The organism is Rhodococcus sp. T2V, assembly GCF_029269925.1.
Classification (GTDB): Bacteria; Actinomycetota; Actinomycetes; order Mycobacteriales; family Mycobacteriaceae; genus Rhodococcus_F; species Rhodococcus_F koreensis.
The window spans coordinates 1-57,671 of the sequence record NZ_JARJBD010000064.1; the positions used below are offsets into that span (position 1 = coordinate 1).

Sequence of the window (57,671 nt, forward strand, 5' to 3'; positions counted from 1 at the left end):
GCCAGGTCCAGTGGCACTTCACCACCGACGACGCCCGCATCAAACTCCGCCACCTGTATCCCAAAACTTAGCTGCGACGGTCTACTAGTTCGAAGAGGCCCGCAGAAGCCTGTGAGTGGTCTCTTGCATCGCCGCTGTTGCTATAGCAATATGTGAGCTACGTTATTTATTGCTATAGCAACTTAACTGTCTGAGTTGGCGAGTCCGGTGGTCTCACGTGCGAAGGAATCGTGCCCGCCCTCGCACAGCAATCGATGAAATATCAACCACCACAGCGGAGAAGAGAGAATGTCACGACTTGACGGAAGGGTGGCTCTGGTTACCGGAGCCGCGCGTGGTCTCGGCCGCAGTATCGCCGTGCGCCTTGCGCATGGGGGCGCGGACATCATCATGGTGGATGCCTGTCGGGACATGTCCACCACGTCTTACCCGGGCGCCACGACGGGAGAGTTGGAGGAAACCGCGAAGCTGGTCCGAGACGCTGGACGTCATGTTGTCGCGGCGGAAGTCGACGTGCGCGATTTGGAGGAACTGACGCGAATTGTCCATGACGCGGTTACCGACCTAGGCCGCCTGGACATCGTCGCAGCCAACGCCGGTATCTCCACACACGCGCCGGCCCTTACGATGTCGGACGATGAGTGGACCGAAACAATCGACGTCAATTTGAGCGGCACATGGCATACCTGCCGCGCTGCGATTCCGCATCTCATCGAAGGTGGTCGTGGCGGTTCCATCGTCATCACCTCGGCGGTAGCTGGCATGAAAGCGGCTGCCAACTCGGCAGCGTATATAGCGGCCAACCACGGACTGGTCGGCCTGATGCGCTGCCTTGCACTCGAACTGGCACCCCACCGAGTGCGCGCCAACACACTGCATCCGACCATCGTCGACACACCGATGGCGCAGAACGAAGCGTGCTATCAGATGTGGCGCCCGGACCTCATTGCTCCGAGCTCCGAGGAGTTCGCTGAGGCTACGCGCCAGATCCATCCGACGGGCATCCCGTGGGTAGACCCAACCGAGGTGGCGGATGCGTTGGCGTTCCTGGTATCCGCCGAGGCCGAGCACATTACTGGGGCTCAGGTTCCCGTAGACGGGGGAGTGATCGTTCGATGACCCAGAAAACAACCGACGACAAGGCACTTGGCCGCTTGACCGGGCAGGTCGCATTCGTGACCGGCGCGGCCCGCGGGCAAGGCCGTAGCCACGCCCTCCGGATGGCGCAGGAAGGCGCCGACATCATCGCAGTGGATGTGTGCGCCCCGGTCCGAGGCTTGAAGTATTCGATCTCGGATCGAGATGATCTCGATGAGACGGTTAGGTTGGTCCGGGAGACGGGAAGACGAATCATTACCGCGGTGATCGATGTGAGAGACGCGGCGGCTCTCCGTGCTTTTGTCAGCGAGTCGGTCGCCGAGCTGGGCAGGCTCGACGTGGTTGCTGCGAACGCAGGCATCTCGTGCGGAGGACTCGCCCACGAGCTCCCGGCCGAGGACTGGCGAACCGTGATCGACGTCAACCTAACGGGAGTTTGGAATACGTGCAGCGCGGCGATACCTCATCTGATCCAAGGGGGAAGGGGTGGGTCTATCGTGATCACCAGCTCGGCACTCGGTTTGAGGGGAATGCAGAAGTGTTCCGCCTACGCCGCATCGAAGCACGGCGTCGTGGGACTCATGCGTGCCTTGGCCATTGAACTGGGGCCTCACTCCATTCGCGTGAACAGCATCCATCCGTCGCAAGTCAACACCCCAATGATCATGAACGACGAAGTCTATCGACTATTCGCGCCAGATCTAGCGGCACCGACCCAAGAGGACTTCGCCGTGCGGTCAAGTACCATGCATACGTTGCCCGCACCGTGGGTTGAGCCCAACGACATCAGCGAGGCAGTGTTGTATTTATCCTCGGCGGCCGGGCGATTCGTCACGGGAATCGCTTTGCCAGTCGACGCCGGCAATGTGATGAGATGACGGACTGTGGGTGATAGCCCTCCAACACCAGGCGTAGGCGCGCAGACAGCTCCGCCAGATGGCGTATGTGGCGCCTGATGGCGACGATTCCCGACAGTCGAATTGAGGTGTGGTTGGGTAAGCTTCCCGAAGTCGGGGTGGCCTTTGGTGATGGATGAGACTGCTTCGCTGAACGCACCACAAGCTCTCCCGCGGATGCGGTGGCGTTAAATTAGTAGTCATTGCAGAGGGGTTTGATCCTGCACGAATCAACCCCGCTGTAGTCGCATCTGTGATTGCCGCAAACGAGATGCCCAAGTGTCAGCCGTGAGAACGGACAACGGGGCGTGGCGTGTTCTATAAGGTTGGCGGATACCGTCTCCTCAGTGGCGAGTTCGACTACTGCACGGAGCGCAGCGTGCTCCGCGGTGGACCGCGCGCCAGTCCCGCGACGGACTATCGGTGCCCGGAAGCCCCTGAACTGTACCTTTCGTCGAATTGAACTTCTCAGTGTGGGGCACAGAATAGAGCAGCGCCCGGCGCGCCGCTGACAGTGATTGTCGTACGGAATCTCGCCTTGTCGGCCCGCCGATCGCGGCGAACGCGATCGGCGGGGGATTCTGTAGTAACTGCCGGCCTCCCTTAGTGAACCGCCGTTCGTGAGCGAAGTCCGGAGGGGCGGTGTATCGAAACACTGGGTCCGTACCGGGCCAGATCGATTCATACGCCCCGAGCCGAATTCCGGCCCGGGGCCTGTAAACCCGAAGTGCTGTGTCGGTGGTGCCGCGCGACAATTCTTGTGGTGCACTGAGACTCGCTATCGATTCTTGGTTGAGTGGGACTCGATTCGCCCCGCACCACTAGTACCACCGGTGCGGGGCGAATCGACGGACCTCGCTTCCTGCCTTCTCGCGAGTGTTTACGAAGCCGCCCAAAGCGACTTCAAGCCGACTTCCATGGGAGGATGTGCCCACGTCCTACCATCGCGCCCGCATCCGAACCAGAGTTCACATCGACAAACAGCGGCCCGGGTGCGCCGCACGGTGCGGCCGCTTCCAAGCGACCGCACCGTCCTGGCGCAGCCCACTCGGATTCCGAGTGCCGGGCCCCGATGAGGTTGGCGGAACCCGCACCACACGGACAGGCACTAACGCGACGGTCCATAGGAAATCTCTGCGAGAAACTCGTTGATCAACCGGTTTGACGCGATCGGCGCCTCATGCTGCACCCAGTGGCCGACGCCCTCTAGGACATTGCGCCCTCGAACGTCGGTGCATCGAGGTACTGGGTCGAAGGTGGCATCGTCGCCAGTTGAAGCGGAGAGGGACGCGCGAACCATGGCGAGGGAGGGGTCAAGCGCTCCACCAATCCACAGCACGGGCTGATCAATCGTGCAGTCCGCCCACGGACGCATCTGTACGACATCGAGGTCGGCCGCTCGGTAGCGATTGACAGCCCCCCTGAATCCGCTCTGGACAAAAGACATTCGGTAGTACTCGAGCTCGTCCTCAGCGAGCCAGTTCGGAAAGTGCTCGGGGTCGGGAAGTCCGGGAAGCAGCTGTGTGGTGCCGGGCGGCTGTACAAGGCTGTTGACGCCTTCACCCCGTTCGCCGCACATGCCATACAGAAACTTCCTGATCGACTGCGCAGGATCGACGTCGAGTGCATTCTCCGCCGCATCCTCCTCCAAGAAGTAGTTCCAGTAGAAGAAGTTGTCGCCGAACGCAGTCTTGAAAATCTGGGAGGGGGGGACGTCGCTGTACTCGAGAGCGGGCATAGTGAAGGTGATCAATCCCTCTACCCGATCCGGGTGCACCAGCGCGGTCGCGTGTGTCTGGTCGGCACCCCAGTCGTGGCCTACGAGCACGGCGCGGTCCTCACCGAGCGCATCCATCACCGCGATGATGTCCGCAGACATCTCAAGCACGGTGTAAGCCTCGATCGGATGTGGGCATGAGGAAGCGCCGTAACCCCGGGTTTCGAGTGCGGCGACGCGGTACCCCGAGGTCGCAAGCTCTTCTATCTGGTGACGCCATGAAATCCAGGTGTCAGGAAATCCGTGGACCAGGACCACCAGCGGCCCTGAACCTGCTATGTGGGTCACAATCTCGACATCGTCCCCACTCTTTACCCGCACATCCCGGGTGGTGGTGAGGAGTCGATCGAGGAGCGTTACTGTAGGTGCCGGATTCATGAGATACCTCGGTTGTCTCTGAGTGTGGGACGGGCAGTGCTCGAGGTCCGTCCGGCGCAATGACCCGGTCGGCAAACTCTTCCGCCACCGGGTGCGAGCCGGTGCGGGCCATGGACCGGTGTCGGTCGCGACGACGTCAAAATATAGAAGTCGTTCACCCCATCGTCGTGTACGTTCATCAGCCCTACACGATCTCGGACATCCCGCCAGGCGCGGTGAATTTCGTGTCCCTGCTCGCGTGCAAGCGCCGCAGTTTCCGGCAGGTCGTCCGGTGGCGTCACCTCGGTACGCACGGGTTGACCTGGCTGCGCATGCACCGACCGCAATGACGTTGGCCCTTCTTCTGGGAGCCTCTCGGCGAGGATCCGTCGTACGCTGCAGTTGGCGCCCTCGACTCGGGCAATCATGCTCTCCATTGGAGACAAACTCCTCCTCCTTCGCACTGTCGAATTAGCTGGCTCTCGTGGAGGCGCGGGTGTGGTCGGCCTCGCGGCCATCTATGGGCTCACCAGCATTCTCAGCAGTCGTGGATCGAGTTTTCGGGATGCCGAGTCGTCGTCCGTGCGGGATCGCAAGGGAACCAACCAGTCCGATCGCCCCAATGACACCAGCAACGAGGTAGGCGTTACGGAAGCCGGATTCACCGTAGACGGGAACCCCCGATACGGTTCCGACGACGCTCGCGGAAAGCATCGTGAAGGTGATCTGCTGGACGATCGCCGCGCCGATTCCGTGCAGTGCGTAGTTCATTCCTTGAGCGACACCCCGCTGGTCGGCCGGCGTGGCGAGCAAGATCAGACCGGCGGCGGCGGCCTGGGAAGCGTTGGCCAGGCCGAAGAGGCCGTATATGACAATTAGCGCAAAAGGCGGTGCGGAAAGAAACAATGCTAGGAGCACGGCGGGTACGGTCCAGAACACCATCGCCACGATCATATGCGTGCGATAGCCAATCGAGCGCACAGTCAAACCAACGGCAATTCCGGCGATCACAGTCAGAACCCCCGCAGGGACCGACCAGAGTCCGATCTCAAAGGCCGACAGGCCATGACCGTACGTGGTGGTCGTAGGATCAGCCGACCAGGCGAGAGACACCAGATAGTTCACCGCTGCTGCGACTCCGCTGGTGGAGAGAACCGCGAAGAGCGTCGTCCATATCGGTCTGTACCGCAGAAGTTTCACGCTGATCACCGGTGCCGCGACGCGCTGCTGCTGATACCACCAAACAATGCTGGCGACCGTCCCGCCGATCACCCCGATCAGCACGAGCGGATCTGCGAAACCGCGGGTCGGGATCTCACTGAACCCCACGAGTAGGCCGAACAACGCAGCCCCGAGCAAAGCGGAACCCAGATAATCAACACGCATCAGCGCCCTCGCCGGCGACTCCGGAACAAGGCCCCATACAAGCAGGGCGGACACCGCACAGATGACGAGATTCAGCAGAAAGATCGAGCGAACACCGAACGCGGTTCCCATATAGCCCGCCAGCAACGGTCCTCCAATGACCACCACACCAAAACCATTCGTGGCCATCGCGATCGCGACCGCGCGCATCCGTTCGGGAATCACCTCTCGCATCAGCGCCACCGACAGGGGTGCGCAGGCGAACGAAGCTGCCATCAGCACGCGACCTATCAAGATCACCGTGAAGTTCGGTGCAACAAGGCAGATGAAGCATCCGAGGGCGGACACCGCCGAACCTGCGATAAGGACGCGCGCCTTGCCGTAGACGTCGGCAAGCTTGCACATGAGCGGCAGGAACACCGCAGAGGCAAGCGTGAAGGCGGTCAGCATCCAGACGACGTTCGAGGTTTGGAACTCAAGTGCGACATCGGACAATACCGGTGTGTACATCAGGATCGACAGGATCGTCTGCTCCCCGACCAACACCAGAACGGCTGTCGCAAGAACCCAGTACAGAAGGCTTCCGCGATCTTCTTTCTCGCGAAGCCGACGGGCGGCCTTCTCATCGATGCGGATCGCGGTGATGGCTGTGGCGGGGTCGACGACCTCCTCTCCAAGACTTCGGTTGTTTGATTCGGTAGGACCAACTTCTGGTGGTGCAGCCGCCATGGGATGCCTTCTTTCGGGTAGGTCATTGAGTGGATAGGGGAGGGGAGAGCGCCCTCAGCAGAACGTGCCTCGCGAATGGCCGCGGGAGCGCTCCCTCTTTGGCCTGTTGGTGGTCGGCAAAGGTGCGTGGCTTGGATTTGATGCGTCGTGTTGAATTCGGAGCATGCTCGAACGACTGGGGGCCTTGGTCAATCTCAGCCAGAACTGGGCGCCTTTCCTTCCACACCGCGACGGTGTTCACGGCTCAGCGCGGTCATGTATTGCGGGGTGTGTCACCAGGTCGAGTGGGGGAGAGCCCAACGCTCGTCCCTCTGCGGCAAACGGTTCCTGGTTTCAGCTGAGTGTGCAGTCGTCTCACGTGGAGGCAAGTTGGTATAGCAACATATGCCGTAGGTCACATGTTGCTATACCAACTCGACTGGCGCAAGATGTTGTATGCGGATACGAGGAGGAGAAGCCGATTACTGAGCAGACCGTTGGAGAGGGAGTCGCCCGCCGGCCTACCCGCGATAGCCCGGAGGTGCAGCGGGGCCCCGTCGAGGAGGTTGTGTCCCACACCACCATCCCCTCCTTGATCGTTTCGATCGCCAATAGCTTCATGTACGGCGGCAGCAGGGTATACGCCAGCAAGACCGGCGTGCGTGTCAATGAGTGGCGAGTAATGAACTCGATCGCGACCAAGCCTGGCGCGGTGGCCGCCGATATCGCGGCTCTTCTGAAGTTGAACAAGGCCGTGGTCTCCCGCACCATCAGCACTCTGAAAGAGCTGGGCCTCATTGTCGTTGAACGGGAAGTGGGGGCAAAGCGCATTTACCTGACAAGCGCGGGTCTGGAGGTTCACCAGAGGATAGTTCCGTTGGCCCGGCTCCGAATGAAGGAACTCACCAGAGGGTTCACTGCGGCCGACACCGAGCAATTTCTGGGATACCTCTCCCGCGCCAATGCCAATCTAGAAGGCCTACGAGCGTATGATCAGATGCTCATCGATACGGTCAACGACTAGCTAGGCTTGCGAAAGCAGTCCAAGAACCGCTGATCGACCCGTGGCTCGGCTCATCAAGAGGGGGAAATTCGGCGACACGTCCGACGTGCCGGCCCGAGCTAGCCGTCGCTGGGCGACTCGTCCGCGACTTCTCCGAGTGCATGGTTGACAGGCATGGCAACGACCTGAACGCCTGGATCGGCCGCCGCCAGGCAGGAAGGATCACCGGCGCGCTGCGGGCAGTCGCTGTGAGCGTGGACTGTGGTCCGACGCCGTCAGCGGGGTTGACGCTGCCGCGCAGGTCTCTCGTCGTCGAGAGATGTGAGTACTGTCGAGCTGCTCAAGCGGTAGATGGCGAGTCGGCTTCGACTTGCGACGCCAGTACTCGCATCGAATGACACAGCGCCGCATCGAATGGCGTCTGTCGTATCCGTTGCACTTCAGCGTGGCCGTTGGCAGTGCATCCGGCCGAATGAGTTAAGTGAACTGCGCGCGAGTCTGGGTGGCCGGGGCTGCAGGCTCTCCAGCTTTCGCATTCCCCGCCTATTAGCCGGATTCTGCGATGCTCGGGAGGCCTTCAGTGGGAACCGCATCAATCACGCGCCAGGGTTGGAAGCGCTCGATGCTTCTGGACGTCCGGGCCGACGGACAGGGAAGCTGCAACGGGATGTAGCCGAGGCGGGCCTGGCCCTGCGGCAGGCCCGCCTCGGCAGCTTGATTTTCGTCAATTGCTCTCTGGTACAACGACGAAATTGCTGAACCCTCCGTTGCGAACCGAGATTCCGGAGATCGCATCATTGACTTTTTCCAGTGGCGAAACGACATTCTCGAAAATGGACAGGTCCACGAGCCCGCTGTCGATGATGGAAATCATCTCCTGCCCCTCAGCGGCGGTGAACCACAGTGACCCCTCCAGCTTCAACTGGTTGTCCATCATGTGGTGCACATCGAGGGGGACCATGCCGGCGGTGGCGCCGACATTGACCGCAATGCCCCCGCGGCGGAGTGCCTTGATGGCCTGCTGCATGCTTTCCGGTGGAGCTCCCGGCCCTAGCGCGTCGACGTAGGCGTCGACGCCCCGCTCGGTTATCGTGTGGACCCATTCGTCCACAGGTCCGTCGAGCATTGAGTGGACTTCAATGCGGCCGGGTGCTAGCGCGCGAACGCGGTCGAGAAGTTCGCGGTTCCGGCCCGTGCCAAGGATGCGGGTTGCTCCCATGGCGAGGGCGAAGAGGGCGACACCGAGGCCGAGGGTTCCGGAGATACCATTGATCAGTACGGTTTGGTTCGAGCCAACGTTGGCCTTGCGGAGGGCGGAATAGCCCGTGCCGAGGTAGCCCAATCGGGCGGCGTGCTCGAAGCTTATGCTGTCGGGCAACTTCACCAGGGAATATTGCGGTGCCAACATGTATTCCGCGAGGCCACCGTAGGGGTACCTGTCGAGCATCCTTCGCGACGTCGCTGTGAAGCCGAAATACCCTGTGAACGCGAAGCTGTCACAGTTGATGTGGTCGCCCCGTCGACAAGCCAGGCACTCGTTGCAGTAGCGGCCGGGGTTGACGTACACCCGGTCGCCCGGTTTGAACGCAGTCACGTCGCTGCCAACCTCTTCGATGACGCCTGCAGGGTCGAGCCCAAAGATGCTTGGCAGGGTCGGGAGCGGGTTCTGTGGAAACCAGACGCCCCAGTTGGCCAATACGTTCGCGAGATTCGGCACGATACCGCAGGCGCGGACACGTACTACAACCTCGCCGACGCTCGGTGTGGGGAGGAGCACGTCCTCGAGCACCATGGGTTCGCCAACCTCATGCAGTCTCGCGGCTCGCATTGTTCTTCCGGTCATTGTCGCTCCTTCGGGTTCGGCCGTCGGCGGCCGTGCTGTGTTGGCCCAGCTGCTTGGGGCGGATGCTGGGGCACTTCGGTCCTCCGCCCATCGGGCGGGCCTGCCACCGCATGGCACCGGACATGTGCCGTCAATGATGTCAGGGAGTCTGATATACGATTGGATACGAGATCTGATTGCGGGAGTCTTCGTACCCACGATGATGGGGGCAAGCGGTGACCCAGCCCGTCCGTGTCGTTCTCGTCTTGGCACGTTCAACGGGTGATCGCAGATTGAACTGTTACGGCATACGCAATACCGCCTTGATTACGCCGCCAGAAGCCACTTCAGTCGCCGCCTGATTGATGTCTTCAAAGGGGTACACCTGCAGCAGCTGGTCGAAAGGGAACCGACCTCGTCGGTGAAGCTCAATGAGCATGGGAATGGACTCGCGCGGGAGCGCATCGCCCTGATTGACTCCGATTATCTGAATGCCCCTCACAATTGCTTGAAGAGTATTGAACGAGGCTTCGCCGTCGCGTCCTCCTCCACCGACTGCCGCGCAGCGACCCATCGGCGCCAGAGTCTTGATTGCTTGGGTCAAGACACCGGCCGCTCCGCTTGCCTCGAGCGCCACGTCGACACCGCGGCCCCCGGTCAGATCACGTAGCGATTCGACGACGTCATCGCGTGCGTTGACGACGTGGCTTGCTCCCAGTCTCGTCGCCAACTCCAATCGCGCGGGATGGATGTCGACGACGCACGTGGTCGCGCCGGTCAGGTTGGCGGCCGCAATGAGCGCGCTGAGGCCTACGCCGCCGGCTCCGAAGATAGCTAGGGTTTCCTCGGGGCCGGGGCGGAGGACCTTGAGCACCGACTGGGCGCCCGTCTGGATCCCACAGGCGAGAGGCCCCAGCAGTTCCAGTGGTGCATCGGGTGGAACCTTGATCACGCAGTGGGCTGGGACGAGCGCAAGCGTGGCGAATGAAGACTGCCCGAAGAAGTGCCCGTGGAGCGCTTCGCCGTGCCGGCGTAGTGCCGTTGAGCCGTCCGGCCGCTTCCCGCCCGAGAGGTTCAGGGCTGTCCAAGAGTCGCAGTAGGCGGGATGCCCTGTTCGGCATGGGCGGCAGTGTCCGCAAAAAGCGAACGACAGCACGACGTGGTCTCCCACGGAGAAGTCGGATACACCTGTTCCGACTGCCTCGACCACGCCGGATCCCTCGTGGCCCAGCACGCCTGGTAGCGGGAAGGGGATCCCTCCCGATCGTGCAGTCAGATCCGCCTGGCACATTCCACTGGCTACCACACGGACCAGGACCTCACTTGGTCGAGGGCTATCGATCTCAACCTCTTCGAGGAGGAACGGTGCGTTCTCGGCTGGTACGACCGCCGCTGTCGTCCGGTAGGGGCTCATCTAGTGAGGGTCCTTCCAGGTAGTGGGGTCTAGCCCCGTCGAGGGTTGTCAGGGAAGATGCATCGTTCACCCTGATCAGCCTGATCTGGCGAAAGGCTCTGACCATGCCGGGTGCCAGTCTTGGCCCACTCACACCCCGGCCGCTGCTGCCTGAGCTTCATCTCAGGCGGATGCTCATGACGTGGGGTAAGTCCGGCGTCCGTTCTGAACACTCACCCACTGCCACTCGGTGAAGTCTTCGATCGAGTGCGGCCCACTGCGACCCCACCCGCTGTCCTTGGTGCCTCCGAGGGGCATCTGGTTCTCATCCATCACGGTCTGGTCGTTGACGCGTACGGCGCCGGCTTCGATTTGCGCCGCGATTTCCAGAGCCACGTCAGGGTCACCTGTAAAGACGCTGGCGGTCAGGCCATAGCGATGATCATTGGCGACGCGGATGCCTTCAAACTTGTCCCTCACCGACTGAACCACCACTACCGGTCCGAATGCCTCTTCCCGATACAGGCTCGCGTCCTCAGGTACATCCGCAAGCACCGTCGGTCGGTAGCAGGAGCCGTCCGCCCCACCGCCGACAAGCACCCGCGCGCCTCGCTCAACCGCGTCGTTCACGCGGTGTTGGACGCTGGCAACGGCTTCGGAGGTGATCAACGGTCCGATAAGGGTCTTCTCATCGAGCGGGTTCCCAAGGGGGAGGTTCTTGGCCTTGTCGACCAAACGTGAAACGAAGTCCTCGTAGAGCGGCTCCTCGATGATCACCTTCCGGGTGCTCATGCAAATCTGGCCTTGATGGAAGAAGGCGCCGAAAGTTGCTGCATCGACTGCGTATTCGATGTCTGCGTCCGCAAGAACCAGCATCGGGTTGTAGCCCCCGAGCTCGACAACGATGCGCTTCAGGTGGCGGGCCGCCCGCTCGGCGAGCATTCGACCGACACGGGAGGAGCCGGTGAAGTTGATGCAACGAACCGCATCATTTTCGAAGAATTCATCGGCGATCTCCTGCGCCTGCCCCTTGGCATGCGAAACCACGTTCAGCACGCCCGGCGGAAGTCCGACCTCCTCTGCGACTTCGGCGAGGATCATGCCGGCGCAGATGGGGGACTCCTCCGACGGCTTCAGTACGACGGTGTTCCCGAATGCCAGTGGTGCAATGACCGTGCGCCATGCCAAGGCCTGAGCGCTGTTCCAGGGACTGATACCTGCGACAACCCCGAGGGGTCGCCTGACCGCCATGTTGAACCGGCCAGGAAAGTTGGAGGGAATGATTTCGCCCTGAGGCATATAGACCCAACCGGCGGCTTGGCGGAGTTCAGCCACGCCACGGTGGAAACCGCTCACCGCGTTGCGGACGGCCATTCCGGTTTCCTGTGCGAGGAGCTCGAAAATCTCGGCGCGGCGACGCTCGAGCACTGTTGCCATCTCGAGGAAGTAGCGTTGCTTTTCCTCTGGGGTGACTCCGATCCATACCGGTAGGGCGCGTCGTGCGGAAGCTACGGCGGCAGCGGCGTCCGCGCGCGATCCAGCTGCGATTTCCGCGATTACTGAGCCGTCAAAGGGGCTCCTGTCCTCGAAATATTGTCCGCTTGCCGGTCTTACCCAGGCTCCGTCGATGAACTGCTCGTAGTGCCTCATGGTGTCCCTTTCATTAGGCCGTGCGGCTGGCGATGTCGAATGAGTGGCCGGTGAAGGTCCCTGTGAGTTCGGCGGTGTCGAGGGTCTCCCCCAAGATTTGAAAGGTGTCGAGAACTGCCGCATGGGCGGCGTCGGTAGCAGCCGCGCAGGCATCTGCCAGGAGAATTGTGCGATAGCCGAGCCCGACAGCGTCTTTCGCAGTCCCGCTGACAGTCACATCGGTGGCGACGCCCGTCAGCAGGACGGTGTCCACACCGCGGTTACGAAGCATCAGGTCTAGCTCGGTCCCCTGGAAGGCCGAAAGTCGCGTGTGCGTGACAATCGGGTCGGCGGGATCGGGTGATAGCTCTGGAATAATCTGGGCGCCTTCCGATCCCTCGAGCAGTGCTTCGGCCGCTGCGACCTGCCGGTAGAGGGCATTGTTCTGCACTAACTCCGGATACCCGGTTCGAAACGCGACCCGCGCGTACACCACCATGCCCCCGGCCGCACGGACTGCATCGATGGCACGGCGGGCATTGCTGACACAACCGCCGCGTTTCACGGACTCCGCGAAGAAGGGGCCGAACGCACCCTTAGAAGTCGCAATGTCTCGCTGCCAGTGAACATTGATGATGGCGACGCGCATGGGATTCATCGGCGCCGTCTCGCTGATCTGCTCCGTCATGAAAAACTCCCGTTCTTTGTTAGGTGGGTGCCGCACACGGCGCGGGTGGTCTGCATGCCCCACACTGGAACCGATGTATCGACGCCTGAGGCTCCGTGGCAAGTGAGTCCTGTTGGTGGACTTGCTGTGTTGTGCTGCATAGCGTCATTGTCAGTCCGCGGGTCTCACGTCACGAAGGCAAGCCTGCCGAGCGGCTAACCCATCGGCCGAGACTAATTCTTGCGTGTCGGGGTCAGAGGTGGAAGACCCGTTCTGCTGTTCCCTCGAAGAACGCTTTCTTTTCCTCGGGACTCCACGCGATGGCGTCGGTATCGGCAACTTCTTGCGCGTCGTACTGGTAGGGATAGTCCCAAGCGAACATGACCCTGTCCTTCCCCACGACATCGCGAACAAAGTTCAACGCCGGCGCCCACGGCATGCCGCTGGAGGTGTACCAGATGTTGCGCTTGAGGTAGTCGCTCGGGCGCAGCTCGAGGGGTTTGATTGCGCTGTAACGCTGGGTCCTCACGGCTATTGCATGCATGAAATCGATGCGCCAAAGCCAGTAGGGCAGCGCCTCGCCGAGGTGCCCGACGACGATTTTCAGATTGGGGAACCGGTCAAAGACTCCGGAAGTGATGATCCTCAACAGGTGCAGTCCAGTATCGGCGGCGAATCCGAAAATGGCGCCGTCCAGACCCGCTTCGACGTAGGGCTGAATCATCTGGGCCGAAGGCGTAGTCGGGTGCAGGTAGATCGGAGTGTCCAGGCTTTCGGCGGCCTCAAAGATCGGCCAGAACTTCTTGTCGTCCAAGTACTCGCCGTGTGTGTGGGAGTTGATGATGACTCCCTTGAAACCGAGTTTGTCGTGACCGCGCCGAATTTCCTGTGCTGCATGCTCGGGATCCTGCGGTGCAACAGCGGTGAGCCCGGAGAAGCGATCCGGATAAGCATCCACAGACTGCTTGAGAAGGTCGTTGGCATCCTCGGCCATCGGTTTGGCGATGTCCTTCGCCAGAACTTGGACCCCCGGAGCAGTCAGAGACAAGATCTGGACATCGATACCCGCCGCGTCCATGGCGGCAATGCGGCTGGGTCCCGCCTCGACGATGCGCTCGGTCAACGAGGACGCCCGCTCCGTGTCACCCAAGTAGTAACCCCAGAGGCTCCGGAACCCCGGGTCCGTGATGTTTCCTGCTGCCAGCTCACTTCGATACAGATCGAGCAGCTGTTTGGGAGCCCAGGCTTCCTCAACAGCGATACGCCGATAATCTGTACTGAAACTCAGCGTCACGGGTGTCACGCTGGTGGTCTGTCCATCGGTCATACTGCTTCTCCATCTCTGATTCTGTCTCCGGTTCGACACATGGTCGATCTCCTCTACCCGTGGACGAGCTGATCGGTACAGCCATCCCCGCGCGACACTCAGCCGTCCCCGAGCTACGGAGCATCCGCCGGATGGGGGCCCGGACCGGAGCTGGTTGTGGCGGCGTCTAATCCAGTGCTTCACCTCGGAGCCTGGATGGACGCTCATACTCACCTCGCTTCATCCCGGCGGTAAGTTGCTATAGCAACATATGCTCCACGCCACATGTTGCTATATCAACTGTCGGGATGCAAGGCGTGTCGGACGGCGGGTGTGGTGATCGGCCCTTCATGGATGCTCTTCGCGGCCAGGTAGTTCGCAGGCAGAACGGTCCCCTCCTCTAGTTCAGAGGCACACCCGCGAATCGACTCGCCTCGAGGGGAACGTCACCGACATCTCAATCGCATCAGATGTTCCGAACAGATCGCTGTGCTGGCCGCGATGTCACGGCGCAGTCGTAAGCCCTTAGCTTTGCCGCGCAGAACGTGCGAATCGCCTGGCACTCGGCGATTCCGAGGCCGTGGGTCAGGGGACGATTCAGAAGTGCCAGCACCCGGTGATAGAACGTGGTTGCGGTAAGGCCAAATTCAGGCAGGATCTCGTCGTCGTTGCCACCATAGGGCTTCCAGGTCCGTGCGAAGGCGAGCATGTCTTTCTCGTGATCGTTCATCTTCTCTCGATTTGTCGGTTGCGGAGACGGTTATCGGGGTCCGCGGATGGCGTCGAAGACCTTGGGGTCGACGAGGGTGGAGGTGTCGCCGAGGTCGCGGCCCTCGGCGATGTCCTTGAGCAGGCGCCGCATGATCTTGCCCGACCTCGTCTTGGGGAGTTCGGGGACGATCGTGATCTGGCGGGGCTTGGCGATCGGGCTGATCTCCCGGGACACCTCGGCCTTGAGTTCGGCGATGAGGGTGTCGCCGGTGTTCTCCACACCTTCGCGGAGGATGACGAACGCGACGATGCCCTGGCCGGTGGTCTCGTCGGCGGCGCCGACGACGGCGGCCTCGGCGACCCCGTGGTGTCCGACGAGGGCGGATTCGACCTCGGAGGTGGAGATGCGGTGTCCGGAGACGTTCATGACGTCGTCGACGCGGCCGAGCACCCACAGGGCGCCGTCCTCGTCGTACTTGGCACCGTCACCGGCGAAGTACCAGCCCTGCTCGGGGTAGCGGGACCAGTAGGTGTCGCGGTAGCGGTCCATGTCGCCCCAGATGCCGCGGAGCATCGCCGGCCACGGCTTGTCGAGGACGAGGTAGCCGGAGCCGCCGGCGCCGAGTTCGTTCGCGTCGTCGTCGACGATCTTCGCGGAGATGCCGGGCAGCGGTGCCATCGCGGAGCCGGGTTTGGTGGCGGTGATCCCGGGCAGCGGGGAGATCATGATGGCGCCGGTCTCGGTCTGCCACCAGGTGTCGACGATCGGGGCCTGGTTGCCGCCGATGACCTCGCGGAACCATTTCCAGGCCTCGGGGTTGATGGGTTCGCCCACCGAGCCGAGGAGCCGGATGCTGGACAGGTCGTGGGCGTCGGGGATGTCGCGGCCCCACTTCATGAACGTGCGCACCAGGGTGGGTGCGGTGTAGTAGATGCTGACACCGTACTTCTCGATGATCTGGAAGTGGCGGTGCTCGTCGGGGGAGTTCGGGGTGCCCTCGTAGACCACCTGGGTGACACCGTTGGACAGCGGTCCGTAGACGATGTAGCTGTGGCCGGTGACCCAGCCGATGTCGGCGGTGCACCAGTACACGTCGCGCCCGGCCTTGTGGTCGAACACGTTGTGGTGGGTGTAGGAGGCCTGGGTGAGGTAGCCGCCGGAGGTGTGGATGATGCCCTTGGGGTTTCCGGTGGTGCCGGAGGTGTAGAGGATGAACAGCGGGTGCTCGGAGTCGAACGGGGTCGCCTGATGGGTGCCGGACGCCTTGTCGACGGTCTCGTGCCACCACAGGTCCCGGCCCTCGGTGACCGCGACGTCGATGCCGGTGCGCTTGACGACCAGGACGTGCTCGACCGATTCGGCGCCGTCGACGGCCTCGTCGACGGCGGGCTTGAGGGGTGCGGCCTGGCCGCGGCGCCACTGTCCGTCGACGGTGACGACGAGTTTGGCTTCGGCGTCGTCGATGCGTGAGCGCAGGGCGCTGGCGGAGAAGCCGGCGAAGACCACGGAGTGGGTCAGACCGAGGCGGGCGCAGGCGAGCATGGTGACGATGGCCTCGGGGATCATCGGCATGTAGATCGCGACACGGTCGCCGGCGACGAGTCCGAGGTCGGTGAAGGTGTTGGCGGCCTTGGACACTTCGGTGAGCAGGTCGTTGTAGGTCAGGTCGCGGGTATCGCCCGGTTCGCCCTCGAAGTGGATGGCGACGCGGTCGCCGTTGCCTGCCAGGACGTGGCGGTCGACGCAGTTGTAGGCGACATTCAACTCGCCGCCGACGAACCATTTCGCGACGGGGGCGTCGGACCAGTCGAGCACCTCGGAGAAGGGTGTGTGCCAGTGCAGGCGCTCGGCCTGGGTGGCCCAGAATGCGAGTCGGTCCTCGTCCGCGGCAGCCTGGAGTTCGGGTCCGGCGTTCGCAGTGGCGGTGAACTCGGGGCCAGGCGGATACACGTCATCTACTACAAATTCGTATTGCACGTCATCTCATTCGATGTGGGGGAGCGGATAGAAAGGGCGATGGCGCTGCTCGCAAGGACAGGACCCTGATTGGTTGGCGGTCAAGCCCTTGAGATGGGGCGCATTGCGTGGCTTTTCGCAGCCACCAGAGCGGGGTGAGAACTCGCGAACTATAATCAGTTCCATCATGGACTCTCTACCGTCCTCGTTGAGCGAGGAAAAGCGACAAGTCACTAAAACGCGCCTGGCCAACGCGGCCGAGCGCGTATTCGCTGAAAAGGGTTATCTCGGCACACGCGTCGACGACATTGCTGCCGCAGCGGGGGTAAGTCGCGCAACATTCTATCTCCATTTTCCGTCGAAGCTCGAACTCGTCGTCAACATGTTGTCGGAGGGCAAGATCGATGCGCTGCAGAACTTCGCTCGGCTCAACGAAATTCTTGCGCAAAGCGATGATCAAGACCTGCGCGTCGATCTGCGCGAGTGGCTCGCTGAATGGCAGCAGGTCTGGCGAGAAAAACACGGTTTATACGAAGCGATGATTACCGCTTCGCAAACCGATCCTGCAATTGAGGATTGGTTTATCAACACAAGTGGTGACCTGATTGACGTGCTGGACAACTTCTTCGATCGGTTGCCGGAATCCGAGCGTGCGGCCGCGCGGACGCGCGCAATAATGCTCGAGACTTCCACACGCTCACTTCTGTCACTCACCACACGCGGCAAAATCGATGCGACTCAGGAGGAGGTCTTGACCTACCTGTGCGACATCTGGGCCGCAGTCTTCCTCGCTTCATGAAATGCTCCTAGCTACGTTGGACCTTGCCCCGCTCCGCCTCAGTACAACGTCTTCGTAGTCGGACACCGTCTGTGGAGGCAACGGTGGTGCGGGCGGCACGATCGCCGTCGGCACCTACGGTCGATGCCGTGATGTGCGTCGATGCGACCGCGCCGCTGGGCTCGCCTAGAGATCGATCAACACCTTGCACGCTTTACCGTCCCGCATATCTGCCATGGCGGTCGCGATGTCGGTAGGCTGTCGATGTTCCACCCAGGGTTCCACCGTGTACTGCTGTTTCTTCATGGCGTCGAGCACCAATTCGAAATCGGTCTTCGTGTAGGCGGCAGAGCCGATCACCGTGAGTTCTTTGAACGTCAGAACATCCGGATGGATGGACATCTCCGGGTGGGTCGCTACCGACACGACACGACCGCCTCGCCGGGTGCTTTCCATGGCGGTATTGAGCGGGATCAACGGCGAGCCGTCGGGCTTCTTCGCCGTCGATCGTCCAGCTACCACGAACGTGAGATCGGCACCGATGTCGTCTACCCGGGCGCTGATCTCCTGGCAAATGTCGGACGCTGTCGGGTCGAGGATCGCCTCGACTCCCTGAATCTTCATTGATTCCAGGACGCTTCGTCGCAGTGCAGAGGTCTCGCTGACGATGATTCGTTCTGCTCCTCGCAAGGCGAGAGTCTGGATGATGCCGAGCCCGACCGGGCCCGCGCCATGGACCACGATACGGTCATCGGGACGTGAATTGGCACGTCGAACCGCATGCGTTGCGACCGAAAGTGGTTCGATGACGGCACCTGATTCGAGGCTCACGTTTTCCGGCAAGACATGAACTCTCCCGGCATCGACGACGACGTATTCTCCCAGTCCACCACCATCCTGACTGCTGAGACCCAGGAAGGCGCTGATGTCGCAGAGATTGTAGTCGCCGCGCCGGCACGGGTGGCAGTTGCCGCAGTTGATGACGGGTTCGATGGCCACGCGATCACCTTCGGTGACACGAGTGACGCCGTCGCCGACTTCCACTACAGTTCCGGAGAACTCGTGACCGAGTACGACCGGCAGGGTGACACCTGTGAGCAGATGAGGCCATACCGGCGTCAGCATGGGGCCCTCGAAGAACTCGTGTATGTCGGTGCCGCAGATGCCGTTGTGAGCGACTCTGACTTTCACGTGTCCTGGCCTCGTCTCCGGATCGGGGACGTCCTCCCAGCGGAGATCGGTATTTCCGTAGTACACAGCGGCTTTCATTGCACGTTCTTTCTGGTAGCGGGTCGACCGTGAACCAACCGACGTGGTTGGGGAATGCGAAAGTTCGGCGAAGAGGGGACGGTGAACGTCTGTCTCGCACGCGCGGAGGTCAAGCGTCGTGACTGGCCTCCTCTGTCACCAGCGGGTAGCGGGTGGTGTCAGGCGTCGAGCGAGGGAATGTGCTCGTAATATGGGACGGCGATATCACCGTCTTTCGGGTTCCGAATGAGGAGTGTGGTGACGGGCGAAACAACCGACGGACTGATCGCCACGTTGATGCAGGCGGGTCGGTCGGCGTCCAGTGCCCGTTTGATAGCCGGCGCGATGCCGTCGAGGCTGTCGACGTCTTCTGCATAGCAACCCAACCCACGTGCCGCCTCCGCGTAGCCGACTCCCGGGATATTTGTGACGCAGTTGTAGTCGTCGCCATACAGCAGGTGTTGCCCGTGAATCGACATTCCCCAAATGCCATTGTTCATCACGATGGTGATGACGTTGGCACCGTGCCTGACGAATGTGTCGAACTCTTGCAAATGCAGACCGAGGGCGCCGTCGCCGGCGATCTGGATGACCGGCCGGTCGGGATAGCGTTTGGCGGCGCCGAGCGCCATCCCCATGCCGGTGCCGAGGCAGGATTGTTGACCATACGACAAGACGCCGCCAGGCGTGGTGGTGCGGGTGAGGTACTGGGCCCAAGCCGTGGACTCTCCTCCGTCGAGCACCCAGATCGATTCTCGTGGGCAACTTTCGATGATCTTCTGTGCGGCATGGAAGGGGTGAATGTGGCCGTGCTCAGCCCTGTCCTGTTCGAAGCGGGCGTTGGTCGCGGCAGGTGTGGAGGCCAGAGCGGCGCACCATTCTCGCTTGGAGTCTGGTCCGGAACGCCACGAACGAGCGACTGCGTCGAGGAACTCGCCGCAGTTCGCGGTGCTGCCGACAGTTGGTGGCCGCACATAACTCATCTCGTGCGCCTCTGCGTACACGTGCACCACTGTGCAGTCGAGGGGCAAGAACGAACCCGACCTACCCCCCAACGAGAATCCGAACTTGGACCCGACAACCAGTGCCGCGTCTGCTGAACCCACTCCGGTCGCGGCCGCCGTTGCAAGTACGTCGAGCGTATGCGCGTATTCGGGGGCGTCTGGATCGGCGAGTCCGAGCGCTCGCCCTGACGACACGACCGGGATCCCTGTGGTGGCGATGAACGAATTCACTTGCTCGGGCGTGGCCTCGTACCGAGCGAGATTGCCGAGCACCAACACCGGTCGAGCGGCTTCTTCGAGGATTGCAACAGTAGCGTCGACTTCCTGCTGCCGCGGAACGGAGGGCGCCGGCACGACGGGCCTCCGCGGTGATGCCGGTTCGGGACAGGGGCGCACTAGTACATCGATGGGCAACTCGACAAAGACTGGACCAGGTCGTCCGGATGTGGCGATTGTTATTGCGGTTGCGATTTGGTCTTCGATTCGCGTCGCATCGGTCACCTGTAGCGCGTGCTTGGTAATGGGTCGGACCATCGCCACCTGGTCGTAGCCACCTTGCATGACATTGAGTCCGGATTCGCGCAGGGGCGGCGAGCCAGCCAGGTAGAGGACGGGTGTGCCATCGATGTACGCGTTTGCGATGGATGTGACCACATTGGTGAGGCCCGGGCCCGACGTGACCATGGCGACGCCGATTTGCTTCGAGAGTCGAGCCCAGCCTTCGGCAGCGTGACCAGCACTCGACTCGTGTCGTACATCAACGAGCTCGATGCCGTGGTCGAGGCATGAGTAATAGATCGGGTCCAGATGGCCGCCGTGGAGTGTGAACGCGGTTGTGACACCCGCGGCCGACAAAGCCCGTGCCACTGCTCTGCCACCATCGAGCTTGTCTTCTTGTCTCAAGGTCTTCTCCCTGCTCATTGTCGGCTCATTGTCGTAATTTCGACTGGACAGCCGACCGGTCGGTCGTTATTGAGGATGCGTTCTTCAAGTGAGGGCGCCGTCGAATTGGCGGGTCGACGGAACCCCAACATTGCTGGTGGACGGCGCAGTTGGGATCCCCAGCTGCGCCTCAGGGCCGGCGGACGGCGCGCATCTGTAGGTGCTATGGATCACATAGTGTCGTCCAAGATATTCACCGAGTCAAGAAGGATAGACATCGAGTCTAGATTGCGTTCGTGTCGCCTTCTCGGCCATCCGAGTTCCTCGGCCACTTGCAACCCGGCCTTTGAGTTGGGGCGCCACCTGCGGAGGTCGGCCGCAGAATTCCCTCTGATCGTCGTGCGGGCCTATCGTCCGCACCTCGTTGCTTCGAGTCGGCGATCATCGACGGCGAACCGTCGCAAGTTGTCGGCCATGCCTCCAGATCGGACTGCTCGAGCCGCTCCCTGGACGCGCGGTCGCGGCCGGATCTTGCCGCGCATAGGCGCTGAGCGCACGAGCCGGCATACCGTCCGAACCCGCCCAAGGGGGTGGGTCGGTGGTGCTCGAGCGATCGACGGTCGGCGACGATCCGAAAACCCGTCGTGAGCATGTGGAACTCTGCCCAAGGGCTGGTTTCCTTGGACGCTCCCACCTCCCGTGATTAGACACCACGTCTACTTAGCTTGACGCGAAGACTATTTTGGACGACACTGTGATGCACCACACTGGAGAGGTCGTTCGTGAGCGGCCTCTCGGAAGATGGCCCAAGCCCTTCAAACGCGGGGTCGCCGTAGCCGCTGCGAAGCCGCGTTGTGCACTCGCGGCCGTTACAGGCCCCGTGCGGTCTTTGCGACCAGATGTCGGAGACGTGTCTCCAGTTGATGTAGAGGATGAGAGAAACCATGACCTACCGTCTTTCGGTCTCAGGTACCCCGGTTCGTATTGATTTCGACCCCGACGAGGTACGCGCACGGTTTGCTAAAGAGCGCGATAGGCGCATCAAGCGCGAGGGTGTGGACCAGTTCCAGGGGCTCTCGGATGTGCTCGAGCACGAGGATGTCGACCGCTACGCACAGCCGATCACGCGTGAGGCCGTCTTCGAGGAGACCGATGTGGTTCTCCTCGGCGGAGGACTCGGCGGTCTCTGTACGGGCGCCTACTTGCGCAAGCACGGCGTCACGGACTTCCGCATCATCGAACAGGGTGGGGACTTCGGGGGGACCTGGTACTGGAATCGGTACCCAGGAGTCCAGGTCGACATGGAATCACTGATGTACATGCCGTTCCTCGAGGAGACCGGCTACATTCCGACTCAGCGTTATGCCGACGGTGCCGAGCTGTATGAGCACACCCAGAGGCTCGGCAAGCACTTCGACCTCTACCGGTCGGCGCTCTTCCAGACGATTGTCACCTCTGTCACCTGGGATAACGACCAGCGGCGGTGGGAGGTCAGAACTGATCGCGGCGACGTCATCCGCGCCCGTTTCGTAGTGCGTTCAAACGGCGTTCTGAGCAAGCCGCAGATCCCTCGGGTTCCCGGCATCAACGATTTCAAAGGCAAGATCTTCCACACGAGCCGCTGGGACTACGACTACACGGGCGGTGACCAGCGCGGCAACCTGTCGAAGCTCAAGGACAAGCGCGTCGCGGTTGTCGGCACGGGGGCAACGGCGATCCAGGTTGTTCCCTTCCTGGCAAAGGACGCCGGCGAGCTGCTGGTGGTCCAACGGACGCCAAGTACCGTCGGCGTCCGCAACAACGTCCCAATCGATCCGAACTCCGTCGCCACCCTCGAACCAGGCTGGCAGGCAGCGCGAATCAGAAACTTCAACGAAATCATGAACGAGCACGATCCGGCGGAAAACGTAGTCAACGACACGTGGACTCAGGTGTTCGGCAAATTCGACGGACGCGATCTCGTCGACGTCGATCACAAAACACTCCCGCTAGAAGATCAACTCGAACTACGCGGACTTGCCGATCTGTATTTCACGCTGCAGATTCACAAGCGAATTGATTCGATCATCACGGATCCGGAGACCGCGGAAGCACTCAAGCCGTGGTACGGCTATGTGTGCAAGCGTCCCGGTTTGAACGACGAGTACTACCCTGCGTTCAACCAGCCGAACGTTCGACTGGTTCCCTCGCCCGATGGTGTCGACGGCATCACCGAGACAGGACTGGTGGTGGACGGAAAGGCATACGACGTCGACTTGATCGTCTTCTCGACCGGCTTCGAAACCAACGGCTCAACGCGATCCCGGTACGGATACGAGGTCACCGGACGTTCGGGACTCACCATGTCGGACTACTTCTCCGACGGAGCAAAGACACTGCACGGTTTGTACACGCGCAATTTCCCGAACTTCATCGAACTGGGTCTCAGTCAGAACGCCTACATCGTGAACTTCGGTTTCATGTTGGAGCGGAAAGCCAACCATGCGGCTCGGGTTATCGCTCACGCAATGAACCACGGAATCGACATCGAGCCCACACAGGAAGCTCAAGAGGAATGGGTAACGAAGGTCAGGGAGGCGGCAAAACCGGCACTTTCCTACATGGCCGAATGCACGCCCGGGTACTACAACGGGCAGGGTGACATCTCGAAAGCGTCCTTCCGCGAGGTGTACAAGATCAGCGAAGTCGATTTCTGGGATCAGATGGATGCGTGGTGGGAAGAGGGTGCCCTCGACGGCCTCGACGTCGCCCCCGCACACGCGGCCCAACCCACAACTGGTTCGCACTAAATTCCATCAGTCACGCAGATACAGCGCGAGGAACGTGGGCCCGACGCGCACGGAAACTGGGACGACATTTTCACAGAAAGTTCAGAGAAATGACGAACAATACGGCCTCATTTCGCGCGGCACGGGACGCCCTTATCGAATGCCAACACGACCTCGATCGTGCAAGACGCGAATTTCGTTGGCCAACAATAGAGGGCAACTTCAACTGGGCCATCGACTGGTTCGACGTCATAGCTACAAGCAACACCCACCGTGCGCTGGTCATCCTCAATGAAGACGGGACGGAAACGTCGCGATCTTTCGACGAGATTCGGTTGCATTCCAACAAGATTGCGCGCTGGTTGGCGACGAAGGGAGTGAAAAAGGGTGACTCCGTAATCGTCATGCTGAACAATCAGGTCGAGTTGTGGGAGTCCATGACCGCAGTGATGAAACTCGGCGCTGTCATTGTACCGACCACCACCGCGGTCGGCGAAGCGGAATTAATCGACCGGCTTCACCGAACCAATGCTCGCCACGTCATCTGCAACGCAGACGACACCAGCAAATTCGACGGCGTGCCCGGTGACTACGGCCGCATTTGTGTGGGGGCTGCTGAAGGCTGGAGCAGTATCAGCGACGCGCAATCGGAGGATGGATCCCCCCTGCCGCATCCTGAAACAACAACGTCCGATCGCCTGTTGCTGTACTTCACCTCAGGCACGACAAGCCGACCCAAGCTTGTGGAACACACACAGGTGTCATATCCGGTGGGTCATCTCACAACAATGTACTGGTTGGGCCTCCGACCTCGGGACGTTCATTTGAATATCTCATCACCTGGATGGGCAAAGCACGCGTGGTCGAGCTACTTCGCGCCGTGGATCGCCGAGGCGACGATTTTCGTCTACAACTACAAGCGTTTCGATGCCGCAGGATTGCTGGAGCAGCTGAAAGAGAAGGACGTCACGTCGCTCTGCGCCCCTCCGACGGTGTGGCGCATGCTCATCCAGGCAGATATGGGCGAGAAGCCGAAAGCACTCCGAGAGCTCATCGGCGCCGGCGAGCCGCTCAATCCCGAGGTAATCGCCCAGGTGCGAAACCGGTGGGGACTCACTCTTCGGGACGGATTCGGTCAAACCGAAATCACCGCTGTGATCGGCAACACTCCAGGTGCACCAGTCAAACCCGGATCGATGGGCCGCCCGCTGCCAGGAGCGCCGGTAGTGCTGGTAAATCCCGTGACAGGCGTGCCGGTGACCGAAACCGGTGTCGACGGAGAGATCTGTCTCGATCTCAACGCGTCCGAGAACCGACCGGTGATGTTGATGACGGGATATCAACAAGATCCGGAGCGGAATGCCGAAGCAATGGCCGGAGGTTATTACCACACAGGAGACGTCGCGTCCGTCGATGGTGACGGATACTTCAGCTTCGTGGGCAGAACGGACGATGTATTCAAAGCCTCCGACTACAAGATCAGTCCCTTCGAACTCGAGAGCGTCTTGATCGAGCACCCGGCAGTGGCGGAAGTTGCGGTCGTACCCGCGCACGATCCGGTTCGACTGGCTGTCCCGAAGGCGTACGTAGTCCTGGCTGCCGGCTTCGAACCCACCGCCGACACAGCCCTCCACATCTTTCGGCATGCCCGCGAAAACCTCGCACCCTACCTGCGCGTCCGGAGGATCGAATTCCATGAGCTGCCGAAAACGATCTCGGGCAAGATCCGCCGGGTCGATCTCAGGCGTCTGGAAGGCGAGTTCGCCGATCGCGGCATCTCGTCGCCGAACGAGTGGCGCGACGATCAGTTCCACGAGCAACTGAGCCGAGTCGCAGGGGAAGCCCGCTAGAGCGAGCTCTCGAACAACTCCGTCTGCTCGAATCGAGAGGCTCGATCGTAGCCGTGGGCGACCTTTGGACAATTCGCGCAAACGAATCCATTGGCGCCATCCGGTCGACCAAGCCGCAGCAGAATTTCGCGGGCAATCCACACATCGCCTTGACCGCTCGGTGGACGTCAGGCGATCGTTCAACACTGGAGAACAAGTTATGACGCAACAGCTTCACATTGACGGAACGTGTGCTTCGGGATTTGAGTTGGTCAAGCACGCATTTGAGGAAAACTTCCGCGAACGAGGAGAGGTGGGAGCTTCGTTGGCGATTTACGTCGACGGGCAACCTGTCGTCGACCTCTGGGGGGGACTGGCCGCCGACGATCAGCGCTGGCGCGCCCACACGGCCACTCTCGTCTACTCGGCCACAAAGGGAGTGTCGTCCGTACTCGTCCATCTCCTTGCTGACCGTGGTCTGATCGGCCTAGACAAGGCGGTCGCCGACTACTGGCCGGAGTTTGGGGTTGCAGGAAAGGACCAGATCACTGTCCGACAACTCCTCAGCCACCAGGCAGGTTTGCCCTACCTGGAACCATTCCTCACCCGTGACGAACTCTTCGCAGGCAAGCCGGCGGCAACAGCGCTCGCATCGCAGACACCCATCTGGGAACCGGGGACCGGTCACGGTTACCACGCCCTGACCTTCGGATGGCTGGTGGGCGAAATGGTGGCTCGGGTCACCGGCGAGACATTCGGCTCGGTTCTGGCTCGTGAGGTCGCCGCACCACTCGGCCTAGATCTCTGGGTGGGCGTACCGGACGTGTCAAAAATCGACTATGCCCCGCTCCGCAACGCTATCCCGGACTCGAGCGCTCAGTCCCCGGCGCACAACGACCCAGAGTTCGCGGCAGCGATGTCGAAGATCCTCGCTGCGATTGCAGATCCGAATTCGACCTTCTCCCGGACCTTCACCGCAAACGGCGAATTGCCCACTCCCGACGCCACGACCTGGAATGATCCGCGGGCGTTGGCGATGGAGCAGCCGGCGGCCAGCGCAGTCACCAACGGACGGTCCCTAGCGCGCCTCTACGCGGCATGCGTCGCACCGGTCGACGGGATCCGTCTGCTCTCCGATGACGCGGTTGAAGCGGCAGCAGAGGAACAGGTGAACGGCCCGGACCTGGTAGCGATCCTTCCGTCCCGAATCGGTGTCGGCTTCCAACTCGACGACCCAGGTACGCCCCTTCTCACCGCAGGTTCTTTCGGACACCCCGGTGCAGGTGGCGCTCTGGGGTTTGCCGACCGAGAACACAAGGTCGGTTTCGGGTACGCACAGAATCAGCTGGGCACAGGCATCACTAGCGACCCGCGCACCACCGCGGTCATCGACGCCCTACGCCGCTCGTTAAGTTGACGAGGCGGGCGATACGGCAGTCGTACGGCCCGCCTGCTTGCGGGTGTCCTGCTCCTTCAGCCGCACCGTGACTGCCAGAGCGCGGCTTCGTCCTTCCTCGAAGCCGTCGCATCCTGGTCACTCCTCGCATCGGTGCCGGATGGTGTGCTGAGCACTCTGATCTACGAGGCACTCAGTCGGCGCCCCGTGGACTTCGTCCTGCCCGGACTTTCGACGGGCAGCGATTCGGCCTGCTTGTCGTTGCTCACCCAGGCCGGGACGAAATGTGAAGCGGATCGCGAACAATGTTCTCAAGTGTTTCGCCGCATCGGTGTGCACCACGAACGCAAACGTGTTTCAGCACAGTTCGATCCGCTAGGAGGAGATCAATGTGACGGTCCGATTTCACCAGAGACGAGTCCAGGCGGCATCGAGTTCGACACGCGATAGCCGAATCGCCTTCGGCGCGTTATTCGTGTGCGCGTGGTCAGGCAATCAGTTCAGCCCGCTCTTGATCATGTACCGAGACGTCGACCACTACTCGGCGGCGATGGTTACAGCGTTTCTTGGCATCTACATCGTGGGATTGGTTCCGGCGCTGATCGTCTCCGGCGCGGCGTCCGACCACATCGGACGCCGCGCACCGATGGCGTTTGCTGTCTGTGCTGGTATCCTCGGCAGCGCTCTCCTCGCATGTGGGGACTTCGGGCAAGGCGTCATCCTGATCGGGCGGATGTTCGCGGGAATCTCGGTCGGCACCGCAATGGCCGTCGGAACCACATGGCTCAAAGAATTGTCACGAGCACCATTCGATCCCACAGCGGACGACGGTGCGGGCGCTCGGCGTGCATCGCTCGCATTCACTCTCGGATCCGCGCTCGGCGCTCTGGTGGCCGGGGGAATCGCACAATGGGCACCGTGGCCGCACGTGTTGCCATTTGTGCTGCACACACTCGTAGCGATTCCATTTCTTTGGTGGTTGCGTAGCGCAACAGAGACGGTGCGCGGTGGGAACAATCAGTCTCTGCGATCCGCGCTGAGGGTGACCTCGGTGCGGCATCGTCGGTTCATCCGCGTCGTGGTCGTCTATTGCCCTTGGCTATTCGTCGCATGCGGCCTCTCCTATGGATACCAGCCAGTGCTGCTCGCCGATGCCGCGGGAGGTCTCGGTCTCGCGTACGCCACACTGCTGAATGTGACCGCACTCATTTCCGGTGCGCTGATTCAGCCGGCTGCGAAGCATCTCGATACGGTTTTGAGCGCGCGGGGAATCCTCGTCGCTTTGCTTCTTCTGGTGGTCGGTCTTGCGATCATGATCGTCGCAGTCGCCGTCGAGGACCTCCTTGCCGGTGTCTTGGCCAGCGTGGTGTTGGGGGTAGGCTTCGGCATCGGGCTGGTGTCCGGACTGCTGGAAGTCCAGCGACTCGCTCCACCCCACGAACTTGCCAAACTGACCGGGATCTTCTATGCCGTCGCCTACACCGGCTTCGCGATGCCTACTCTGCTGGCGGCGCTGACACCTCCGTTTACCACGGTCCAACTACTCATCGTGTTGATCGGGCTGCTGATGGCCTCTTTTACGTTCGTACTCAACGGTTCGCGCAAGCATCTCCCGCCACGGAACTGACTGTCCGACGCCGCGACATCCCGCACCCTGCCGACCGCTCGAACGCTCTGCCGCAGTGGGTTTCGGTACGCTCGTACCGTCGGCGGCAACGCTGACGGCACGCGTGGGAGCGAGTTGCTGGTTTGGTCACCGGATTGCTGATCCCGCGGTCGACCCGCGCCCTCCGGGCTTGGGCCCGAGCGTGGCAGGCCGTCAAATGGGACATCATGCCTGCCACGCTTCGTCATATCTGGGCCGCGTTCGACGCAGCGGGAGAGAATGCTTTTGGCGCATAACGTGAGCCCCGGATACGCCGCCGTCCCGGTTGGATCTGGAGGCCGGCACCGGCACCATGTCGGCCTCGAAGTCGGCCGGCTACCGCTCGGCCGCCATGTACGCCGACCGGGCTGTGGAGCGTGATTCGGCATTCCTGTCAAAATGCCAACTATCCTGTCAACGGACACCACGAGTGGTCGTATTCGCAGGCCATGCGAATAACCAACTTGCTACTGGTAACCCTGCATATTCGAGGCCGGCATATTCCCGCCCGACGGACCGCGTGCGCCCAGGTCGATCCGTCCGGACAGGCGCGTCCGGCGAAGTGTCCCGGTCACGGTTCCAGCTACGCTGCGCTGCTCCCCGGGCGGTGCACGCGGTCGTCTAATCTGTCCCCAATGAGCTGGTGGACCCTGCAGAGGAGAGACGCAAGGTGAAGAGGCAGGGGCATTCCCGTGTGGAGGCGGACAGTGCGCGGCTGCCTGAAGAGCGGCAGTTCAAATGCGTCCTCATTGGGGTGTGCGTTGCCGTAGTTCTGTTCACGCTCGCATTCGTCGTGCTGACTGTGGTCAAGTCCTCACGAAGCCCGCAAGACATCACCTCGAACTGGTTCGTGGCCTGGGGCACTTGGGCGGGCGGGCTGGGTACGGCGGCGGCCTTCTTGATCGCCGCGTTCAGCATCTCGGTTGCCAGTGCGCATGCCCGGTTCGATCGCCGGCAGGCGGTGGAGATCCGCGAGGACAACGACATGGCGCAGGCCCGGCTCTTGATCATCTACAAGGTTGAGGACGAGAACTCGATCTCGTCGTTGGCCACTTATCGGATCGAGAATCGAAGCAAAGACTTGTTCTTCGATGTCACCGTTCCGTACGTCGATTCACCTGACGGGTCGGACGCAGGTATCGAGCACAGGACAGCTGATCTGGTCGCTCAGGACAACCGGCTCCACGAGTTCATCCCGACCGCTGAACAGTTGACCCCGTACCGCGATCACACCGACCACGAAGCGTGGTTCACCCTTGTCACCGTCCGCACCAGTGACGCGAGCGGCATCAAGTTCGCCGTCGAGTACACCGATGCCCGTGGGCAGCGGTGGCACCAGGAACTCGGCGGTGAGATCAAGCGTGTCCACACGACCAAGGCCGTCCCTATTCGGCCGCCTGACAGATTTCAGCCTCCTCAGCAGATCAGTCGGTTGGTCGCGTGGGCGCGCGAGAAGACGCAGAGCGGATCCTCACTTGCTTGCCCTGGCGGTGAGGCTGAAGGCATATCAGCGGCTTGGGTACTTCCCGAAGCTCGGTGACATCCCGGCCGTGGTCGTCGATACCGTGCGCGGGGTGCTGGACCTGCCCGGCGGTGTGACGCCGAAGACGGACGCGGACCGCACCGCGAAACGGCACCGTCAGTTCGTCCGTGAGTACCTGTGTGTGAGGTACGAGGCGGCGAAGGTGCGGGCGGTCGCCGAACAGGCGATCCGGGTGGCGGTGCAGACCAAGGACAACCCGGCCGACCTGATCAACGTGGCGCTCGAGGAACTGGTCCGGGCCCGCTGCGAACTACCGGGGTACACGACGCTGGATGCGATGGCCGCGACGATCCGCGCGGAGGTCAACGGCGAGTTCTTCGCCCTGGTGTCGGGGCGCCCGGCGTGGGACGAGCGGGCCCGGCTGGACCGGCTGCTGGTGGTGGACCCGGCGACGCGGCGCAGCGAGTTCGACCGGATCAAGACCCCGGCGCGGGCGGCGACGCTGGGCAAGTTCAAGGCGCGACTGGCGCATGTGCAGGCCCTGGACGCGATCGGGCCGACCGAGTCGTGGCTCGACGGTGTTCCGCCGGGCAAGGTCGCCCACTTCGCCGGTGAGGCGCGAGTCGCGGGCGTCGATGACATGCGCAAGACTGGCGAGGCCAAGCGGGTGACGTTGCTGGTCGCCCTGGTGCATCAGCAGCGGGTGGAGGCCCGCGACGAGGTGGTGACCGTGTTCTGCAAGCGCATGGCCGTCTTGCACAATAAGGGCCGCGAGCGTCTGGAGGAGCTGCGCGAGGCGCACCGCTCGGAGACGGAGCGGCTGATCGGCGTGCTCGGGGATGTTCTGGCCGGCGCCCGCGAGGCGACCACCCCACCCGAGCCGGACTCCGGCGACGGCCCGCCGCCTGTAGCGGGCGCTGGTGCGGAGGTCGACGTCGCCGAGCGAGCCGAGCGGCTGCTGCTCAAGACGCTCGAGTCCGCCGGCGGGCTGGAGCAGCTGTCCGCGGCGCAGGAGGCGGTGTCGGCGTATCACGGCAACAACTACCTGCCGCTGTTGAACGGGTTCTACCGCTCGCACCGCCCGGCGTTGTTCACGCTGGTCGGCGCACTGGACCTGGTGCCGACCACGGCGGACCGCAGCGTGGTGGACGCGGTGGAGTTCATCCGCGCCAACCGGCACCGGCGCGGTGATTGGATCGAGGAGAGAACCACCCACGGCCGCGACGGGCAGCGGCACACGGTGACCGTGGACGTCGACGCGTTCGCGAGCGTGATGTGGCGCAAGGTGCTGCGCGAGAAGAACCGCCCGGGGATGCTGTCGCGCCGGCACCTGGAGGTGTGCGTGTTCTCCCACCTGGCCGCCGAGTTGCGCTCGGGCGATGTCGCCGTGGTCGGGTCGGATTCCTACGCCGACCTGGGCGGGCAGCTTGATGAGCTGGGATGAGTGCGCGCCACTGGCCGCGCAGTTCTGCGAACAGGCCGGCATCCCGGCCGAGGCCGAGGCTCTGGTCGCGTTCTACCGCCGCCAGCTCACTGGCACCGCGGCCGCGGTCGACGGGGGCTACCCGGCGAACACCGATCTGGTCCTCGGGGACGGCAAGCCGACGCTCAAGCGCCGTAAGGGAGCCGACCGGCGCGCCCGTCCGCGTTGGCGCTGGAGCAGGCGGTGCACCAGCGCAGTCTGCTCGACATCCTCACCCGCGCCGCCTATTTGACCGGATGGCCGCGACATCTGGGGCCGGCGTCCGGGTCGGACCCGAAGATCCGCGGCGACGTTCTGGGCCGGTACGTGCTCACCGCCTACGCGTACGGCGCGAACCTCGGCGCGACGGAAGTGGCCCGGCACATGCGCGGCGCGGTGTCACAATTGCGCCAGCACAGGGAACAAGGCTACCGCGGAGACGATGATCCCTGAGGTGCCGACGACAATCCCCAGCATGGCCCGCATCGATGCGGCCTCGTCGTCGGCGATCGCAGACCGCGACGCGGCGCCGGCGCCGCAAACCACCGCGGCCACTCCCAGAATGAAGCCCAGCCCGACCACCCAGAACGACGCGATGGACAACGCCCCCAGCGCTATCGACACGGCTGGCAACCGCGAACCATACGGCTTCGTTATCGCGTTGCTGGCGACGGAGCAGCGCAGCCGGTGACGCGAGCTGCGGGGGACGGCGGCGGTCATGATTTTTCCTTAGTGGGTTCACAATCGGTTCGGCGGGCACTGGTCGGTGTCACAGGGGCGAAAGCGTTTTCGGAAGTGCCCAAAGAAGACTCGAACTACGGTCCCGAGGTCGCTCACACCTGGTCGAAGTTCCCGGCGTACGTGCGGTTTCGACACCGGAGAATCGCTCTCTCGTACGCCGAGGTGGCGGACACAACGTCGACGGGTCGACTAATCTCCGATGAGCCGCCATGGCGACCTGGCTCCTCACCACCGTCGCCCCGCTTCTCGTCCTGCCCGATCCCGACACATTCGGTCAACAGCGCACGCGAGTCGATCGCGGAAAGCCGCTGTTCGGTAATGCAGCAAGTACATCGCAACGGACATTTCTCGGTTATCGAAACCCTGAGGTCGCGTGCGACTCCGCCGTATTCGTCAATCAGGTCCGGAAGCGGTTGGCGTCCGGATCGAACACGCCGACTGCGAATTGGTGGGTAACCCAGGCCGACGGACGTCACGAGGCTGGTGCTTCGAGGTTGGACGTTGGTGCCCCGACCCACTCGACAGTGCCATCGGCAAAGGATTGGTGTTTCCAGATCGGTACGCAGACCTTGATCCGATCGACAAACAGCTTGGAGACGGTGAAGGCGTCCGCTCGGTGCGGTGCGGCGACGGACGTCACTAAGGCGAGATCACCCACGCGTAGCGTGCCGACCCGGTGTACCGCAGCGACGGAGAGCCCGAACTGTTGCGCGACACCTCGGCAGCAGTCGTATAGGAATCGTTCAGCGTCGGGATGAGATCGGTACTCGAGGCCGGTCACTATCTGGCCGTTGTCGAGGTTCCTCACAACGCCGGTGAATAACACCGTGGCACCGTTCTCCGGACCTGCAACCGCCGCGTTGACCTCGACCGGATCGATCGGTTCAGTGGTGATGCGGGCGAGTACATCTGGCATGCCGTTTCTCCTCGTCATCTCGGGAACGACGGTTCGGGGCCGGAGGCGACTTCCGCCTGGGTTCCCGATGTGCGCTCTGTCGAGGAGTTTTCGTGCTCGTGGGCAGGGCATTCGTGCACCGGCTCTGTCCCGATGCGGTTGATTTCCGCGGCTGCCTCCTCGACCGCGTCGACGATGCCGACATATCCGGTACATCGGCAGATGTTGCCCGACATTTCTTCGCGGATCCGTTCCCGGCTCGGCTCGACTTCCCGGTGCAGCAGATCAAGCGCGGACATGAGCATTCCCGGGGTGCAGAATCCGCACTGCAGGCCGTGTCGGTCACAGAACGCCCGCTGCAGAGGGTGCAGGGTACCGTCGTCTGCGGCCATCCCTTCGACCGTGGTGACCGACGACCCATCGGCTTGCACGGCGAACATCAGACATGCCCGGACGGGGCCGCCGTCGACCAGGATGGTGCAGGCACCGCAGACGCCGTGCTCGCATCCGAGGTGGGTGCCGGTGAGCCCGAGATCTTCACGGAGCGCATCTGCGAGGGTCTTGCGGGGCTCGATGTCGATCGAGGCTCGTTCCCCATTGACGGTCAGTTCGATTCGCATCAGTTCACTCCTGCCTTGATTCCAACTGCCTGGGTCAGTGCGCGGAGCGTGAACTCCTCGGTCATCGCGACTCGATAGTCGGCCGAGGCGTGCAGATCCGTCGCTGCGGTGATCGCTGTCGCGGCGACGCGCGCCGCTTCGGCGATCTTGTCGTCGGTTGTGGGCCCGTCCGCGAGGATCGCTTCCGCCGCCAGTGGTCGGATGGGTACGGCGCCAACTCCGCCGATCGCGATCCGCACAGTTCCGGCCACCTCGGCTACGGCGACGGTCACAAGCCCGAAGTCGCCGTGCCGGCGAGCGAATTCCGCGAAACCCGACCGCTCCGGAATCGGAAAATCGACGGCGGTAACGATCTCGTTCTCGTCCAGGGACGTCTCGAGGGGGCCGACGAAAAGGTCGTCCGCGGATACCGTCCGGCTACCGCCGGGCCCGTGGACGTGCACGAGCGCCCCCAATGCGGTCGCCACGACCGGGAGCTCCGCGGAGGGGTCGGCGTGGGCGATGCTGCCGCCGGTGGTGCCCCGGGTGCGGATGGCACTGTGGCCGATCCACTTCGCCGCCTCCGACAGCAGGGGCAGGTGCGTCTGCTCGATCAGCATCGAGTGCCGAACCAGGGCACCTACCCGCACGGTGGTGTCGTCGAGCCTATGGATCGTGTCGAGTCCGGGGACGCGGTTGATGTCGACCAAAATCGACGGACGACCGAGACGCATCGCCAGGACCGGCACGAGGCTCTGTCCCCCGGCCAGGACCTTGCCGTCGCCGCCCGCGGATTCCAAGGTCTTGACGGCCTCGGCGATGCTGGAGGGGCGGCTGTAGTCGAATGGTGCAGCCTTCATGGGTGCATCCTCACTTTCCCACGAATTTCGGCAAACGGTTCTCGGCGCGGGCGAGTCGGCTCTCGGCGAAGTCCGCGCTCGCCCAGCACTGATCGAACTCGGCGTCGAGCCGGTCGTCCCAGCTGTCGGGTTCGGTCAGCGCCTGCACCGCACGCTTGGAATACATCAGCGAGAGCGGGGCGTAGGAGGCGATCTCCTGCGCGAGCGCCCGGGCCTCGTCGACCGTCCCGAGTCTGTCCGCGAGCCCGCGGGCGAGGGCCGCCGTTGCGTCGAGCGTGTCGCAGGCGAGCAACACCGCGCGGGCAGTACCGCCTCCGGCCAGTCCGGCCAGTCGCCGGATCGTCCACGGGTCGACGGCAAGCCCATTGCGGGCCGTCGGGATCGCGAACTTTGCACTCGGGGCTACGACGCGCAGATCGCATGCGATGGCCAGTTGTGTGCCGGCCCCGATCGCGGGCCCGTTGACCGCGGCGATCACCGGAATCGGTGCCGCGGTGATCGCACGCAGCGCGGTGTAGAGGGCGGTGCGGAACCCGTCGCCGTAGACGCCGCCGAAGTCCGCACCGGCACTGAATGCGCTCCCGGCGCCGGTGATGACCAGTGCCCGCCGCCCCGCCGACACACATCCCTCGACCGCGGCGGTGAGCTCGGTCAGATGCGCCACATCGAGGGCGTTGCGCTTGTCGTGACGATCGAGGGTGATCTCCGCGACGTCACCGTGCTCGGTGAGGGTGATCATCGCAGCGCCTCCCACAGGGTGGCCGGCGTGATCGGGAGGTGATGGATCTCGATGCCTACCGCGTTGTGCACCGCACCGGCGAGGACGGCGTTGGGGCCGAGTGTGCCGCCCTCGCCGACACCGCGGACCCCGAGAGGGTTGTCGGCGGGGACAGAGATGTGTTCGATGATCATCTCCGGCACCTCGTGGCTGGTCGGCATCAGGTAGTCCATCAGCGTTCCGGTCGACAGGTTGCCGGCGTCGTCGTAGATCAGGTGTTCGTACATGGCACCGCCGATACCCTGCGCGATGGATCCGACGATCTGTCCCTCCACCACCATCGGGTTGATCACCCGGCCGGCGTCCTCGGTGCAGACCCATTTGAGGATTGTCAGGTCGCCGGTCTTGCGGTCGATCTCGATGGTGGCCGCCTGAGCGCCCGCGGCGAAGGCACCGCGGATCGGATCGAAGAATCGGGTGGCTTGCAGGCCGGGTTCAATTCCTTCGGGCAGCTTGTTCGACTCCAGGTAGGCGATCCGTGCCAACTCTGCCAACGTGGCGAGAGGTTTGGTGTCGTCCGGGCCCCAGATTTCGCCGTCGCGGCAGTCGAGTTCGCCCTCGTCGATGTCGTGCAAGGCGGCGGCGAGCTTGAGGACCTTGGCTTTGACCACTTCCCCCGTTCGGTGTGCGGCACCGCCGCCGATGACCGCCTGCCGCGAGGAGAAGGCGCCGAAACCCCACAGGGATTCGTTGGTGTCGCCGATGCGTACGTTGACGTCGTCGTAGCCGACGCCGACGGCGTCGGCTACGATCTGGGCGATGGTCGTCTCCGACCCCTGCCCCTGGGTGGTGACCCCACTGAGCACGGTCACCTTGCCGTCGGGATCCACGCGCACGGTGCACGCGTCGTGGCCGGTGCGGAACGGCATCCGCGGGCCGGCGGCAGCGGCACGCCCCAGGCCGGTCAGTTCGTTGTAGCAGGCGAACCCGATGCCGATCGGGTTCTCCCCCGTCTCGCGCCGGCGTTGCTGCTCGGCGAGGAATTCGTCGTAGCCGATCGCGTCGACGCACTTGTCCAGACATGCGCCGTACCAACCGGAATCATCGACAAGCCGACTCGGCATGCGGTACGGGATCTCCTCCGGAGTGACTAGGTTCTTGTGCCGGATCTCGAGGTCGGTCATGCCCAACTCGTCGGCGGCCGCGGTCAACAGACATTCCATCGCGAACACCGTCGCGGGCCGGGCCACACCCCGATATGGGCCCGCATAGGAGGTGTTGGTGGTGACACCGCGGGTGACGCAGCGGTAGTTGTCGAGCCGGTAGGGCCCGGACAGCAGACCACCGGCCATCAGCGGTTCGATGCCCGCGGTCCACGGGTAGACCGAGTAGGCGCCGACGTTGCAGGTGACATCCGCGTCGAGCGCGAGCAGGGTGCCGTCCTGCGCGAATCCGGCCTTGACGAGGTACCGATGGTCGCGGGCGTGGGCGGCGGCCTGCAGGTGCTCGGCCCGGTCTTCCACCCATTTGAGCGGGTACCCCCGCATTTCGCGGGCCATCACGCACAACGCGAGATCCTCCGGGTACAGCACGGCCTTGGTGCCGAAACCGCCGCCGACGTCGGGGGCGATGACCCGCACATTGGACTCGGCCAGACCGAGCAGCTCGGCGAGCATGTTCCGCACCAGATGCGGAATCTGTGTACCCGACCAGAAGGTGAGTTTGTCGTCGACCGGATCCCACAATGCCACTCCCGCACGGCATTCCATCGGGTTGCCGGCGTGCCGATTCGTGGTGAGCTCGCGTTCGACGACGACATGCGACCGGGTGAAGGCGTCCTCGACGTCCCCGGCATCGAACTTGCGTTCCAGCAGGACGTTGTCGGGGGCCTCGTCGTGCACCGGGACCTCGGGTGGTTCCCAGGCAATCACCGTCGCGGGCAGCTGGTCGTAGTCGATGTCGATCCGTTCGATCGCGTCTTCGGCGACGTAGCGACTGTCGGCGACGACCGCGGCCACGGCCTCACCGGCGAATCGGGCCTTCTGCCACGCGAGGATGGGTTGCGCGGTCTCGACGTAGGACGGGAGCGCCGACTGTGCGCGCAGCGCGACCGACCGAAACGCGGGCATTCCGCCGGCGAACACGCCGTACACACCGGGGACGTCCTGCGCCGCGGTGACGTCGACGTGCGTGATCGTGGCATGCCCGTAGGGGCTACGGAGGAAGGCGACGTGCCGCATCCGCGGCAGGTCGAGATCGGACACGTATCGGCCGTGGCCGGTGATCAGTCGCGCGTCTTCCTTGCGGCGGACCGACCGGCCGACAGCGCCGGTGACGGGTTCTGCAGCATGCTCGTGTGTCATGGCATCGAGTACCCACCATTGACGGACACGATCTGACCGGTGGTCCAGGACGATTTCGGCGAGGACAGCAGCAGGATTGTCGGGGTGACATCGTCGGGGGTGCCGAAGCGGCGCAGCGGATATGCCGAGAGGATGCGCTTCATCTTCGCGTCGTCGGCGTTACCGGTGTGGGCGTCGAGGCTGCCGGTCTGCACGAGTGCGATGGAGACGGCGTTGGCGCGGATCTTGTGGCGTGCGAGTTCCTTTGCCAGGGACTTGGTCAGTCCCACCGTGGTCGCCCGGGTCGTGGCGGTCACGAGGAGGCGGGATTCACCCACCCGGCCGGAGTCGCCCATCAGGTTGATGATCGAGCCCTCGACGTTGCAGTCGACCATCTGCTTGGCCACGGCCTGGGTGACCCGCAGTGTGCCGGCGACGGTGATCTCGATCTGGGGAGCCCAGTCCTCCTCTGTGGTTTCCAGGAACGGTTTGCTCTGGGTGACAGCGGAGTTGTTGATCAGGATGTCGATCGGTCCGAGTTCGGCTTTGACGGCGTCGACAGCGGCGGTCACGGCGGCCCCATCGGCGAGGTCGGCGCCGACGGCGATGGCACGCACGCCGAGTGCGGCCGCTTCCTTCGCCGCTTCCTCGGCGCCCTTAGCCGAGGAGTTGTAGTGGAAGGCCACATTGGCGCCCTCGGCCGCATAGGCCATGCCGATTGCGCGGCCGAGGCCTTTGCCGGCTCCGGTGACGAGGACGGTCTTGTCTGCCAGATCGAGGTTCATGGTCAGTTCTCCTTGGTGTAGATCCAGCTGGGCGCACCGTTGGTGGTGGTCAATCGACCGGCCTGCATGCCGGGGAAATGGGCGGCGAGAATGTCGGTATCGGTGTCGGTGAATTCTTCGACGAAGTCGGCACGGACGGTGGCGGCCGCGACGGAGTCGAAGTCGAAGGCGAAATGCCAGTGTGATTCGACGAGTTCGACGGGAGTATGGGCGAGATCGCCGATCAGAGCGGCGTGCTGTCCCTCGCTGGAGACGATGAAGGTCGTCGATCCCGGGGTGTGGCCGGGGGTGTGCCGGGCGTCGAGTCCGGGGGCCAGGGTCAGATCGCCGGCGAAGAGTTCGAGCCGACTCTCGAGCGGCTTGAGCTTGCGCACAGCACCCGGCTCCGCGGCGGGGTTTTCAACGAAATGCTCCCAGTCGAGCTTGTGCACCCGGTACGTGGCGTTCTCGAACACGACGGCGCCCTTCTTCGTGGCCCACCCGACGTGGTCGAAATGCAGATGCGTGAAGACCACATCGGTGATGTCGACCGGATCCAGCCCGTGCGACTTGAGGCTTTCGAGGAACTGGCCGCCGCGATACTTGCCGTTGTCGATCGTCCCGACGCCGGCGTCGACGAGAATGTTGCGTTCACCGGTACGGATCAGATACCCGCCGACGGCGAGTTCGAGGTTTCCATCCTCGGTGAGTAGTTCCGGATGGTCGTCCCAGGGATCGCCCGGAATTTCGGGGCGGAACAGGACCTCCCGAGGATCCTCGCGGCCGGCGCCGTCGATGAGGGGGGCGAGAACTATCGAGCCGACCTTCATCGGGCCTCCTCGGCGTTGCGGTGCGGGGTGAAGGCATGACCGGCGTCGAGGACAGCTCGATCATGGCGCGCACCGGTGGGAAGGACGAGATTGATCACGAGCGGCAGACCGGCCCCGGCAGCCGGGTAGCCACCGCCGAAACCGGCAGGCGGGAACACCGGTGCGGGTCCGCGGCCCTTCCGGGCGAGGAGCGCGATCAGCGCGATCACCGCGGCAAGCACTCCGGCGCCGGGCAGTGCGTACTTCATCACGGTGCCACCCATACTGCCCATGACATCGAGCGGTTCGACCTCGTCGATCGACTTCAGCCGCTGCGGCGTGCCGGTGTCGCCGGATTCTGCGCCGCCGGCAATTTCGGCTTCGAGGTTCTTGGCGAACTGTCCGAGGATCTTGTTGGACACGTCGGCGATCACTCCGCGACCGAACCCGGCGGCCCGCCCGGAGAGGGCGAGGTCGGTGAGCACGTGGACGGCGGTTCCGGTTCCCTGTTCCGACAGGGTGGCGGTGATGGTCGCCTTGGCACCGCCCTGGCCACCGACATCCTTACCCTCGGCCTTGATGACTGCGCGGTAGTTGGCCGGGTCCTTTTCGGTGAATCGTCCGGCGCCCTTGTACTGGGCCGAGACCGGGCCGACCTTGATCTTGACGGCGCCCTCGAATTCGTCGCCGTCGAGGCTCAGGACCGCAGCGCCCGGCAGGCAGGGGATCACCCGTCCGAGGTCGAGGAGGACATCCCAGGTCTTGGCCACGGGAAGGTCCACCGAGAAGGTGTTGGTAAGTTCCACAAGAACCATCCTAACTAATAATCGTTAGTATTAACGATACGGAGCGCGTCGAACCGTGTCAATCCCGACAGAGAACTCGCATCCGCCGCTGGATCGACTGCATCGGGGAGGGGGAGTGCTGTTCAAACATCAACAGCTGCAATATATTTGACGAAACAGATTCCATCGCCGCAATATGCGGACCGAAATGACAGGAGACAACGATGAGTGCTGAGGCGATCGAAGTTAGCGAGAGTCCGACGGTGGCAGACTTCACGGTGCGCCGCGCGACCACCACACGATGGTCCGACAACGACATGTACGGTCATCTGAACAATGCCGTGTACTACCAACTCTTCGATGCAGCAATTAACGGCTGGATCATCGAACAGACCGGAGTCGACCCGGTCACCGCCCCGACCCTAGGCGTCGTGGTCGAGTCGGGATGCCGGTACTTCGAGCAACTACATTTCCCCCAGGCCCTGCAAGTAGGTATCCGCGTCGCCAGGCTGGGTCGCACTAGTGTCACCTATGACCTCGCGCTCTTTGCTGCCGAGCTGCCCGAAACCTCCCCGGTTGCCGCGCGGGGCCGATGGGTGCATGTCTATGTAGACCGCGACACCCGGCGCCCTGAGCCGATCCCCGCCGACCTCCGCCAGCTCTTCGAGTCGGCCATCGGATAACCGCGGCGATCCCAGAAAGGTTTCCGTGGCTGCGACGGTGTCCGCAGCCACGGAAACGTTCATTCTAAGCCAGTGTCGTGGTCCTGAGATCTTCGCCACGTATTTGCAGGAGCGTCGTCGATATTCTCGATGGTCGGGCACGCGCCGGCGCGATTCGTATCGCACCGCCAACCCCGACGATCCCTGAGGCCAAGTCAAACTCGATCATGCTCGTCACAGGTCAACGGAAGCTCGATACTACGTGCTGAATCCGCCGCCGGCATCGGCCTTTCAGCGATCATTTCAGCTGACGCACTATTAGTAGTGCGGCGCGAAATAGCTCGACGGTCAGGAGCGCTCAGATTTGAGCACAGTCCACGGATGGTCAATCGGCGGGGATTTGTCGTTGCAGACGGGCCACGGGTGCCCCGCAGCCTCTCGGAGTCGGTGATTGAAAATCGGCGAGCGAATCGCTCACGCTGGACGACCGGATCGACCAATTCGAGAAGGCGGTTGCAACGTTCCGGGGGAATGGTCTTTCCGTTGGCTCCCGGAGGAGTGCAAGTCGAACATGTCGCTGTCGTACCTAGTTGCATATTGCGTCCTGCCGAGTTCCGGTCGCTCTGACGTTGTTAGCAGGTGCCCGGAATCGTTGAATCATCATTCCGTGCCGACGTATTCGGTCACCGAATCGATGCCGTTATTCCCTGGTTACGAGGGTATACGCGCGCTAAGCCGAGTATCTCGCTTTCGGTGCATCTCGATTCAGCAATGACCTGCCATAGTCTGTCGACGAACCGATGTGCTGTCATTCCAAAATGTACAAGGATTTCCTCCTCTGAGGCGCCGCCGAATGGTGCCCACATGCGGGCGAACCCGATGAGGTGCTCCGCTTCGACGTCAGAATGTGTTCGTTTTCGGTTGGCTTCGATCCGGGCGGCGCGCCGCCTCTCACGTAGTAGGCGATATTCACGGCTGTTCATACGAGTCCGCTCCTCTGATAGTGAATGAGAACTTCAATTTGTGGTTGCGGGGGAAATTTCTCGCGCTGACTGTCCGTCAGGTTGCTTATTTTTCGCGCCGAGCCCGGTCTCGGAGCGCACCCACAGTTCGGTAAAGCCGTCATCTCGTCGAACGTCGCGCTTATCCCGGATCGTCCCGATCCAGTAGGTCACGAACCCGACGGTGATCGATACCAACACTGTGAAGATCAGCGGGAAGGGGGCGCTGTCGGCAGAGCCATGTCTGAGGACCCAAGGCGATCAGGACGAGGGAGGGGACAGCCCAATGCCGATACCGGTCACGGCGCCGACGATATTGATAGGTTTCCGGCTTGGGCTGAGAGCGAGGGCCGACAAGTCCGTGCTCGCCGCGATAGACAACGCCAACCCGGCGATCAGCGCGACATTGATCCCGGATCCGAGAAGAAGACCCAGAACGATCGCAACTACTCCGACACAGGCGGCTGCGCGCTCGCGTTCGGTCGCACCTTGGCGCTTGACGTTGAACCACAGGGTATGAGACGGCGCACCCGAAGCCGACCACACCAATCCGGCGACCACGGCGAGAATGGTGGCGAACGCGCTCCCGCCGAACTCTCCCATGAAGTCCAGGGCGGAGATGATCAGCATGAGGAACGCGACGACCCACAGACCCGCGCCGACAAGGTCTTCCGGCGAATCGTGATCGGCGTTCGGGCAGTTCCGCGAAATGCGCTGAGGACGAGATCTTTTGGACGCCCGCTTCGACGGGCGCATTCAGGCTACGTCCGATCGTGAAGTGATCCACTCCCATGAACCTCCTCTCCAACTGGCGCCGAAGTGGCGTTTGTCGCATGGACTAATTAATATGCGTTAGTATGCAGCTGTGATCGCGCTCACGTCAAGAAGTCTGGTCGAGGACTGTGAAATGCCGCGACTGTCCGACGCCGTCCGATCCGGGGGAGTGTCAGAGCCAGAGAAGGGTCTCGCCATTCGTGCAATCGGGGCTTCCCGCGCAGCGTCCTCTTCCGGGGCGTCGCTTCGACTGTTATGCTAACTAACACTAATTAGGCTAGGAGATACCGTGCTGCACACCGACGTAATCGTGCCCGTCCCTCAACTGCTGGCCAAGCACGCTGCTGAACGGCCGGATCAGGTGGCGTTCCGCGACTCGACCAAGGCCGTGACGTACGCGGAACTCGACTCCCGGACAGCGCGCATTGCCGGTCACCTCCGCGATCTCGGCTTGGCCGCGGGCGACCGGCTTCTGATGTATCTGGACAACTGCGTCGAAGTGGTGGAGGGATATCTGGTCGCCCCCCGAGCCGACATCGTCACCGTATGCGCTAACCCGGGCGGGACGAGACACGAATTCGACCATATTCTCAGAGATTCCGGCGCCACCGCTGTCCTCACTGACGCGGTACATCTGCCCACTGTTCTCGAGCTCATCGAAGAAGGCGGAGAGGAACTCGCCAGCGCGGAGTTTGTCCTGGTCACCGGAGCAGTCACCGATATCGGGCATTCGGGCAGGGTGAAGGTGATCTTCTATGATGAACTGGCCACGACTACGCCCTTAATCAGCGCCCCCGATTCCACTTCCCTCGATACCTGGTGCTGGATGCTCTACACCTCGGGGACCACCGGGCGGCCGAAAGGGGTGCACCTTACCCAGCGCGGCTGCCTCTGGGTGGTCGGCGCGTGCTGGGTGCCGATCGCCGGGCTGAACGATTCCGACGTGGTGCTCTCTGCTCTCCCGCTATTCCACTCCTACGCCCTCGTGCTGTGCGTACTGGGAGTCGCCGCAACGGGGGCGACCGAGCACCTGCTGCCAAAGTTCTCGCCCACCCAGGTGCTACACGCTCTGGCCGAAGACGGCGTCACGTTCCTACCTGGTGTGCCGACGATGTTCCGGTACTTGATGGACTCGACGAACGACACCCGCCTCGATGCGCCCGTGCTGCGCCTGTGTGTCTCCGCTGGCGCTCTGATGGCAACGGCGCTCAATGAAGCGTTCGAAGAATTCGCCGCCGTTCCGTTGCTGGACGGCTACGGAATCACTGAAACCTCGACGATGGTGACGATGAACTCACCGACCGGCGGCCGCGTTCCTGGCTCGTGCGGTCTGCCACTGCCTGGACTGACCGTCCGGCTGATCGATCCCACAACCGGAAGCGACGTCGCCCCCGGTGATGAGGGAGAACTGTGGGTGCAGGGCCCGAACGTCACGCGGGGTTACCACAACCTTCCGGAGGCGACCACCGAGGTACTGGCCCATGGTTGGTACCACACGGGGGATCTTGCCCGACGCGACGAGAACGGATTCATCCGCATCAGCGGACGGATCAAAGAAATGATTATCCGCGGCGGGGAGAACATCTATCCCGCGGAGATCGAGGACGTCCTTATGAGCTGCGAGTGTGTCGCAGACGCGGCGGTCGTCGCAGCACCACACGAAGCGCTCGGTGAGGTTCCCATCGCGTTCGTCGTGGCCGCGAACGACGACGGCATCGATGAGGATGATCTGAGAAGCCGCTGCGCTGCGGTGTTGTCTTACTTCAAGGTGCCAGCGGAATTCATTGAGGTGACAGTGATTCCACGTACCGGATCGGGGAAGATTCAGCGCCACCGGTTGCATCGACCCGATATGGCCGTCACCACCTAACCCGTAGTCCCCGCGCCTCCGGCGTAGTCGAGTCGCGGGTCGCAGCCAGAGCTTCCAGACGCCGAAGAAAGGGCATCACACTATGAAGATTCGCGGAGCCGTTCTCGAGGCGAGCGGCCGTCCACGGCCGTACGCGAACTCCACACCGATCTCGATCGCCGAGCTCGAACTCGATCCGCCCGGCCCGGGCGAGGTCCTTGTCCGCATCGAAGCGGCCGGAATCTGCCACTCCGACCTGTCGGTCGTCGACGGTAACCGTCCGCGGCCGATCCCCATGCTGCTCGGCCACGAGGCCGCAGGCCGGGTCGAACAGCTTGGCGACGGTGTATCTGATCTAAAAGTCGGTCAGCGCGTCGTCATGGCCTTCCTGCCTCGCTGCGACGACTGCGCCGGATGCGGAACCGACGGAAAACTACCCTGCATCCCGGGCAGTGCGGCGAACAACGCCGGAACCCTCCTCAACGGAGGTATCCGCCTGCACCGCGACGGCGTCGACGTCAAACACCACCTCGGTGTCTCCGGTTTCGCTACGCACGCTGTCGTCGACCAACATTCGGTCGTACCGGTCGAGGACGACGTTCCACCCGAAATCGCCGCCGTCCTCGGATGCGCCGTGCTGACCGGTGGCGGTGCCGTCATCAATGCCGGCCACCCGGAGCAAGGGCAAGCCGTCCTGGTTGTCGGGCTCGGGGGTGTCGGCATGGCTGCTCTGATCACTGCGCTGTCCCTCGGCCAGGGAGAGGTGATCGGAGTCGATTCGAACCCCGACAAGCTCACCCAGGCAATGAAACTGGGCGCCTCCGCCACCTACACCCCCCAAGAAGTCGCGGAACGGAACATCCAGGCCCCCATCGTTATCGAGGCAGCAGGACACCCGCTCGCTTTCGAAACTGCCGTCACTGCCACCGCTCCCGGCGGCACCACCGTCACCGTCGGACTCCCTGCCCCGGACGCCCGGTCCTCGATCTCGCCGCTCGGTCTGGTGGCCGGCGCGCGCACCGTCATCGGCAGCTACCTCGGCTCCGCAGTCCCGGCCCGCGACATTCCGGTGTATGCGCAGCTGTGGCGCGAAGGAAAACTCCCGGTCGAGAAGCTGATCTCGTCCCGGATCGCACTGTCGGACATCAACTCTGCCATGGACCAACTCGCCGACGGCAACGCCATCCGGCAAGTCATCATATTCGACGAGAAGTGAGGAAACATTGACCAGCACCCAGACAACCCAGCAGGCACTGCTCGAAGCGGTCCCGGCCGGACTGTACATCGGCGGCCAATGGCGCCCCTCCGAAACGGGCAACACATTCCCCGTGCACGATCCGGCGACCGGTCGAGAACTCGCCGTCGTGGCCGACGCCACCGTCGCAGACGGGGCCGCCGCTCTCGACGCCGCAGCAGCGGCCCAGAAGGGGTGGGCACGAACTGCCCCTCGGGAGCGCGCCGAACTTCTGCGGGCCGCATTCGACGCCGTACTCACGCGAGCGGACGATTTCGCGCTCCTGATGACCCTAGAAATGGGCAAACCGCTCGCCGAGGCACGCGGCGAAGTGACCTACGGCGCCGAGTTCCTCCGCTGGTTCTCCGAGGAGGCCGTCCGGGTGTCGGGTCGATATGCGGCTGCGCCCGACGGAAAAACCCGGCTGCTCGTCCACAAACGACCCGTGGGCCCCTGCCTGTTCATCACTCCGTGGAACTTTCCGCTGGCCATGGCGACCCGCAAGATCGCCCCGGCGATCGCTGCCGGGTGCACCATGGTCGTCAAACCCGCCACCCTGACACCCTTGACCACGCTGCTATTGGTGCAGGTCCTCGAGCAGGTCGGGCTACCGCCCGGGGTGCTCAATGTCATTCCCACCTCGCGCGCTGGGCTGGTCACCGCACCGCTCATCACAGATCCCCGGCTGCGGAAGCTCTCGTTCACCGGATCGACCGAAGTCGGCCGGCGACTGCTCGCGGACTCGGCGCAGCAGGTGCTGCGCACCTCCATGGAACTCGGCGGCAACGCGCCGTTCCTCGTGTTCGCCGACGCCGACGTCGACGCCGCCGTAGAAGGTGCAATCGTCGCGAAACTGCGGAACATGGGCGAAGCGTGCACCGCGGCGAATCGGTTCATCGTGCACGAATCCGTCGCGGACGAGTTCGCGACCAAGCTCGCCGCCCGAATGCGGAGCCTGGTCGTCGGGCCGGGTAGCGAGGAGGACTCCCAACTCGGCCCACTGATCGACCAAGAGTCCCGGGACAAGGTTCACAACCTGGTCCAGGACGCCGCAGCAAACGGTGCCACCATCGTCACCGGCGGTCAGCCCGTCCCGGGCAATGGCTACTTCTATGCCCCGACGGTGCTGACCGGAGTTAGTGCGGACGCGCGTATCCTCCACGAAGAAATTTTCGGTCCCGTGGCCCCAATCACGACCTTCCGTGACGAAGAGCACGCCGTCGAGGTCGCCAACAGCACCGAATACGGACTCGTCGCCTACGTCTACACCCGAGATACTGCCCGCACCCTCCGCATGAGCGAGGAACTCGAAACCGGGATGCTCGGCATCAACGTCGGCGTCGTGTCAAACCCGGCCGCACCCTTCGGCGGAGTCAAGCAATCGGGTCTCGGCCGCGAAGGCGGCTTCGAGGGAATCGACGAATACCTCGAGACCCGGTACGTCGGCGTCGCCGACCCCTATGCCTGACCAGTTGAGACACCGGAAGCCGGTCGCCGCGCCGTCAGCGCGCGGCGGCCGGCTTCCACGCGCCACGAGCCGATGCTCGTTTGGCGCCCACCATGCTCAAGGCGTATTCGCTGTACTGACGGGCCACCTCCTGGGCTGTCAACTCGCCGCCCACGTGGAACCAGCGCGCGATACTCACACACATCTCGCGGATCGCGAACGACGCGAGCTTCGGAGTCTCGACGGCGAAGACGCCCACCTCCCGACCGTCGATGATGATCTGCCGAAACGCCCGCTCGTGGTTTCGGCGAATGTGTTGCGCCGTGGTTCGCTCCGGTTCGTCGAGGCTCGAAGTGTCCTGATTGACCACCAGTACTTCCCTCGGGTGGGTGGCATGGTGCAATGCATAGACCTCAGTCGCCGCCCGCAGCCGTTCCACCGGATCCTCGACCTCGGCGATCACTTGGTCGAAGTTCGCCACAACGTGGTCGAGGGTGCCGAGGACGATCTCACGCAACAGCGCACTCTTCGACTCCATGTGGTTATACAGACCGGGTGTCCGGATGCCCAGGCGCTCCGCCACCTGCTTGAGCGACGTGCCGTGGTACCCACGTTCAGCGAACAGAGTCAACGCCGCATCGAACACGTCCGCACGCGTAACAGACGGCACGGACGCGGAACGCTTATCGATGTAGTCAGTCATGATCCTCAACTTTTCAGCCGCCGAACCGGACAGGTCCCGGATTGGGGCAAACGCTCATTATAACGAATGTTAATTAGTCTACCTCAGTAGGTCACCAAAGGAGGTGCCACATGCGCGAGATACTCGATCAACTCGTGAACTGGAACCGCGAGCACATCACCTACGCGGTCGCCACCGTCGTCCAGACATTCGGCAGCGCCCCACTCGGCCCGGGCACCGCGATGGCCGTCTCCGAACATGGCACCGTGGTCGGCAGTATTTCCGGTGGGTGCATCGAAGCAGCCGTCGTGGACATCGCACACGACGTCATCACAGGCGGCAAGGCGTCCTACCAGCGATTCGGCGTATCCGACGACGACGCCTTCGCGACCGGACTGACATGCGGCGGCACCATCGAGGTCATCATCAGCCCCCACACACCCCTCCTTGCGCGGATGCTGGAGCAAGTGCACCACTCCGTGTCCACACAGACACCCGTAGCACTCGCTACCTCGCTCGACAGCCTCAACACGACATACATGTACCTCGACGGAGTGCTACGCGGATCCACCGGCGACGCCGACCTCGACCGTGCCATCGAGATCCGGATGGCCGGCATGCTGAGCGCTGGCTCCAGCACCATCATCGAATGCGGCGCCGGGGATCATTGCCGAGCACCCATCAGGCTCTTCGTGAACAGCTTCGCCCCGCCTCCACGCATGATCGTATTCGGAGCGATCGACTTTGCCCGCGCAGTCACCCAGGTGGGAAAGCTCATGGGTTATCACGTCACGCTCTGTGACGCACGACCGGTCTTCGCCACCAAAGCGCGGTTTCCGGAGGCGGACGACATAGTCGTCGACTGGCCACACCGGTATCTGCAAGCGCAGCAGCTTGACTCGAGGGCAGCATTATGCGTTCTGACACACGACGAGAAATTCGACATACCCCTGCTCGAGCGTGCCCTCCGACTCGATGTGGGCTACGTGGGTGCAATGGGATCGCGCCGGACCTGTCTGAACCGCGAGCGGGAACTTCGACTGCTCGGCCTCGGCGACATCGAACTCGACAGGCTGCACGCACCGATCGGACTCGACATCGGGGGCCGAACGCCGGCGGAGACCGCGATTTCCATCGCTGCAGAGATCGTCGCTGCGCGTGAAGGTCGAACGGGCAACCCGCTTCGCGGGGGCCAATCGCCAATTCATGCTCGAAATTGCGAAGCGCCGCATGCGACCGTGCACTCCGTATGACGGCTCGACCACCGCATGTCATCTCAATGACAGAAGCCCTCCCTCACGTGTACACCCTGAGGAGCGCCGAAAGCTTCATACACTCGAACGCAGACAACACTATCCAAATCCGCACACGCAGCGCCGGGAGGAAGTGTGTTTACACCCATGCGGCCAGTATGTCGCCAACACGGAATCCGCGCCGTCTGATTCCGTGGACTTTGAGACCTTCGCTAGGATTCGGCGAGGGGATCGCCGATTTTCTCTGCGGACTAGCGACGAAGCGTTTGCGTTCTCGGTCCAGTGGTCGACCCAGGTGAGGCCATTTTCCAATGCCCAACACCCGCTGAACACTGCTGTGGCCGATCAGTTGGGAGATGAGGAAACCTGTGCCCCACTTGGTTGGTTAAAGAGGATCCGGCTGAGGTGATTCAGTCGAAATCGGGTGACGCTGCTGTGAGGCGCGGATGGTGGTGGAGTCTTGTGGGTGCGAGGTTGTCTCAGCCCGGATGCACCGATTCGCTGGCCTGATCGCTGCGAGTTTCGTTGGGTGGCATGGGACGGTGTGCGGGCATGGTTGAGCGTCCGACCTCTCGTGTCGGGTTGTTCCACTGAGGCTTTTGCGTCGAGGGCGGGCAGGTATCGCGGGCGTTAGGCGAGGATCGGCTGTGTGCGACCGAAGGTGTTGTCGAACAGGTTGCGCCACGCTGTTTCCCACGGCCAGTTCTGCGGGAGGTGCAGCGTCAACCGTCTCGCCGAGGAGGCGACGCGGGCGGGGACCGAGACAATGGTGCGGCGGAGGGTGCCGGTGGTCGCCCTCGTCAGCTTCGGATCGCCGGTGAGGGTACCGGCGGCGCGGGTGAGGTTGAATGCCATCACCGCGCAGACCAGCCAGGCGGCGTTCGCGGTGAACCGGCCCGACGGGAGGTGCGCGAGTGCGGAGTTCTTCAGGTCCGCGTGCACCTGTTCGATGACGGCGTGCTGACGGTGGGTTTTGTCGGCGTCGACGGTGTCGAGGTCGTCGGGGTCGGTGGTGGTGAAGAAGGCGTGGAACCGCCAGACGTCGAACAACGTGCCCTGACCCTGGTCCTTGGGTGGTCGCAGGTCGGGGATACGCCGCACCACCAGCCGCCCGGGGATCTGGTGGGTTTTCTTCTGGGAGGCGAACGCGGTGAACGGGATCTCGGCGACCTCGGCACGCGAGATCCAGGTGTCGGTGTCCTCGTCGTAGACGGCGTCGGTGTACTCGATCGGCGTCCACGCGGACTCGTCGTCGCCGATGGAGGCGATCGCACGTTTGATGGTGGAGGTCAGGCGCACGGTCACCGAGACATCGGCGCCGGCGCGGAGCGCGGCCCCGATGGTGGGATAGCCGTAGAAAGCGGAGTCGCCGCGGACCAGGGGCTTCGACGCGCCGTGGCCGTCCGCCCCGCCGGCCTGGGAACGCAGCCGGTCGACGGTGGCCAGCGCATCGGAGACCATCCGTGCGGCCCCGCGTGCGGAGCCGCACGCTCCTCGGCGCAGGCGTTGGCCGACGATCACCGGCGCAGCGGTCTCGGTGGTGACGGTGGCGATGAGGGCGTTGAGTCCGCGCACGCCGGAGTAGCCGTAGCCGGAGCCTTGTTTGCCGTGGCCGTGGACCTCGATGATCGAATCGTCGATATCGACCAGGACTCGCCCGGTGTCGATGCCGGGGACCAGTGGGGTCTTCTCGGCGAGGTTGCCCAGGAACCGCGAGGCGACGGCGTCGAGTTGCCGGACGTGTCCGAAGCTGAACTGGCGAAGAAACGATCCCAGGGTCGACGGTGCATAGGGGCGGTCGAAGACGGTCCCCATCGCCCCGTGCCGCAACAGTGCCAGGTCGGCGATGCTGTCGGCGCCGGCGACCATCCCACCGATCAGGGACCCGATCTTGTAGCCGGCGTGGGCACCTTTGTCGGTCGGCACGCTCAGGTATTGATCGGCGAGGGTGAGCAGGCCGCTGGCCTGGGCCAATGCCATCACCGGGACAAGTCCCGCGGTCGACATCAGATTCGGGTCGTCGAACCTTGCCGCGGCGACGGGCCGGGTGTGAGATAGTTGCATCTGCGAGATGCCCTCCGGTGTGGTGTGAACTGATCCCTAGACAAGATCGATTCTTCCACTACGGCAGGGCATTTCGTCGTTACGACTCGCTCTCCACCCCAACCGATCGGTGTATCCGGGCTCAGACGAGGTGGACGTCCAGTTCGGTGGTTCCGGCGTGATCGATCGCGATTAGACTGCCTGAATTCCATCGCTCGATGGCGCAAATGGTTCTCGGAGATCACAGTGCATCTGCGATGCCCGCTCTCACCCGCGTAATCGGGAGAGATTCCAGCTGGCCCAGCGCACGGCCACGCTCGTCATCGGTCAAATTAGCTCGTCACCTCGCCCCGAATCCGTCACGCACTAGCATCGTATACAGCGATTCTTTTTTGACCGACACAATATGGGTTGCGAGCCGGTGGTCATCTACCGAAAGGGCGCCCTGTCGGCCCAGCCCAGTCTGTCGTCAGGGCAACGACGGTCTAGAGGCTCCATATCTTCGCTCGCTACGGTCGCTAGCCACCTTGCGTCGGCTCGTGCCACGGCGATATTCGTAAGGACTCGTTGGATTGCGCGGGGCGCGATCAGACTCGCGCACGCAATCACGGCATGAATGATGAGCATCGGCATTTTCGGAAAATCTCCTGGATCAATAGCGAGGACCGAGTTCCGTCAGACCATCTCGCCTGGACGGGCGAGCGATCTCACGACTATACTAACTATCATTAGTATGTGCCGTCCCGGCTGCCTGGGTCGGTTCGGACCACCCGGCGGTGTGAGGGGAACGCACACGCCGCCACTGAATTCGAAGGGTCGGCCCATGCGATTTGTCCTACGCGGTCAGTCAGATGAAAGAAACGGTGCGCAAGAACAGTCGCTCGCGGTCACCGACGGCATGCCGCACATCTCGACTGGTGAGCTCTTCCGCACCCACATTTCGGCCAACACCGCACTCGACAAGGATGCGTATCAGTACGTGAATATCGGTGAACGTGCGGACGCAGCCGGTGGAGTCGATGCAGTGAACCTGCGTGCGGATATGACGTTTGTGCCAATGCCGTCGCAAACTGAACAACGTCGGCCTGTCCGACCAGCACTGCCCGAAACGGTCCAACGTCATTCTTCGGACGGACGGACGGACGACGGACGGACGGACGGCGTGCTGTGTTGGTTGGTATGCACGATAGAGCTCGACGATTGTCGACTGAGTTCAGGTCGGTGTGCATGGAGGCGACCGTGGAGTTGAAAGAGGCAAAGCCATGAAGCGGCACGGGGCCGGACGGTCGGTGGCCGCTACGCCGGTCACGAAGGACGACGTTCGAGAGGCAGCGCTTTCGCTGTTCGCCGAGCGCGGATACCACGGAACTTCTTTGAAGGAGATCGCGCAGGAGTTGGGTATACGAACCCCAAGCCTCTACAACCACATGGAGTCGAAGGGTTCGCTGTTGAGCGAGATCGTTCTCCAGACGCTCCATTACGTTGTCCGCGATTTTGAGCGCGTGCTGGCAGAGAACAGCGATCCCATCGAGCGGCTGCGTGCCGCGACCGCGGCGTACGCCTACCGGCACGCGACGCACCGGCGCCAGGCGTTGATCGTCAATCAGGAGGCAATTCACTTGCATGATCCTGACCATGCTGTAGCACAGGATATTCGGCGTCGACACGAACGTGGGTTCCGTCAATTGATTGTCGATGGGCAGAACGAGGGAGTCTTTACTGTCGACTCGCCGAAGGTGGCGTCCTTTGCGATTCGTGAGATGTGTGTATCCGTCGCCCGGTGGTTCCGTGAGGATGGCCTATTGTCGGCGGCTGATATCGCCGACCGATACAGTAGGTTCGCGCTGGGCATCGTCGGAGCAGAAGGCGCTGCAGATTTTCGTCCAATACCGTTCATGCCTTCGTCGGAGGTGATGCTAGTGCCGGAGGGGGAGGGCGCTATGCCGGCCAAGGTGGCCAGGGCAACCTGAATTCTTTGTCAAAAGGAGCGCGGTATAGGGGTATAGGTATGTATGGCGTGGAGAACCCTGCGTAAGCAGCCGGACGTCCGTGAGCCCTGCGGCCGGATCCGCCCATGAAAAGGTCGGCACGAGTCACTTCGGTGACTCTCAAGTCGGCGTTGGGTCCGCTATGGTGGCCGATTCTGTAATGATGCGGTCGTAGGCGGAAGCGGAATGCAGCTCGGCCGACAGCAATGTCAGTTGGCGGCAGTGCGGGAAGGCTGCATGCTCCTCTTTCTGCCAGATGCCGGCGCAACCCGGGCGTCCCATGGCGCATCAGCCATGTAAAGTATCGGCGCGAATGAGCGCGGCACGGTCATCAGTGATTTGTGATTGTCGTCGTCCGTCGCTGAGGGATCCACACGGGTCCTCTTGTGAATCCTCTCGTCGAGTTCGTGCATGGACCGGCGGAGTCCTCCGACTACGGTGACGGCCGAACTCCTTGGCGGGATCGATCGATTTGCCCTGCTGAGGAACGGGCAGTCCGCCACGGCCCCGTTCGATCCGGCACCATCGCCTCAGCCGCCGCAGATTCTGCGTGGACCGCGATCTCGCAAGACTGACCGCACGAGGCCACGATTCGCCTCGTGCGATACGGAACTGATCTGCGGTCCGCACTCGTGCCGGCGCAGTCTTGGCATGATTTGTGGCGCAAATCGGTAGGACACGGACTTGGCAGCGACGGAAATGCGCCACAGTCAGGGGCCGTCGCCGCCGCGGACGCTACGAGGCGCCGCTCACGTTGGCTCGCCGAACCCTGGCGGTCTGCCGCAAACGTTGCTGCAGCAACGGGGTCAAGAGATCGGCAGATCGATACTGTTGGTAGTCGACGGCTAAAGCGCATTGAAGCCTGTCCGGAGCGAACCAACGCAGAGCCTCAGTTGCCGGCGGTAACGCTCTCCGCGACCTCAAGCCAGGTCGATCTGATGGGATCATGTTCCTCGAGCTGTTCATGTGGCGCAAATGGCCCCGCGCATCATCGCCCGCCCGCGGTCGCCTATGCATTGCACTATCCGACCGCCCTTACGCTGGACCTGGTGGCGATTTCATCGTTCTCCTCGTCCGACCGACCGACCGACCGACCGACCGACGGACGACGCCGTCCGTGCGAGAACCGCGGCTCACCGAGCTCGAGCCCTGACTCGCGATGGGCCACATTTCCTACCCTCACCTCTAGACTAACGAATAATCATTAGTCTAGAGTGGAATGCGAAGGATCGAAGTTGGATACACTCCGATCCTGAGGGACAAACTGGAGAAGAGCCACGCTCAAACGCCGATCCTGGGAGCTGTCACTCATCGACTTGGAGCGGATCGATGCCTTGAACGAAGGGGACAGAATTCATAGACGAGTTGCCCGCTCGATCTGAAGGTCGTTGAGCTGGTGACGATGGATTCGTAGTGCGCGAGACGGATCCCGGCTTCAACGCCAGAGGCGTTAGCGCACCATCCGAGCCCCGGCGAGGTCTGACCTCTGGGCATGAAGATTTCGAAACTTTGAACGGAGCGAGAGAATCGTGATTAATCACCGAAGTGTCATCATCATCGGGTCCGGTCCGGCCGGTTATACAGCAGGACTGTACGCGGCCCGCGCGGATCAGAAGCCGCTACTATTCGAGGGCAGTGAGTTCGGCGGCGCACTGATGAACACCACCGAGGTCGAGAACTTCCCCGGGGCGGCTGAAGGTGTCACCGGACCCGAACTGATGATGCAAATTCGCTCCCAGGCTGAGCGGTTCGGGGCTGAACTCGTCAGCGACCACGTTACCGAGGTCGACCTCACTGGTTCGATCAAGATCGTGCGCACCTCCACGGACGAGTGGACTGCTGATGCGGTAATCCTCGCGATGGGTTCGGCATACCGCAAGCTCGGGATTCCTCGCGAAGACGAACTCTCCGGAAATGGCGTGTCGTGGTGTGCGACTTGCGATGCGTATTTCTTCCGGGACAAGGATGTCGCGATCGTCGGCGGTGGTGACACCGCAATGGAGGAGGCCGACTTCTTGACTCGGTTCGCGACGTCGGTGACGGTGATTCACCGGCGTAGTTCCTTGCGAGCCAGCCAGATCATGATTGATCGGGCCAATGCCAACGAGAAGATCCAGTGGATATGGAACTCTGAGGTAACTGCGATTCAGGGCGATGATTCGGTCAACGGACTGCGGCTGCGGGACAGCACGACCGGTGCCGAGAGTGAGCTCCCGTTTGGGGGACTTTTCGTCGCGATCGGCCACGATCCGCGCAGTGATCTGGTCCGGGGACAGGTCGACCTTGACGATGACGGCTATGTCGTGACCTATGACGGTACTCGGACAAATCTGGATGGAGTCTTCGCGGCCGGCGACCTGGTCGACCGTACTTACCGACAGGCCATTACTGCGGCCGGATCGGGATGTGCCGCCGCATTGGATGCACAGCACTACCTGGCAGCTCGCAAAGACTCATCTACACCAGTAGCAGCCACCGTCTGACGGCGCCATACGCAAGTCGCGGCCAACATGGGCACTAGGCCTTCGTAATCGGCTCTCGAAAGGGAGCCTGGCCCGGCGAGCCGTGAGCCGGCGCTGTCGTCCCATGAACCCCCGCGGACGAGATCGTCGGTGCCACCTGTAATGGGTTGTTGGGTGTATGTGGTCGACCACATCGTATCGAAGTGTCCTACCTCAAGGTCATAGCGACGCGACGGACCGGAACGCCGTTTACGTCGGCATCGAAGGTGCAGCCCATCGTTCGTTTTGGAAAATGAGGACCAAGGAGAGTTGCGTGTGAACGAGTCGACTGCAATAACTGCTTTGACGCTGGAAGACCACCTTCAGATCCAGCAGCTGTACTCCCGCTTTGCGTTCGCGATCGACCTGCATGATGTGGACGCCTGGCTCGACTGCTTCACGGAGGACGGTGAACTCGGGCTGGCTGAAAGCGACACTGCGATTGACGCGCCAACGTCAGTAACGAGAGGACGTGCGGCTTTGCGTGAGCTCGCTCAGAGAATTACAGGCGGTGACACAGCCAGGGTCTGGCATGTGAATAGTAACCTCGTGATTGCCCCGACTGCAGTCGGGGCAATCGGGCAGTGCTATCTCACTCTCGTCACGTCAGTAGAAGATCGGAGCGAGATCACCATGGCTGGCTATTACAAGGATGAACTGGTCAAGGTTGATGACAAGTGGCTCTTTCGTCGCCGTCGCGTCCACACCCTCTAGCACACGATGGTCCCTTGAGCTTGCCCTTCCATCGGCTCAGGATGGGTCGATACCGTCTATTCGCCATGGCCTTTCGGTTTCGCAGCTCCACCCAGCATTCTGTCACAACAGTATCGGGCTGGGATCGCTGCACCTCTTAATAGCTACGCAAGTGAAAGGTGACAAACATTGACTTCCCTTGAAAGACTGAAAGATCGAGTTGCGATTGTCGTTGGAGCCGGTTCGAGTGGGTCGGGCATCGGCATTGGACAGGCCATCGCGCTGCTCTTCGCTCGCGAAGGTGCACGTATGGTCCTCGCTGACCTTCACGAAGATCGCGCTGCGGTTACGCAGCGAATGATTGCCGAGGCTGGTGGCGAGGCCATTGTTGTAGCCGGCGACATTTCCGATGAGAACACGTGTGAAACGATCGTCGCAGCAGCCCGAGATAATTATGGGACGGTCAGCACATTGGTCAACAATGCTGCGTACACTCCTCTCGCCGGTGTTGCCGATACAACAGCCGAGCTCTTTTCGAAAGTGTTGGCAGTAAACACTCTTGGCCCCTTCATGATGACTCGGGCCGCCCTCCCTGTAATGATCGCGGGCGGTGGTGGTTCGATTGTCAACATTGGTTCTGTGGCTTCGATCCGCGCCAACTCCGGCGGTCAGGCCGCCTACGCATCCTCCAAGGCTGCGCTATTGGGCCTCACAATCGATGTCGCCAATGAACATGGGCGCGATGGTGTCCGGGTGAACACCGTTTCGCCGGGCATGATTGATACTCCGGTACGCCGTCAGACGATGCAGGACGCAGGTTTTGACGTCGAGAGTTATCCGTTCGGCGAGCAAAGCGCGCTCGGCCACGCCGGGGATCCTTGGGATATTGCGAGGGCTGCCTTGTTCTTGGCCAGTGATGAGGCCCGCTTCATAACCGGAGTCCACCTGCCGGTTGATGGTGGTTGGACAACGCGGTCACCAGGCTAAGACCGCAGCTCACCGATCGTCATTGCCAGGACTCGTCGTTACGGGTGGATTGACGACCTTTCTTTAGGAGCATTTGTGTACTCACGACAGCATCCGCCGACTACCGACGATGTCCTCGGCTTCTTCACCAAATTGTCGAACTGGGGACGTTGGGGACTGGACGACCAACTCGGCACTCTAAACCTCATCACCCCGGAGGCGCGGTTGCGTGGAATCGCGGCCGCCAGGCATGGGATCAGTGTTTCATGCGCGTGGGATGTGGCGACCGCTACCGACTCAACCACGCGGGACACGGAAGTGCAGCACTTCCCTCCGGAGGAACACCGATGGGGAGGTGTCAATGAGAAGGTGCGCTACGACTGCCACGATGCTGCGTTCACGCACCTAGATGCGGTTTCGCATATCTTCTGGGACGGTAAGTTCTACAACGCCCGGGAGGTCGTCGACGTGGTCGACGCCGAAGGCGGGATCAAATTCGGTAGCGTCAATGTCGCTTCGGCCGGCCTGATGACACGTGGCGTTCTTCTCGATATTCCCAAGGCGCGAGGGGTCGACTGGCTGGAGCTCGGCGAACCAATCTTTCCGGAAGATCTTGCTGCTGCGGAGGAGCGCCAGAATGTCGTAGTTCAATCCGGCGATGCGGTTTTGCTGCGGACGGGCTACGACCGTATGCGCCGTGAGACGGATCGACGTATTTCGGGGATAGATGGCCAGCCGGGTTGGCACGCAGCCTGTCTGCCGTGGCTACGCGAACGCGACGTCGCCTATGTGGGCTGCGATACCGGGCAGGATACTCTGCCGTCTGGATACGACACGATACCTCTCCCGATTCACACCGTGGGGCAGTCGGCCATGGGTTT

The 57,671-nt window shown here is 62.6% G+C and carries 46 protein-coding genes (1 of these 46 running past the window's edge); 22 read left to right on the forward strand and 24 right to left on the reverse strand.

Features of this window, described 5'->3' with window-relative positions; all coding sequences use genetic code 11:
* The first annotated feature begins 288 nt into the window (after window positions 1-288).
* Window positions 289-1,119, forward strand: a complete 831-nt coding sequence (locus tag P3H15_RS36815; RefSeq protein ID WP_276141756.1) for a mycofactocin-coupled SDR family oxidoreductase — start codon at window positions 289-291, stop codon at window positions 1,117-1,119.
* Window positions 1,116-1,976, forward strand: a complete 861-nt coding sequence (locus P3H15_RS36820) for a mycofactocin-coupled SDR family oxidoreductase (protein ID WP_276141757.1) — start codon at window positions 1,116-1,118, stop codon at window positions 1,974-1,976. Before P3H15_RS36815 ends, P3H15_RS36820 begins: the two co-directional genes overlap by 4 nt.
* A 1,126-nt stretch (window positions 1,977-3,102) precedes the next feature.
* On the opposite strand, the gene P3H15_RS36825 is transcribed toward P3H15_RS36820, so the two are convergent.
* Together P3H15_RS36825 and P3H15_RS36830 are read right to left on the reverse strand one after the other, a co-directional pair.
* Entirely contained in the window at window positions 3,103-4,149 is a 1,047-nt protein-coding gene (locus P3H15_RS36825) for an alpha/beta fold hydrolase (protein WP_276141758.1), read from the reverse strand.
* Window positions 4,150-4,599: 450 nt separating this feature from the next.
* A complete protein-coding gene (locus tag P3H15_RS36830; RefSeq protein WP_276141759.1) occupies window positions 4,600-6,222 on the reverse strand; it encodes an MFS transporter in 1,623 nt (540 codons plus the stop codon).
* Window positions 6,223-6,793: 571 nt separating this feature from the next.
* Between P3H15_RS36830 and P3H15_RS36835 the strand changes: the two genes are divergently transcribed.
* The gene (locus tag P3H15_RS36835) at window positions 6,794-7,225 is read left to right on the forward strand and encodes a MarR family winged helix-turn-helix transcriptional regulator (RefSeq protein ID WP_276141760.1); all 432 of its coding nucleotides are present in this window, start codon (window positions 6,794-6,796) and stop codon (window positions 7,223-7,225) included.
* Between the two features lie 703 nt (window positions 7,226-7,928).
* Here P3H15_RS36835 and P3H15_RS36840 read toward each other — a convergent pair.
* The 7 genes from P3H15_RS36840 to acs form a co-directional block, all read right to left on the reverse strand.
* The gene (locus tag P3H15_RS36840) at window positions 7,929-9,047 is read right to left on the reverse strand and encodes an alcohol dehydrogenase catalytic domain-containing protein (RefSeq protein ID WP_276141761.1); all 1,119 of its coding nucleotides are present in this window, start codon (window positions 9,045-9,047) and stop codon (window positions 7,929-7,931) included.
* A gap of 280 nt (window positions 9,048-9,327) precedes the next feature.
* Window positions 9,328-10,440: an NAD(P)-dependent alcohol dehydrogenase gene (locus P3H15_RS36845; RefSeq protein WP_276141762.1), complete on the reverse strand. Its 1,113-nt coding sequence runs from the start codon at window positions 10,438-10,440 to the stop codon at window positions 9,328-9,330.
* Between the two features lie 174 nt (window positions 10,441-10,614).
* Window positions 10,615-12,069, reverse strand: coding sequence for an aldehyde dehydrogenase family protein (locus P3H15_RS36850; RefSeq protein WP_276141763.1), 1,455 nt, complete (start codon window positions 12,067-12,069; stop codon window positions 10,615-10,617).
* 13 nt (window positions 12,070-12,082) lie between these two features.
* Window positions 12,083-12,736 (reverse strand): cysteine hydrolase family protein, encoded by a 654-nt coding sequence (locus tag P3H15_RS36855; RefSeq protein ID WP_276141764.1) that lies wholly within the window; start codon window positions 12,734-12,736, stop codon window positions 12,083-12,085.
* 232 nt (window positions 12,737-12,968) lie between these two features.
* Window positions 12,969-14,042 carry an amidohydrolase family protein gene (locus P3H15_RS36860; protein WP_276141765.1) on the reverse strand — a complete coding sequence of 358 codons (1,074 nt, stop codon included), beginning with the start codon at window positions 14,040-14,042 and terminating at the stop codon, window positions 12,969-12,971.
* Between the two features lie 445 nt (window positions 14,043-14,487).
* The gene (locus P3H15_RS36865; protein ID WP_276141766.1) at window positions 14,488-14,751 is read right to left on the reverse strand and encodes a DUF3263 domain-containing protein; all 264 of its coding nucleotides are present in this window, start codon (window positions 14,749-14,751) and stop codon (window positions 14,488-14,490) included.
* Window positions 14,752-14,781: 30 nt separating this feature from the next.
* Window positions 14,782-16,710: an acetate--CoA ligase gene (gene acs / locus P3H15_RS36870; protein WP_276141767.1), complete on the reverse strand. Its 1,929-nt coding sequence runs from the start codon at window positions 16,708-16,710 to the stop codon at window positions 14,782-14,784.
* 166 nt (window positions 16,711-16,876) lie between these two features.
* Here acs and P3H15_RS36875 point away from each other — a divergent pair, with 166 nt between their 5' ends.
* On the forward strand, window positions 16,877-17,488 hold the full coding sequence (locus P3H15_RS36875) for a TetR/AcrR family transcriptional regulator (protein WP_276141768.1): 612 nt from the start codon (window positions 16,877-16,879) through the stop codon (window positions 17,486-17,488).
* A 165-nt stretch (window positions 17,489-17,653) separates the two neighbouring features.
* Here P3H15_RS36875 and P3H15_RS36880 read toward each other — a convergent pair whose 3' ends face one another.
* A complete protein-coding gene (locus P3H15_RS36880) occupies window positions 17,654-18,736 on the reverse strand; it encodes an alcohol dehydrogenase catalytic domain-containing protein (RefSeq protein WP_276141769.1) in 1,083 nt (360 codons plus the stop codon).
* Window positions 18,737-18,894: 158 nt separating this feature from the next.
* Window positions 18,895-20,640, reverse strand: coding sequence for a thiamine pyrophosphate-binding protein (locus tag P3H15_RS36885; RefSeq protein WP_276141770.1), 1,746 nt, complete (start codon window positions 20,638-20,640; stop codon window positions 18,895-18,897).
* 905 nt (window positions 20,641-21,545) lie between these two features.
* Here P3H15_RS36885 and P3H15_RS36890 point away from each other — a divergent pair.
* The 8 genes from P3H15_RS36890 to P3H15_RS36925 all read left to right on the forward strand — a co-directional run bounded on the left by P3H15_RS36890 (window position 21,546) and on the right by P3H15_RS36925 (window position 31,637).
* Entirely contained in the window at window positions 21,546-23,390 is a 1,845-nt protein-coding gene (locus tag P3H15_RS36890) for an NAD(P)/FAD-dependent oxidoreductase (RefSeq protein ID WP_276141771.1), read from the forward strand.
* A gap of 89 nt (window positions 23,391-23,479) precedes the next feature.
* Window positions 23,480-25,219 carry an AMP-binding protein gene (locus tag P3H15_RS36895; protein WP_276141772.1) on the forward strand — a complete coding sequence of 580 codons (1,740 nt, stop codon included), beginning with the start codon at window positions 23,480-23,482 and terminating at the stop codon, window positions 25,217-25,219.
* A gap of 199 nt (window positions 25,220-25,418) precedes the next feature.
* Window positions 25,419-26,615: a serine hydrolase domain-containing protein gene (locus P3H15_RS36900; protein WP_276141773.1), complete on the forward strand. Its 1,197-nt coding sequence runs from the start codon at window positions 25,419-25,421 to the stop codon at window positions 26,613-26,615.
* Between the two features lie 370 nt (window positions 26,616-26,985).
* Window positions 26,986-28,221: an MFS transporter gene (locus P3H15_RS36905; protein WP_276141774.1), complete on the forward strand. Its 1,236-nt coding sequence runs from the start codon at window positions 26,986-26,988 to the stop codon at window positions 28,219-28,221.
* A 688-nt stretch (window positions 28,222-28,909) separates the two neighbouring features.
* Complete coding sequence (locus P3H15_RS36910) at window positions 28,910-29,779, forward strand: hypothetical protein (protein ID WP_276141775.1); 870 nt, start codon at window positions 28,910-28,912, stop codon at window positions 29,777-29,779.
* On the forward strand, window positions 29,715-31,166 hold the full coding sequence (locus P3H15_RS36915) for a DUF4158 domain-containing protein (protein WP_276141776.1): 1,452 nt from the start codon (window positions 29,715-29,717) through the stop codon (window positions 31,164-31,166). Before P3H15_RS36910 ends, P3H15_RS36915 begins: the two co-directional genes overlap by 65 nt.
* Complete coding sequence (locus P3H15_RS36920; protein WP_276141777.1) at window positions 31,153-31,437, forward strand: hypothetical protein; 285 nt, start codon at window positions 31,153-31,155, stop codon at window positions 31,435-31,437. Before P3H15_RS36915 ends, P3H15_RS36920 begins: the two co-directional genes overlap by 14 nt.
* The gene (locus tag P3H15_RS36925) at window positions 31,389-31,637 is read left to right on the forward strand and encodes a Tn3 family transposase (protein WP_276141778.1); all 249 of its coding nucleotides are present in this window, start codon (window positions 31,389-31,391) and stop codon (window positions 31,635-31,637) included. Before P3H15_RS36920 ends, P3H15_RS36925 begins: the two co-directional genes overlap by 49 nt.
* On the opposite strand, the gene P3H15_RS36930 is transcribed toward P3H15_RS36925, so the two are convergent.
* The 9 genes from P3H15_RS36930 to P3H15_RS36970 all read right to left on the reverse strand — a co-directional run bounded on the left by P3H15_RS36930 (window position 31,584) and on the right by P3H15_RS36970 (window position 39,718).
* Window positions 31,584-31,904: a hypothetical protein gene (locus P3H15_RS36930; RefSeq protein ID WP_276141779.1), complete on the reverse strand. Its 321-nt coding sequence runs from the start codon at window positions 31,902-31,904 to the stop codon at window positions 31,584-31,586. The two genes, P3H15_RS36925 and P3H15_RS36930, sit on opposite strands and share 54 nt — an antisense overlap.
* Before the next feature lie 493 nt (window positions 31,905-32,397).
* Complete coding sequence (locus tag P3H15_RS36935; RefSeq protein ID WP_276141780.1) at window positions 32,398-32,841, reverse strand: molybdenum cofactor biosynthesis protein MoaE; 444 nt, start codon at window positions 32,839-32,841, stop codon at window positions 32,398-32,400.
* Window positions 32,842-32,855: 14 nt separating this feature from the next.
* Window positions 32,856-33,440: a (2Fe-2S)-binding protein gene (locus P3H15_RS36940; RefSeq protein WP_276141781.1), complete on the reverse strand. Its 585-nt coding sequence runs from the start codon at window positions 33,438-33,440 to the stop codon at window positions 32,856-32,858.
* Window positions 33,440-34,279, reverse strand: a complete 840-nt coding sequence (locus tag P3H15_RS36945) for a xanthine dehydrogenase family protein subunit M (protein WP_276141782.1) — start codon at window positions 34,277-34,279, stop codon at window positions 33,440-33,442. Before P3H15_RS36945 ends, P3H15_RS36940 begins: the two co-directional genes overlap by 1 nt.
* A 10-nt stretch (window positions 34,280-34,289) precedes the next feature.
* On the reverse strand, window positions 34,290-35,018 hold the full coding sequence (locus tag P3H15_RS36950) for an enoyl-CoA hydratase (protein WP_276141783.1): 729 nt from the start codon (window positions 35,016-35,018) through the stop codon (window positions 34,290-34,292).
* Window positions 35,015-37,360, reverse strand: a complete 2,346-nt coding sequence (locus P3H15_RS36955) for a xanthine dehydrogenase family protein molybdopterin-binding subunit (RefSeq protein WP_276141784.1) — start codon at window positions 37,358-37,360, stop codon at window positions 35,015-35,017. The genes P3H15_RS36950 and P3H15_RS36955 overlap by 4 nt, the downstream gene beginning before the upstream one ends.
* Window positions 37,357-38,124, reverse strand: a complete 768-nt coding sequence (locus P3H15_RS36960) for an SDR family NAD(P)-dependent oxidoreductase (protein ID WP_276141785.1) — start codon at window positions 38,122-38,124, stop codon at window positions 37,357-37,359. Before P3H15_RS36960 ends, P3H15_RS36955 begins: the two co-directional genes overlap by 4 nt.
* A gap of 2 nt (window positions 38,125-38,126) precedes the next feature.
* Window positions 38,127-38,933 carry an MBL fold metallo-hydrolase gene (locus P3H15_RS36965; protein ID WP_276141786.1) on the reverse strand — a complete coding sequence of 269 codons (807 nt, stop codon included), beginning with the start codon at window positions 38,931-38,933 and terminating at the stop codon, window positions 38,127-38,129.
* A complete protein-coding gene (locus tag P3H15_RS36970; RefSeq protein WP_276141787.1) occupies window positions 38,930-39,718 on the reverse strand; it encodes an SRPBCC family protein in 789 nt (262 codons plus the stop codon). The genes P3H15_RS36965 and P3H15_RS36970 overlap by 4 nt, the downstream gene beginning before the upstream one ends.
* Before the next feature lie 203 nt (window positions 39,719-39,921).
* Here P3H15_RS36970 and P3H15_RS36975 point away from each other — a divergent pair, with 203 nt between their 5' ends.
* Window positions 39,922-40,380: a thioesterase family protein gene (locus P3H15_RS36975; protein ID WP_276141788.1), complete on the forward strand. Its 459-nt coding sequence runs from the start codon at window positions 39,922-39,924 to the stop codon at window positions 40,378-40,380.
* 1,241 nt (window positions 40,381-41,621) lie between these two features.
* Here P3H15_RS36975 and P3H15_RS36985 read toward each other — a convergent pair.
* Window positions 41,622-42,116, reverse strand: a complete 495-nt coding sequence (locus P3H15_RS36985) for a hypothetical protein (RefSeq protein ID WP_276141790.1) — start codon at window positions 42,114-42,116, stop codon at window positions 41,622-41,624.
* 307 nt (window positions 42,117-42,423) lie between these two features.
* On the opposite strand from P3H15_RS36985, the gene P3H15_RS36990 reads away from it, so the two are divergent.
* The 3 genes from P3H15_RS36990 (at window position 42,424) to P3H15_RS37000 (ending at window position 46,685) form a co-directional block, all read left to right on the forward strand.
* Window positions 42,424-44,004, forward strand: a complete 1,581-nt coding sequence (locus tag P3H15_RS36990) for a class I adenylate-forming enzyme family protein (RefSeq protein WP_276141791.1) — start codon at window positions 42,424-42,426, stop codon at window positions 44,002-44,004.
* An 82-nt stretch (window positions 44,005-44,086) separates the two neighbouring features.
* Window positions 44,087-45,199 carry an alcohol dehydrogenase catalytic domain-containing protein gene (locus P3H15_RS36995; RefSeq protein ID WP_276141792.1) on the forward strand — a complete coding sequence of 371 codons (1,113 nt, stop codon included), beginning with the start codon at window positions 44,087-44,089 and terminating at the stop codon, window positions 45,197-45,199.
* A 37-nt stretch (window positions 45,200-45,236) separates the two neighbouring features.
* Window positions 45,237-46,685 (forward strand): NAD-dependent succinate-semialdehyde dehydrogenase, encoded by a 1,449-nt coding sequence (locus tag P3H15_RS37000; protein WP_346348817.1) that lies wholly within the window; start codon window positions 45,237-45,239, stop codon window positions 46,683-46,685.
* A 34-nt stretch (window positions 46,686-46,719) separates the two neighbouring features.
* On the opposite strand, the gene P3H15_RS37005 is transcribed toward P3H15_RS37000, so the two are convergent.
* Entirely contained in the window at window positions 46,720-47,367 is a 648-nt protein-coding gene (locus P3H15_RS37005; protein ID WP_276141794.1) for a TetR/AcrR family transcriptional regulator, read from the reverse strand.
* Between the two features lie 110 nt (window positions 47,368-47,477).
* On the opposite strand from P3H15_RS37005, the gene P3H15_RS37010 reads away from it, so the two are divergent.
* Complete coding sequence (locus tag P3H15_RS37010; protein ID WP_276141795.1) at window positions 47,478-48,599, forward strand: XdhC family protein; 1,122 nt, start codon at window positions 47,478-47,480, stop codon at window positions 48,597-48,599.
* A 630-nt stretch (window positions 48,600-49,229) separates the two neighbouring features.
* Here the strand turns inward: P3H15_RS37010 and P3H15_RS37015 are convergent.
* Entirely contained in the window at window positions 49,230-50,663 is a 1,434-nt protein-coding gene (locus P3H15_RS37015; protein WP_276141796.1) for an IS1380 family transposase, read from the reverse strand.
* Between the two features lie 826 nt (window positions 50,664-51,489).
* Complete coding sequence (locus P3H15_RS37020) at window positions 51,490-51,765, reverse strand: hypothetical protein (protein WP_276141798.1); 276 nt, start codon at window positions 51,763-51,765, stop codon at window positions 51,490-51,492.
* A 139-nt stretch (window positions 51,766-51,904) separates the two neighbouring features.
* Here P3H15_RS37020 and P3H15_RS37025 point away from each other — a divergent pair, with 139 nt between their 5' ends.
* From P3H15_RS37025 to P3H15_RS37045, 5 genes are all read left to right on the forward strand, one after another.
* Window positions 51,905-52,612, forward strand: coding sequence for a TetR/AcrR family transcriptional regulator (locus tag P3H15_RS37025; protein WP_276141799.1), 708 nt, complete (start codon window positions 51,905-51,907; stop codon window positions 52,610-52,612).
* Between the two features lie 1,547 nt (window positions 52,613-54,159).
* Complete coding sequence (trxB, locus tag P3H15_RS37030) at window positions 54,160-55,113, forward strand: thioredoxin-disulfide reductase (RefSeq protein ID WP_276141801.1); 954 nt, start codon at window positions 54,160-54,162, stop codon at window positions 55,111-55,113.
* 294 nt (window positions 55,114-55,407) lie between these two features.
* Window positions 55,408-55,845 carry a nuclear transport factor 2 family protein gene (locus tag P3H15_RS37035; RefSeq protein WP_276141802.1) on the forward strand — a complete coding sequence of 146 codons (438 nt, stop codon included), beginning with the start codon at window positions 55,408-55,410 and terminating at the stop codon, window positions 55,843-55,845.
* A gap of 168 nt (window positions 55,846-56,013) precedes the next feature.
* Window positions 56,014-56,811, forward strand: coding sequence for an SDR family NAD(P)-dependent oxidoreductase (locus tag P3H15_RS37040; protein ID WP_276141803.1), 798 nt, complete (start codon window positions 56,014-56,016; stop codon window positions 56,809-56,811).
* A gap of 75 nt (window positions 56,812-56,886) precedes the next feature.
* Window positions 56,887-57,671: the 5' portion of a cyclase family protein gene (locus tag P3H15_RS37045; protein ID WP_276141804.1), read on the forward strand. Its footprint extends 142 nt past the window's final position; the window shows 785 of its 927 coding nt (coding positions 1-785); it begins with the start codon at window positions 56,887-56,889; its stop codon lies beyond the right edge, outside the window.

Coding starts and splice junctions, on each gene's coding strand:
- P3H15_RS36815 (WP_276141756.1), top strand. CDS start 289: ATGTCACGACTTGACGGAAGGGTGGCTCTGGTTACCGGAGCCGCGCGT.
- P3H15_RS36820 (WP_276141757.1), top strand. CDS start 1,116: ATGACCCAGAAAACAACCGACGACAAGGCACTTGGCCGCTTGACCGGG.
- P3H15_RS36825 (WP_276141758.1), bottom strand. CDS start 4,149: ATGAATCCGGCACCTACAGTAACGCTCCTCGATCGACTCCTCACCACC.
- P3H15_RS36830 (WP_276141759.1), bottom strand. CDS start 6,222: ATGGCGGCTGCACCACCAGAAGTTGGTCCTACCGAATCAAACAACCGA.
- P3H15_RS36840 (WP_276141761.1), bottom strand. CDS start 9,047: ATGACCGGAAGAACAATGCGAGCCGCGAGACTGCATGAGGTTGGCGAA.
- P3H15_RS36845 (WP_276141762.1), bottom strand. CDS start 10,440: ATGAGCCCCTACCGGACGACAGCGGCGGTCGTACCAGCCGAGAACGCA.
- P3H15_RS36850 (WP_276141763.1), bottom strand. CDS start 12,069: ATGAGGCACTACGAGCAGTTCATCGACGGAGCCTGGGTAAGACCGGCA.
- P3H15_RS36855 (WP_276141764.1), bottom strand. CDS start 12,736: ATGACGGAGCAGATCAGCGAGACGGCGCCGATGAATCCCATGCGCGTC.
- P3H15_RS36860 (WP_276141765.1), bottom strand. CDS start 14,042: ATGACCGATGGACAGACCACCAGCGTGACACCCGTGACGCTGAGTTTC.
- P3H15_RS36865 (WP_276141766.1), bottom strand. CDS start 14,751: ATGAACGATCACGAGAAAGACATGCTCGCCTTCGCACGGACCTGGAAG.
- P3H15_RS36875 (WP_276141768.1), top strand. CDS start 16,877: ATGGACTCTCTACCGTCCTCGTTGAGCGAGGAAAAGCGACAAGTCACT.
- P3H15_RS36880 (WP_276141769.1), bottom strand. CDS start 18,736: ATGAAAGCCGCTGTGTACTACGGAAATACCGATCTCCGCTGGGAGGAC.
- P3H15_RS36885 (WP_276141770.1), bottom strand. CDS start 20,640: ATGAGCAGGGAGAAGACCTTGAGACAAGAAGACAAGCTCGATGGTGGC.
- P3H15_RS36890 (WP_276141771.1), top strand. CDS start 21,546: ATGACCTACCGTCTTTCGGTCTCAGGTACCCCGGTTCGTATTGATTTC.
- P3H15_RS36895 (WP_276141772.1), top strand. CDS start 23,480: ATGACGAACAATACGGCCTCATTTCGCGCGGCACGGGACGCCCTTATC.
- P3H15_RS36900 (WP_276141773.1), top strand. CDS start 25,419: ATGACGCAACAGCTTCACATTGACGGAACGTGTGCTTCGGGATTTGAG.
- P3H15_RS36920 (WP_276141777.1), top strand. CDS start 31,153: ATGAGCTGGGATGAGTGCGCGCCACTGGCCGCGCAGTTCTGCGAACAG.
- P3H15_RS36930 (WP_276141779.1), bottom strand. CDS start 31,904: ATGACCGCCGCCGTCCCCCGCAGCTCGCGTCACCGGCTGCGCTGCTCC.
- P3H15_RS36935 (WP_276141780.1), bottom strand. CDS start 32,841: ATGCCAGATGTACTCGCCCGCATCACCACTGAACCGATCGATCCGGTC.
- P3H15_RS36940 (WP_276141781.1), bottom strand. CDS start 33,440: ATGCGAATCGAACTGACCGTCAATGGGGAACGAGCCTCGATCGACATC.
- P3H15_RS36945 (WP_276141782.1), bottom strand. CDS start 34,279: ATGAAGGCTGCACCATTCGACTACAGCCGCCCCTCCAGCATCGCCGAG.
- P3H15_RS36950 (WP_276141783.1), bottom strand. CDS start 35,018: ATGATCACCCTCACCGAGCACGGTGACGTCGCGGAGATCACCCTCGAT.
- P3H15_RS36955 (WP_276141784.1), bottom strand. CDS start 37,360: ATGACACACGAGCATGCTGCAGAACCCGTCACCGGCGCTGTCGGCCGG.
- P3H15_RS36960 (WP_276141785.1), bottom strand. CDS start 38,124: ATGAACCTCGATCTGGCAGACAAGACCGTCCTCGTCACCGGAGCCGGC.
- P3H15_RS36965 (WP_276141786.1), bottom strand. CDS start 38,933: ATGAAGGTCGGCTCGATAGTTCTCGCCCCCCTCATCGACGGCGCCGGC.
- P3H15_RS36975 (WP_276141788.1), top strand. CDS start 39,922: ATGAGTGCTGAGGCGATCGAAGTTAGCGAGAGTCCGACGGTGGCAGAC.
- P3H15_RS36985 (WP_276141790.1), bottom strand. CDS start 42,116: ATGCGCCCGTCGAAGCGGGCGTCCAAAAGATCTCGTCCTCAGCGCATT.
- P3H15_RS36995 (WP_276141792.1), top strand. CDS start 44,087: ATGAAGATTCGCGGAGCCGTTCTCGAGGCGAGCGGCCGTCCACGGCCG.
- P3H15_RS37005 (WP_276141794.1), bottom strand. CDS start 47,367: ATGACTGACTACATCGATAAGCGTTCCGCGTCCGTGCCGTCTGTTACG.
- P3H15_RS37010 (WP_276141795.1), top strand. CDS start 47,478: ATGCGCGAGATACTCGATCAACTCGTGAACTGGAACCGCGAGCACATC.
- P3H15_RS37015 (WP_276141796.1), bottom strand. CDS start 50,663: ATGCAACTATCTCACACCCGGCCCGTCGCCGCGGCAAGGTTCGACGAC.
- P3H15_RS37020 (WP_276141798.1), bottom strand. CDS start 51,765: ATGACGTTGGACCGTTTCGGGCAGTGCTGGTCGGACAGGCCGACGTTG.
- P3H15_RS37025 (WP_276141799.1), top strand. CDS start 51,905: ATGAAGCGGCACGGGGCCGGACGGTCGGTGGCCGCTACGCCGGTCACG.